The sequence below is a fragment of the Enterobacter mori genome (assembly GCF_025244905.1).
GTDB classification, from domain to species: domain Bacteria; phylum Pseudomonadota; class Gammaproteobacteria; order Enterobacterales; family Enterobacteriaceae; genus Enterobacter; species Enterobacter mori_A.
Genome location: NZ_CP104285.1, coordinates 4,134,786 through 4,192,456 on the forward strand (window position 1 = coordinate 4,134,786; position 57,671 = coordinate 4,192,456).

Here is a 57,671-nt window from a genome sequence, read left to right on the forward strand (position 1 = left end):
TTGTCGCCTCTGGATACAGGCGTGTTCGCAATGCTGGACGCCTTCCGCGCCAACGAAAACGGCGCTGCTCCGCTGCCGCTGACGGCAAACAGCGACTGCAACGGTTACTGGAAACGTCTCGCCGGGCTGGAACTTCAGGCCTAAAAAAGGCTCACTTTGTTAACAACGGTTATCATTTTTTAATGCAGTATTAAAGATTCACCGTCGACAAAGTGAGCTGTTATGACTGACAAAACCATTCCGTTTTCGGTGCTGGATCTGGCGCCGATCCCACAAGGCTCCTCGGCTCGAGAAGCCTTTTCGCACTCTCTCGATCTCGCTCAGCTGGCCGAAAAGCGTGGCTATCACCGCTACTGGCTGGCAGAGCACCACAACATGGTGGGCATCGCCAGCGCCGCCACCTCGGTACTGATTGGCTATCTGGCGGCAAATACGACAACCCTGCACCTGGGCTCCGGCGGCGTGATGCTGCCTAACCACGCCCCGCTGGTGATTGCCGAGCAGTTTGGCACCCTGAACACTCTCTATCCCGGGCGTATTGATTTGGGCCTTGGTCGTGCGCCGGGCAGCGACCAGCCGACCATGCGCGCCCTGCGCCGCCATATGAGCGGCGATATCGACAACTTCCCGCGCGACGTGGCCGAGCTGGTGGACTGGTTCGATGCGCGCGATCCTAACCCGCATGTGCGCCCGGTTCCGGGCTACGGTGAGAAGATCCCGGTTTGGCTGTTGGGATCAAGCCTGTATAGCGCACAGCTCGCCGCGCAGCTTGGGCTGCCGTTTGCGTTTGCCTCCCACTTTGCGCCGGATATGCTGCATCAGGCGCTGCACCTCTACCGCACGAACTTCAAACCTTCCGGGCGTCTGGAAAAACCTTACGCGATGGTCTGTATCAACATCATTGCCGCCGACAGCAACCGCGATGCGGAATTCCTGTTCACCTCCATGCAGCAGGCATTTATGAAGCTGCGTCGCGGTGAGACGGGCCAGCTGCCGCCGCCGGTGGAGAATATGCATCAACTATGGTCAGCCTCCGAACAGTATGGCGTTCAGCAGGCGCTGAGCATGTCGCTGGTGGGTGATAAAGCGAAAGTGCGTCACGGGTTGGAGGCAGTGCTTCGCGAAACGCAGGCGGATGAAATTATGGTTAACGGCCAGATTTTCGATCACCAGGCGCGTTTGCATTCGTTTGATTTGGCCATGCAGGTGAAAGAAGAGTTGGTGGGGTAGTTTTTTGCCGGATGGCGGCTTCGCCTTATCCGGCCTACGGTTTTCGCCCTCTCCCTTCGGGAGAGGGGCGGGGGGAGGGGATCAGACCGCACGGTTTAATGGTAAACAGGCAACAGGTTAAAACTCGACAGCACGTGTACCACCGCGTTGCCGATACCAAACACCAGAATCAGCGCAATCATCGGTTTGCCGCCCCAGACGCGGAATTTCGGGCTGCCGAAGCGCTTACGTGATTTACGTGCCAGCAGCGCTGGAACAATCGCCGCCCAGATGGTTGCCGCCAGTCCGGCATATCCGATGGCGTAGAGGAAACCGTTCGGCCACAGCAGGCCGCCCACAATCGGCGGCAGGAAGGTCAACAGCGCGGTTTTGAAGCGTCCCATCGCAGAATCATCAAAGCCAAACAGATCCGCCAGGTAGTCAAACAGCCCCAGGGTCACGCCGAGGAATGAGCTCGCCACGGCAAAGTTAGAGAAGACGACCAGCAGCAGATCCAGACTGCGGCTGTTAAGCACACCGCTCAGGGCTTGCACCAGCACGTCGATGTTACCGCCCTTCTGCGCAATGCCGATAAATTCTGGACGCGGGATGTTGCCCATCGTCCCGAGCAGCCAAATCACGTACAGCCCCAGCGCCAATAGCGTACCGTAGACCAGACACTTCATGATGGTGCGCGGATCTTTGCCGTAGTACTTCATGAGACTCGGCACGTTACCGTGGTAGCCGAACGACGCCAGACAGAAGGGCAGCGTCATCAGCAGGTACGGCGTGTAAGAGGTGTTCACTTCGGCGACGTTAAACAGCGTGGCGGGCGTCACGTGCCCCAGCAGGCTGCCGAAGGTCAGGAAGAAGGTGATGACCTTAGCGCCCAACACGATCGCCGTCATGCGGCTCACCGCCTTTGTACTCATCCAGACGATAAACGCCACGCCCAGCGCGAAGCACAGCCCCGCCAGACGCGCCGGAACGTTCAGCGACATCTCAGCAAAGGTGTGATGCAGAATCGAGCCGCTCGCGGAGATATACGCATAGGTCAGAATGTAGAGCACAAACGCGATGGACAGCCCGTTCACCAGGTTCCAGCCTTTGCCCAGCAGATCTTTGGTGATGGTGTCGAAGCTGGAGCCAATGCGGTAGTTCAGGTTCGCCTCAAGGATCATCAGCCCGGAGTGGAGCATGCAGAACCAGGTGAACACCAGCGCCGCCAGCGACCAGAAGAACCACGCACCTGACATGACCACGGGCAGGGAGAACATCCCAGCACCAATGATGGTACCGCCGATGATCACCACACCGCCAAGCAGCGAGGGTGACGTTTGGGTGGTGGTTAGTGTCGCCATACAGCCATTACTCCAGTCAAAAATGTGGTATGAAGTTTAATGTGCAGCACTGTACCAGTACAAGAGTACAAAAGAAATAAAAAAAGCCCCGATAGCGATTATCGGGGCTGTATATATTACTTTACGTCAGTGGCGTAAGGCTTACGCGTCACGGCGACGGCTAGAGCTGTCGTCACGACGTGGGCCACGGCTTTCACGGCGTTCGCCGGAGAAACGACGTGGTTCACCGCGACCTTCGCTACGACCGCCTTCACGACGCTCGCCACCGAAGCTGCGACCACCGCCACGACGTTCACCACCGCGGTCAGAGCGAGGCTGTGCATCACCCATCAGCTGCATGTTCATCGGCTTGTTCAGGATACGGGTACGCGTAAAGTGCTGCAGTACTTCGCCCGGCATGCCTTTTGGCAGTTCGATGGTGGAGTGAGTACCGAACAGCTTGATGTTACCAATGTAACGGCTGCTGATGTCGCCTTCGTTAGCGATCGCGCCAACGATATGACGAACTTCAACACCGTCATCACGGCCAACTTCAATGCGGTACAGTTCCATTTCACCAGCGTCACGACGCTCGCGACGTGGACGGTCTTCACCACCACGCTCTGGACGGTCACCGCGTGGGCCACGGTCATTGCGGTCGCCACGACGTTCGAAACGATCGTCACGGTCACGGAATTCACGCTTAGGACGCATTGGCGCATCAGGTGGCACGATCAGGCTACGTTCGCCCTGAGCCATTTTCAGCAGTGCTGCAGCCAGGGTTTCCATATCCAGCTCTTCGCCTTCAGCGACAGGCTGAATCTGCGACAGCAGCGCACGGTACTGATCCAGATCGCTGCTTTCCAGCTGCTGCTGTACTTTCGCGGCGAATTTTTCCAGACGGCGTTTGCCCAGCAGATCTGCGTTTGGCAGGTCAGCTTCTGGAATAGTCAGCTTCATGGTGCGTTCAATGTTACGCAGCAGACGACGCTCGCGGTTCTCAACGAACAGCAGCGCACGGCCCGCACGACCCGCACGACCGGTACGACCGATACGGTGAACGTAAGACTCAGAATCCATTGGGATGTCGTAGTTTACAACCAGGCTGATACGCTCAACGTCCAGACCACGTGCTGCCACGTCGGTTGCAATCAGGATATCCAGGCGACCATCTTTCAGACGCTCCAGAGTCTGCTCACGCAGGGCCTGGTTCATGTCGCCGTTCAGCGCTGCGCTATTGTAGCCGCTACGCTCCAGGGCTTCAGCCACTTCCAGGGTCGCGTTTTTGGTACGAACGAAGATGATCGCCGCATCAAAATCTTCTGCTTCCAGGAAACGGACCAGCGCTTCGTTTTTGCGCATGCCGTACACAGACCAGTAGCTCTGGCTGATGTCCGGGCGAGTGGTCACGCTGGACTGAATACGCACTTCCTGCGGCTCTTTCATGAAGCGGCGGGTAATGCGACGGATAGCTTCTGGCATGGTTGCAGAGAACAGAGCGGTCTGATGACCTTCCGGGATCTGCGCCATAATGGTTTCGACGTCTTCGATGAAGCCCATACGCAGCATTTCATCTGCTTCATCCAGTACCAGGCCGCTCAGTTTAGAGAGGTCCAGGGTACCGCGCTTCAGGTGATCCAGCAGACGACCCGGCGTACCGACGACGATCTGTGGACCCTGGCGCAGGGCGCGTAACTGCACGTCATAACGCTGGCCGCCGTAAAGGGCTACCACGTTTACGCCGCGCATATGTTTAGAGAATTCCGTCATGGCTTCAGCAACCTGAACAGCCAGTTCACGGGTTGGAGCCAGGACGAGGATCTGCGGTGCACGCAGGTCCGGATCGATGTTGTTCAGCAGCGGCAGCGAGAATGCTGCAGTTTTACCGCTACCAGTCTGGGCCATGCCCAGCACGTCACGACCAGAAAGCAGGTGTGGGATACATTCTGCCTGGATCGGAGATGGTTTTTCGTAACCCAGATCGTTAAGGGCTTCAAGGATAGGAGCCTTCAGGCCCAGATCTGCAAAAGTGGTTTCGAATTCAGCCATGTAGTACAAGTGCCTCGATATTAATGGCGGCCAGTCTACTTAGCTCATCGTGAAAATGATTAGCAATTTTCATTGAAAAGTGTGAACCGGCTCAAAGTAGGTGTATTGACGAACAACAACGCCCTCACCAGTGAAGGTGATGGCAATCAAAAGATTACGGGCTGATGTCTATGTCGTCAGCTATTGCTGGTCCGATTCTGCCAGGTCGTCTTGCTCCTGGCCCAAGAGCGATAATTCCAACAATGCATAACGGTGCTCAACGAAGTTATGTACGTTGTTAGCAACCGCTAATTTGAACAGTGCCGTAGCGCTGTCCTTATCCCCCAGACTTAGGTAGTACTTACCTAAATAGAAGTTGGTTTCACTGAGATGCTCAGCGAGCGAGGTGTTATCCGTTGCGTCCGCCTTGAGCCGTTCCATCAGCGTTGCTTCGCTAATGTTGCCCAGGTAGAACTCGACAATGTTCCATCCCCATTGTTCCTTGTCCGATTTATCGAAGCGCTGCTTCAGTGCTTCTTTGGCCTGCTTCTCATCGAGCTTCTGCTCAACGATGTAAAGCCACAGGCTGCGGAAAGGATCATTAGGATCGTCTTGATAAAACGCCAGCAGATCATCTTGCGCTAACTTATCACGACCGCCGTAATACAATGCGATACCGCGATTCAAGTGCGCGTAGTTGTAAGTTGGATCAAGCTCAAGTACAGAATCAAACGCTTCATAGGCAGCATCAAAATTGCCTGCCTGCGTTAAGTAAATGCCTAAGTAATTGAATACTTCAGGCATATCAGGTCGAATTGCCAGCGCTTGTGAAAAATCATTCCGCGCTAATGCCCTCAGACCGAGACTATCATACAACACTCCGCGCTCATATAAAAGCTGTGCGCGTTCGTCATCGGTTAAAGCCCGACTGGCAAGAATTTGTTCCATGCGTGCCAGAATCACTTCCTGCTGCAAAGTCGGTTGCAATGGCACTGCGAGGACTTCGCTCTTACGCCAGGCAGAGTTGCTGCATCCTGCCAGCGTTAAAGCTGTCGCAACGAAACACCAGCGCAAAAAAGGCTTCATTTCCCACTCCCGAAGACAACTATTGGATGAACGTCCTGTCCCCCGGCGGCTTAACAAGGCGTCCTGCCTGATAATAAACCCTCCGCCGAAGCGGAGGGCAAATGCTACCTTACTCGCCTTGTTCTGCGGCTGGCGCTTCTGGCGCAGCGGCAGGAGACTGCTCGGTTGCTTCTTTAATGCTCAGACGGATACGGCCCTGACGGTCAACTTCCAGAACCTTAACCGGCACTTCCTGACCCATCTGCAGGTAATCGGTCACTTTCTCAACGCGCTTGTCAGCGATCTGAGAGATGTGAACCAGACCTTCTTTACCGCCACCGATGGCAACGAACGCGCCAAAGTCAACGATACGGGTCACTTTACCGGCGTAGACACGACCCACTTCGATCTCAGCAGTGATCTCTTCGATGCGGCGGATAGCGAATTTCGCTTTTTCGCCGTCGGTTGCTGCGATTTTCACAGTACCGTCATCTTCGATTTCGATCGTGGTGCCAGTCTCTTCGGTCAGCGCACGGATTACGGAACCGCCCTTACCGATAACGTCTTTGATCTTGTCTGGATTGATCTTGATGGTGTGGATACGCGGAGCGAACTGAGAAATGTCGCCACGTGGCGCGTTAATCGCCTGTTCCATCACACCCAGGATGTGCAGACGCGCACCTTTAGCCTGGTTCAGAGCAACCTGCATAATCTCTTTGGTGATACCTTCAATTTTGATATCCATCTGCAGCGCAGAGATACCTTCGCGGGAACCCGCGACTTTGAAGTCCATATCGCCCAGGTGGTCTTCGTCGCCCAGGATGTCAGACAGAACAACAAAGTTGTCGCCTTCTTTCACCAGACCCATAGCGATACCAGCCACAGCGGCTTTGATTGGTACGCCTGCATCCATCAGCGCCAGAGAGGCACCACACACGGAAGCCATGGAAGAAGAACCGTTAGATTCGGTGATTTCAGAAACCACACGAACGGTGTACGGGAATTTGTCAGCTTCTGGCATCACTGCCAGCACGCCGCGCTTCGCCAGACGACCGTGACCAATTTCACGACGCTTCGGCGAGCCAACCATACCGGTTTCACCTACGGAGTACGGAGGGAAGTTGTAGTGGAACAGGAAGCTGTCAGTACGCTCGCCCATCAGTTCGTCGATGTTCTGTGCGTCACGTGCGGTACCCAGGGTCGCGGTAACCAGGGCCTGCGTTTCGCCACGGGTGAACAATGCGGAACCGTGAGTACGTGGCAGTACGCCAGTACGAACGTCCAGACCACGGATCATATCTTTTTCACGTCCATCGATACGCGGTTCACCTGCCAGTACGCGGCTGCGAACGGTGTTTTTCTCGATAGCGTGCAGAATTTCGCTCAGCTCATTAGCATCCAGGGACTCATCTTCAGCCACCAGCGTCGCGATGGTTTCTGATTTGATGACGTCAACCTGAGCGTAACGCTCTTGTTTGTCGGTGATGCGGTATGCATCGCTCAGGCGTGCGCCTGCCAGTGCAGCAACGCGAGCATTCAGCGCGTCGTTGACGGCTTCTGGCTGCCAGTCCCAACGTGGTTTACCGGCTTCTTTCACCAGATCGTTGATGTTCTGGATAACAATCTGCTGCTGATCGTGGCCAAACACCACAGCGCCCAGCATCTGGTCTTCGCTCAGCAGTTCAGCTTCGGATTCCACCATCAGAACTGCCGCTTCGGTACCGGCAACCACCAGGTCCAGCTTACTTTCTTTCAGCTCTTCCTGAGTTGGGTTCAGCACGTACTGGTCGTTGATGTAGCCAACGCGCGCGGCACCGATTGGGCCATTGAATGGAATACCAGACAGTGACAGGGCAGCAGATGCGCCGATCATCGCAACGATATCCGGGTTAACCTGTGGGTTAACGGAAACAACGGTCGCGATAACCTGTACTTCGTTAACGAAGCCTTCCGGGAACAGCGGACGAACCGGGCGGTCAATCAGACGCGCGATCAGGGTTTCGCCTTCGCTTGGACGGCCTTCACGACGGAAGAAGCCACCCGGGATTTTACCGGCAGCGTAGGTACGCTCCTGGTAGTTAACGGTCAGCGGGAAAAAGTCCTGACCTGGTTTAGCTTTTTTCTGGCCAACAACGGTAACGAATACCGCGGTGTCATCCATGCTTACCATAACGGCAGCAGTAGCCTGACGTGCCATCATGCCGGTTTCCAGCGTGACGGTATGTTGACCATACTGGAATTTACGAACGATCGGATTCAGCAAAGTTCTGTCCTTTCTTAAATGTATGACAGCACACCACAGGTGTGCTGACGATTTAACCCGACCTTCTTCGCATCCTCGCGACTAATGACAACCGACACCCCCATGGGTGAAGCCTCTCATTAGCCGCGCGAACCTCTGCAATGAAGATCATTTATAGCAACAATACAATAGTTTCCAGTGAATTGCTGCCGTCTGGTTGAAAAAAGGGGCCATCAGGCCCCCTTTTCTGAAACTCGCAAGACTTAGCGACGCAGACCCAGACGCTCGATCAGCGCGGTGTAACGTGCAACATCTTTACGTTTCAGGTAGTCGAGCAGTTTACGACGCTGAGAAACCATACGCAGCAGACCACGACGGCTGTGGTGATCTTTTTTGTGCTCTGCAAAGTGACCCTGCAGGTGGTTAATCTGTGCAGTCAGCAGTGCAACCTGAACTTCGGTAGAACCGCTGTCGTTAGTACCACGACCAAACTCAGAAACGATTTTAGCTTTAGCTTCAACGCTTAGAGACATTTTCAAACTCCAGAATATAAAGAATGTAAGGATGCCGATCTCTAATTCAGCAATCCCAGTATACGACCAACAAACTGTTAAACAATTTGCAGATCGTTAAGCGGCGATATTCTACTCGTCTCCCCTGCTTATCGCAAGGTGAGGTGTTATCGCCGTCACGCTTCGACCGGATACTCGACGACCAGACGACGCGGCGCAACGCGCCCTTCACCGTCCATTTCGCCCATACCGATGAATTTCCCGTCGTCACCTTCCGTCACGCGTACCAGCCCTTCAAGCGGCGCATCCGCCGTACGAACCGGGTTTCCGTTCTTAAAGTAAACGGACGATGTTAAAGGAAGATTAACGATCGGAAAGTCCGCCGCCGGACTGTCCATTGGCATCAGCAAGGGATCCAGCAATTCTGCTGGCGCTATTCCCTGCACTTCCGCTTGTTCAACCAGCTCGCGAAGATGCTCAAGCGTCACCATGCGTTCGACCGGATACTTGCTGACAGCCAGACGACGCAGGTAAATCACATGCGCCCCGCAGCCCAGCTTTTCACCGAGGTCGTCGATGATGGTACGAATATAGGTGCCTTTCGAACAGTGTACTTCCAGCTCCAGCTCATCGCCTTCATGGCGAATGAACAGCAGTTCATACACGGTAATCGGACGGGCTTCACGCGGAACGTCGATGCCCTGGCGCGCATATTCGTAGAGCTTCTTGCCCTGATATTTCAGCGCCGAATACATCGACGGCACCTGCATCGTGTCACCACGGAAGCTTTCCAGCGCCGCATCAAGCTGCTCTGCGCTGAAGGTCACCGGGCGCTCTTCCACGACCTGGCCATCCGCGTCGGAGGTATCCGTGCGCTGACCCAGTTTAGCGATAACGCGATAACGCTTATCGGAATCCAGCAGGTACTGGGAGAACTTTGTGGCCTCTCCCAGACAGACCGGCAGCATACCGGTCGCCAGCGGATCCAGCGCACCCGTATGGCCCGCACGGTTGGCGTTAAAAATACGCTTCACTTTTTGCAGTACGTCGTTGCTGGATGCGCCCTGCGGTTTATCCAGCAGCAGTACGCCATGCACGTCGCGACCGCGACGACGAGGACGACTCATCAGTCCTCCTTGCTGTCGTCCGCTGGGTTCACACGACGCTCATCGTCATGTTTCACCACGCTGGTTACCAGGTTGGACATGCGCATACCTTCTACCAGCGAGTTATCGTAGAAGAAGGTCAGCTCAGGCACGATACGCAGACGCATCGCTTTGCCGAGCAGAGAGCGGATGAAACCAGAGGCTTCCTGCAGCGCTTTAATGCCGTTTTTTACCGCGGCTTCGTCCTGATCGTTCAGGAAAGTCACGAACACTTTGGCATACGCCAGATCGCGGGACATCTCAACGCCAGACACGGTGGTCATCATGCCAATACGCGGGTCTTTGATTTCGCGCTGCAGGATGAGCGCGATCTCTTTTTGCATTTCCTGCGCCACGCGCTGTGGGCGACCGAATTCTTTCGCCATAATAAATTCTCCAGACAAAAAAGGGGCTAAAAGCCCCTTTTAAAATTATTGCCGGGTGGCGCTTCGCTTACCCGGCCTACGTCAGCCAATCTTCAGTCGACGAAGATTACGCGATGGTACGCTGAATTTCGATGATCTCGAACACTTCGATCATATCGCCAACGCGAACGTCGTTGTAGTTCTTCACGCCGATACCACATTCCATGCCGTTACGGACTTCGTTAACGTCATCTTTGAAGCGGCGCAGGGATTCCAGCTCGCCTTCGTAGATAACCACGTTGTCACGCAGTACGCGGATAGGGTTGTGACGCTTGATGTTACCTTCGGTAACCATACAGCCCGCGATCGCACCGAATTTCGGTGATTTGAACACGTCACGTACTTCAGCCAGACCGATGATCTGCTGTTTCAGCTCAGGAGAGAGCATGCCGCTCATCGCTGCTTTCACTTCGTCAATCAGGTTATAGATGACGGAGTAGTAGCGCAGATCCAGGCTTTCGGATTCAATCACTTTACGCGCAGACGCATCCGCACGAACGTTGAAGCCAACCAGGATAGCGTTGGAGGCAGCAGCCAGGGTTGCGTCGGTTTCGGTGATACCACCTACGCCAGAACCGATGATCTTCACTTTCACTTCGTCGGTAGACAGTTTCAGCAAGGAGTCGGAGATCGCTTCCACAGAACCCTGAACGTCAGCTTTCAGAACGATATTCACTTCGTGAACTTCGCCCTCGGTCATGTTTGCGAACATGTTCTCGAGTTTAGATTTCTGCTGACGAGCCAGTTTAACTTCACGGAATTTACCCTGACGATACAGTGCAACTTCACGCGCTTTCTTCTCATCACGCACAACGGTCACTTCGTCACCGGCAGCCGGAACACCGGACAGGCCCAGGATTTCCACTGGAATGGATGGACCTGCTTCCAGCACTTCCTGACCCAGTTCGTTACGCATCGCACGAACGCGACCGTATTCGAAACCACACAGAACGATGTCGCCTTTGTGCAGGGTACCTTCGCGAACCAGAACGGTTGCAACCGGACCACGACCTTTATCCAGGAAGGATTCGATCACCGCACCGCTCGCCATACCATTACGGATCGCTTTCAGCTCCAGAACTTCAGCCTGCAGCAGAATAGCGTTCAGCAGGTCGTCGATACCGGTACCCGCTTTTGCAGATACTGGGATGAACTGCGCTTCACCGCCCCACTCTTCCGGCATAACGCCGTACTGAGACAGTTCGTTCTTCACGCGATCCATATCGGCTTCTGGCTTATCGATTTTGTTGACTGCAACAACCAGAGGTACCTGCGCCGCTTTTGCGTGCTGGATAGCTTCGATGGTCTGTGGCATCACGCCGTCGTCTGCTGCAACAACCAGTACAACGATATCCGTAGCCTGAGCACCACGAGCACGCATTGAGGTAAACGCTGCGTGGCCTGGGGTATCCAGGAAGGTGATCATGCCGTTTTCGGTTTCTACGTGGTAAGCACCGATGTGCTGGGTAATACCACCCGCTTCGCCGGAGGCAACCTTCGTAGAACGAATGTAGTCAAGCAGAGAGGTTTTACCGTGGTCAACGTGACCCATGATGGTCACAACCGGTGCACGCGGTTCAGCCGCTGCGCCGGTGTCACGGTCGCTCATTACCGCTTCTTCCAGCTCGTTTTCACGACGCAGGATAACTTTGTGGCCCATCTCTTCAGCAACCAGCTGTGCGGTTTCCTGATCGATAACCTGGTTGATGGTCGCCATGGCACCCAGCTTCATCATCGCTTTGATGACCTGAGAACCTTTAACAGCCATCTTGTTCGCCAGATCGCCAACGGTGATGGTTTCACCAATCACAACGTCACGGTTAACGGCCTGAGCTGGCTTCTGGAAGCCCTGCTGCAGAGCGGAACCTTTACGCTTGCCGCCTTTACCACCGCGAACAGCTGCACGCGCTTCTTCACGGTCAGCTTTAGATTCAGCGTGCTTGTTGCCTTTTTTCGCTGGACGCGCGGCTTTCGCACTGCGAGTACGACCGCGACCACCTTCAACTTCACGGTCGTTGTCGTCTTCAGCCTGACGCGCGTGCTGAGAAGTGGTCACATGATAGTCGCTGGTGTCTTCAGTCGTTTCAGCGGTATTCACACCATTCTTCTCGTTTTCTTCTGCCATACGGCGCGCTTCTTCAGCGACACGGCGAGCTTCTTCTTCCAGCTTACGGCGGGCTTCTTCTTCCGCTTTACGCTTCAGCTCGGCAGCTTCATTTTCACGGCGGGCTTTTTCAGCCTGGGCGGTTTTGGTCATTTCGTCTGTCTGTTGATTGCTCACTTTGTCTTTTTCCGCAGCGTCACGCTTCACTTTATCACTTGCGTCGCGTTTCGCTTTTTCTGCGGCCTCACGTTCAGCTTTTAATTCTGCTTCACGTTTGGCGGTTGCTTCCGCCGCACGCTGAGCTTGTTCTTCCGCTTCACGCTGTGCCTGCTCTTCCGCGGCAAGGCGTTCTGCCTCTTGCGGATCACGTTTTACAAAGGTGCGCGTCTTGCGGACTTCAATTTGTACCGATTTGCTTTTGCCACCGGTACCAGGGATGTTTAACGTGCTACGCGTTTTGCGCTGCAGCGTTAACTTGTCAGGCGTAGAACCGTGTTCGCGGTTCAGGTGCGTTAACAAGGTTTGTTTTTCTTGCGCGGTCACCGAGTCATCAGCGGACTTCGGGATCCCTGCATCAGCAAATTGCTGTACCAGGCGGTCCACGGAGGTCTGAATCTCAGCAGCCAGCGATTTTACAGTTACATCAGTCATGCTGTTCCTTCCTGCTACAGTTTATTACGCTTCGTCGCCGAACCAGCAAATATTACGTGCGGCCATGATGAGCTCGCCGGCTTTCTCGTCGGTTAAACCTTCGATATCAGCCAGGTCATCAACGCCTTGCTCAGCGAGATCTTCCAGCGTACAAACACCACGGGCAGCCAGCTTGAACGCAATCGCACGATCAAGACCTTCCAGATTCAGCAGGTCATCAGCCGGCTTCTTATCGCCAAGGCTTTCTTCCTGAGCCAGTGCCAGGGTGGTCAGTGCGTTTTTAGCGCGTTCACGCAGGGCTTCAACAGTTTGTTCATCCAGACCGTCAATTTCCAGCAGCTCTTTCATTGGCACATAGGCCAGTTCTTCCAGCGTAGAGAAACCTTCTTCAACCAGAACAGTGGCGAAGTCTTCGTCAATGTCGAGGTATTTAGTGAAGGTATCGATCGCCGCATGGGCTTCAGCCTGATGCTTAGCCTGCAGGTCATCAACGGTCATCACGTTGAGTTCCCAGCCGCTCAGCTGTGACGCCAGACGTACGTTCTGACCGTTACGGCCAATCGCCTGCGCCAGGTTGCCCGCTTCTACAGCGATATCCATGGTGTGTTTGTCTTCGTCAACAACGATAGACGCGACATCAGCCGGAGCCATTGCGTTGATCACGAACTGCGCCGGGTTGTCGTCCCACAGAACGATATCGATACGCTCGCCGCCCAGTTCGGTCGAAACCGCCTGAACGCGCGCGCCGCGCATACCGACGCAAGCACCGACCGGGTCGATACGCTTGTCGTTGGTTTTCACCGCGATTTTCGCACGGGAGCCCGGATCGCGAGCCGCCGCTTTGATCTCGATAACTTCTTCGCCGATTTCAGGCACTTCGATACGGAACAGTTCAACCAGCATTTCTGGTTTAGAACGGGTCACGAACAGCTGTGCACCACGTGCTTCAGGACGCACGGCGTACAGAACACCACGGATACGGTCGCCTGGGCGGAAGTTTTCACGCGGCAGCATGTCTTCGCGCAGGATCACGGCTTCAGCGTTACCCGGCATCCCTTCGGATTTGATCTCCAGAGAGATGTTGTCGCGATTCACTTTCTTCACCACGCCGGTGATGATTTCGCCTTCCTGATCGCGGAACTGATCGACAACCAGCGCACGCTCGGCTTCGCGAACTTTCTGCACGATAACCTGTTTAGCGGTCTGGGTTGTGATACGGTCGAAGGTCACAGATTCAATCTGATCTTCAACGTACTCACCCACATTCAGACTTTCGTCTTCATAACGTGCCGCTTCCAGCGTGATCTCTTTGGTCGGCTGGGTCACTTCTTCAACGATTACCCAACGACGGAATGTATCGAAGTCACCGCTTTTACGATCGATTTCTACGCGAACATCGATCTCTTGTTCGTATTTTTTCTTGGTTGCTGTAGCCAGTGCACTTTCCAGCGCTTCGAAAATCTTCTCACGCGGCAGTGATTTCTCGTTGGAGACGGCTTCAACAACAGCCAAAATTTCTTTGTTCATCGCGGGCTTTTCACCTCAATCCAGACTGTTAAAAGTGGGGAACCAGGTTCGCCTTCTGGATATTACTCAGCGCGAACACTTCATCTTTGCCTTCGACTGTCACCGTGATCATTTCACCATCAACGGCTTTGATAATTCCCTGCCATTTACGGCGGTTCTGTACGGCCATACGCAGAACGAGAGCCACTTCTTCACCGGTAAAGCGCACATAGTGCTCGGCCGTGAACATCGGGCGATCGAGGCCAGGTGAGGAAACTTCCAGGTTGTACGCAACGGTAATCGGGTCTTCAACATCAAGAACCGCACTCACCTGGTGGCTAACATCAGCACAATCATCAACATTGATGCCATCTTCACTATCAATATAGATGCGCAGCGTCGATGTACGGCCGCGAACGAATTCGATGCCGACCAGTTCGTAGCCCAGTGCTTCGACCGGTGCAGTAATCATCTCTGTTAATTTTTGCTCTAATGTGGACAAGCCCACCCCCAAGACATAAAAAAAGGGCGTAAAGCCCAGTTATTCTGTAGTCAGATAACAAAAAACCCCGATAAATCGGGGCTTTAGATAACTGAACCCTATAGCCACAACTGTGGCCTGGAGCACTCTCCGAAAGAATTTTTTCAAATCCAGCTACGAAGGCTCTAAGTCTTCACAGTATATTTGAAAAAGAACTTTATGGGAAAGTGGTTGCGGGGGCCGGATTTGAACCGACGACCTTCGGGTTATGAGCCCGACGAGCTACCAGGCTGCTCCACCCCGCGCCTGAAACGTGGCAAATTCTACGCGTTTTGGGTAGAAAATGCAAATAATGCTGGGATTTGGTACCGAAGACGGGACGTAAAATCGGCGTTTAGTATATTGATAGTTGGCCCCGCCTGTCAAGGCGACTTCCGCCAGAGCGATCAGACCAAATTTTTTACAAAAAACGCGTGAGTCTCTTCCGGTCTTCGGCAAAAGATGATTAAATGAATACTCACTTATTTTGCATAAAAATGCACAAGAGAGCGAAAGCGGTCTCTAATCAGTCAATCAAGCAGGGTTTTATTATATGACGACGATTCTCAAGCATCTTCCGGTAGGACAACGTATTGGCATCGCTTTCTCAGGCGGCCTGGATACCAGCGCTGCACTGCTGTGGATGCGCCAAAAGGGAGCGGTTCCGTATGCATATACTGCGAACCTGGGACAGCCAGATGAGGAAGATTATGATGCGATCCCTCGTCGTGCCATGGAGTATGGCGCAGAGAACGCGCGACTGATTGACTGCCGTAAGCAGCTGGTAGCCGAAGGTATCGCTGCGATTCAGTGCGGTGCTTTCCATAACACCACTGGCGGCCTGACCTATTTCAATACCACCCCGCTGGGCCGTGCGGTTACCGGCACCATGCTGGTTGCTGCGATGAAAGAAGACGGCGTCAACATCTGGGGTGACGGTAGCACCTATAAAGGCAACGATATCGAACGTTTCTATCGTTATGGCCTGCTGACCAACGCCGAGCTGCAGATCTACAAGCCGTGGCTGGACACCGACTTCATCGACGAGCTGGGTGGTCGTCATGAGATGTCTGAATTCATGATTGCCTGCGGTTTCGACTATAAGATGTCCGTCGAGAAAGCCTACTCCACCGACTCCAACATGCTGGGTGCGACGCACGAAGCGAAAGACCTGGAATTCCTGAACTCCAGCGTGAAGATCGTTAACCCGATCATGGGCGTGAAGTTCTGGGACGAAAACGTCAAAATCCAGGCAGAAGAAGTGACCGTACGCTTCGAGCGCGGCCATCCGGTCGCGCTGAACGGCAAAACGTTCTCAGACGACGTAGAGCTGATGCTGGAAGCTAACCGCATTGGCGGTCGTCACGGTCTGGGCATGAGCGATCAGATTGAAAACCGCATCATCGAAGCGAAAAGCCGTGGCATCTATGAAGCCCCGGGAATGGCGCTGCTGCACATCGCTTACGAGCGTCTGCTGACCGGTATTCACAACGAAGACACTATCGAACAGTATCACTCGCATGGCCGTCAGCTGGGCAAACTGCTGTATCAGGGCCGCTGGTTCGATCCGCAGGCGCTGATGCTGCGTGATGCGCTGCAGCGTTGGGTGGCAAGCGCAATCACCGGTGAAGTGACGCTGGAGCTGCGTCGTGGCAACGACTATTCCATCCTGAACACCGTGTCTGACAACCTGACCTATAAAGCAGAACGTCTGACCATGGAGAAAGGTGAATCCGTGTTCTCACCGGACGATCGTATTGGCCAACTGACCATGCGTAACCTGGACATCACCGACACCCGTGAGAAGCTGTTCAACTACGTTGAGAATGGCCTGCTTTCTGCCAGTTCCGGTAACGGCCTGCCGCAGGTTGAAAACCTGGAGCACAGCGATAAGAAGTAATCGCTGATGTAACATGCAAAAGGCGTCCTGGGGACGCCTTTTTTTATCTGGATTTCGTAGGCCCGGTAAGCGCAGCGCCACCGGGCAACATGGCGGGTGGCGCTGCGCTTACCCGCCCTACAAAAGATCGGCGCCCCATAATCTACAGACGAAAAAAAAGACGTCTTTCGACGTCTTTCTTCTGGAATATTGGTACCGAGGATGGGACTCGAACCCACAAGCCCGTTAGGGCACTACCACCTCAAGGTAGCGTGTCTACCAATTCCACCACCTCGGTACGGAATACTTACTGCGGGATATCGCTGGTTGGCTTAGCCGGTGCAGCTGGCTGAGTCTGCTCAGTTTTTGCTGGTGCGCTCAGATTTTCCCACTCGCTTCCTTTACTGGTCTTGTTGCTGTTGATATTGCCCAGCACCAGACTGATGATGAAGAACAGCGTAGCCAGAATCGCCGTTGTGCGGGTCATGAAGTTCGCAGAACCACTTGAACCAAACAGCGTACCGGAAGCGCCTGCTCCGAAGGAGGCTCCCATATCAGCGCCTTTACCTTGCTGCAGCATGATCAGCGCTACGAGAGCGATGGCTACAATAAGGAAAATAACTAAAAGAGCTTCGTACATAATCAACCTGTTCCTTGCGGATTTGCCGCATACCAATGCTTCGACCAATTAGCAGGATTTCTGTTTCCCACTGAAGCGGGTGTGAATACTAACCAAAGCGAATGTGCTTCGCAAGGGCAATTTTGACGCATTGTATCAACTGCGGAAAAAAACAGCAAAAAGCCATCAAAAGTTTAAAAACAGAACTGCAACTGCCTCACTTTTAAGCACTTATCCAGAAAGCGCGCTTGCGCGCGCTTTTTCTTACGCTTCGATTGGCGCACGCCAGTCATCAGCACCAGACGTACCTGATACAGTATGTTCCCAGGTAATCTTACGATAAGCCAGAGACACTTTTACCAGCTGTGTAAACTCCGCCTTCTGCAGATCCTGACAGTGCGGCATCTGGCAGTCGATATCCACAATGGTCGCATCATCCAGGATGGTTGAGAAGAAGTGTTCCTGCTTGCCTTCAATTGACGTGCGATACCATTTCATTTCAACTTTAGGCAGCATCTCGCCGGAAGCCAGGGCATTGTAAAGAAGAGGAACCGCTTTATTCAATGCAACAGTGAATCTGAACGGTTTATGCGCACGCTGGCCTGATGGCTGGCCTGACTGCGGATCGGTCGGAACCGTAACGACATGTTCGAATTCCTGAACCAGCATCTGGTCCTCATGTCCCTGAACATAGATGTTACCGACAGAGTCAGATGTGAACGCACCGGAAGTAATGTTACCCTGGGTTTTGCCCTGGATTGAGATATAACATGGAGTTGGCATTTCAATTTCCTTTGAAAAAAAACCATTAGTTAAGTGAAAAAAAACATCCTGTCTCTTTTCACAACAGAAGAGAATATTCAGCGTCCAGCGGAATAAAACATCTCTGCCAAAAAAGTACCATGCGCTGCGCGCAATAAATTTCTCATGCCTGGGTCAAATGTAAAAAAGCATGAAGAACGTTTTTTCCATTGAGAAAAAAATTGCCATTTAGCGGTTAAATATAACTTCTAAAAATAATAAGGCTCTTTTCTTTATGAAATCAGCCAAAAGCATTCACTAAATTAATAATACTATTCATTGTTCACACGCTGTTGCAAAGGGATTTCACTGCTATTCATTTGCCCATCCACCCATTTATATTGCCACGCGCGTTGCGCCGTCATCAGTGGATTCGGGTCCGGGCTTATCCACATTTGCACAGGGCCAAAAAAATCAGCAAGGCGAACAGAAGCCAGGTTCTGCAACCAATGGTTAAACACCCGCGGGTCATAAAAACGAAACCGGCTCGAAGCCCCGCCTTCTTCCTTTATATAGAGTAGTCCCTGGAGATGGCGGATAAGCTGTTCAGGTTCATCCACATCAGCAACCAGCCACAGCGCATTGAACCCATATTCAGGCCTGGAGAGGATGTATTGCACCAGCCGCGGTTTAGTCCATGCCGCCAATAGCCATGGCCCTTTGACAGCGAGCGCTTGTTCATCAGCACGAAACAGTGAATAACTCGCCACCTCCAGCGCATCGGCCATTCCCTGAACGGAGGCGTCAAGGGCGTTATCGACAATAACCCACAATGGCAGCCCTGCTTCACACAGACGGTAAATCGTATTTTGCGTGACATCGGTTTTAACCGGCGCTCTGGGGTTTAGGGAACACGGGTTAAGTAAGGCCAGCTCTTCTAGAATCGTTAATTTCTCCGGGCCTAGTGCCCCCTGGCTCAGCAGAGCCTGCACGTCTGCCTGTAACCAGAAATGGCTTCCCCCGATAAGAGAGATCGCCAGCATGCGTGGAAACCCTCCGCGCGTAAACAGGTTATGTTCCCGCGCACGCTTAACCTGCTCTTCAAGCCAGCACATTCCCTCCAGGCCCGACGGCAAAGCAGGAATATCATCGCGCTTACTGACATCCCGCAGGGCATTACAAATCATCGCATTTTCTGTTCCCTGTTCAAGTACCCGACGGTCTTCATCGCGTAAATGCCAAAACGACTTTTCCATTTACTCTCCTTCCGGCTCCGTCTTTGACGGAGCCATTTCAGCTCAATTAATTGCGGAACATCTGAATATCTTCGTCTGCGCCTTTGCGCATTTTGATGCTTTCCAGCACCCATATCGCCAGCTCTTCACCGCTGATCTTGTCACGCAGCTCTGGCGGCAGATCGCGGGTGTCGAACCGTCCGGAAATTTTGATCAGCGGCTTCATATGATTCCCGGTCTCGACATCACTTGGGATCCACTGGAATTCCCGGGCAGACGGATTGGTTTTATCGCGGCTGGTATACAGCTCGCCTTTCATACCGCCGACTTCAATGGTTGTGCTCGGGAAGAAGAGTTGCAGCAGTTTGCCTTTGGAGACACGGCTCTGGAGTTTGGCTTCTTCTCCTTTGAGGTAGGTTTCTACATCCACCGACAGAAACGTTTTTGAGTTCTCACGCTTTGAATGCCAGACCATATGATAGGACTCATTCTTTTCGAGCCGACCCGGATAGTAGTGATATTCGTTATCGAGGCAGAAACCCGGAGCATAATGAGGGTACGGTTTATAGGTGATTTTATTGATATCATCCATTTGCGCGTCCAGCTGGCGCTGGACATGCTGGCGAAGTTGATCTTCGGGCATAGGGCGAGGTAGGTCTATGGTATTTCCATTTAATAAAAGCCATTCTTTTCGTTCAGTTATTTCTTTTAAATAAAATACTCTGAACATATACAATTTTGCTAACGAGCTAGCCACATTAGTAGTGTTGAGATATTCCACTATTACACGTGGATTACTTTTCATATCCTGATGGATTATTTTACTTCCATAGCCGATACTATCCTTGCGCATATCAGGCGCAATTGTATCTTTGATATACTGCTGCCAATCTGTTTCAAGAGTAGGATTACCTGCTCTTATCGCAGTAACCATTTCAAGATAAAAATTCTCAAAATTATAATTAGCACTATGCATATACATATAATCAGGCAGCTCAACATCATAGCGCCCAAAACACTGTTTCTGCGTCGACACTTTATTATTTAACATAGAGTCTTTTCCTTTCGCCATATGACCACACCCTTGCAAAATCACTGCAAAACTTAAGATTAACGCCGCAGATAACTTTCTATTCATTTCTTTTATTCCTACAAGCCTGAGGATAACGGGCCGCTATGTAAACGAGCGTGCCCACGGCGTCGTCAGTGGGCGAACATCTGAATATCTTCGTCTGCGCCTTTTCGCATTTTGATGCTTTCCAGCACCCATATCGCCAGCTCTTCACCGCTGATCTTGTCACGCAACTCTGGCGGCAGGTCATGGGTGTCAAACCGTCCGGAAATTTTGATCAGCGGCTTCATATGATTTCCGGTCTCGACGTTGCTCGGGATCCACTGGAATTCCCGGGCTGCGGGATTGGTTTTATCGCGGCTGGTATACAGCTCGCCTTTCATACCGCCCACCTCAATGGTTGTGCTCGGAAAGAAGAGTTGCAGCAGTTTGCCTTTGGAGACACGGCTCTGGAGTTTGGCTTCTTCTCCTTTGAGGTAGGTTTCTACATCCACCGACAGAAACGTTTTTGAGTTCTCACGCTTTGAATGCCAGACCATATGATAGGACTCATTCTTTTCGAGCCGACCCGGATAGTAGTGATATTCGTTATCCAGGCAGAAACCCGGAGCATAATGAGGATACGGTTTATAGGTAATTTTATTGATATCATCCATTTCCGCGTCCAGTTTGCGCTGGACATGCTGACGAAGCTGATCTTCTGGCATAGGACGAGGAATTTCGAACCCATATCCTGTTATCAGCATTGATTCTTTTCTGTCAGGAAATTTCTTCAGATAATATGTATCAAACCTGTATACTGAACTCTGCTCAATATCAGGGTTATTCTCCGTATTAACATACTCCATTATAACCCTTGGATTACTGCTCATATCCTGATGGGCAATTTTACTGCCAAAACTTATACCATCTTTGCGCATATGAGGTGCAATAATAGACTTAATATATTTAACCCAATCATTGTCAATTGTTGGACGTTCTTTTTTTATTGAACGCATAACCTCTAGGTTGAAATTATCAAACCAATAATTCCCACTGTGCATCACCATATAATCTGGAAGTTCAACTTCATAGCGACCAAAACACTGCCTTTGAGTATGTAATTTATTATCCATAATGGTAACCTTACTTTTTGAGAAATGAGTACATCCCTGCAACATTAGAGCCATACTGAATGAGAAAAAAACCGCCTCGAATCCTTTCATTTTATGCACCTTTCTTATTATTTGTTTGGTCGTTGAAGTCCCAGGCAGTCTGCTGTATCTCTTTATATACTGACTTTCTAATGCTTTCGTCCTGATAAATATCAGAATGATGTTCGCTACAGGTTATCGATACACCTGCTGTTATAGAAACTTCCGGAACCTGTCCATCTCCCTCGCCAGATCCTTTTTGCAAGACAAATTCAACGGGAAGTATTTGAGGCGTTGCACCATTATTTGTGAGATAGATACTGCCTTCACCACTATCTGCTAGTCGGCTCATTAAATTTGTATCAAAAAGATAATTAACCCCTTTCATTATCAGGTTATCTGAAGGAATAATTCCCGAAAAAGGAACCCAGGTTTCTGCATCTCCATTGGGTGTCGACGTGCTCTGCGCTTGCCAGATGATTTTATCTCGGGTTGTTGGTTTAGAGTTTTTTCCCGCGAAGCTGACGGTTTTATCCATCCCTTTTCCTTTTAAAAAATTATGGAAAGCTTCGCTTTTATTTAACTCGCTCTGAACGCAGAAAAAAATTTATTAGCTGGTATTTTTTCATATATAAGGAGAGATTTACTTATAACCCTATACCATCTCTGCAAAGCATATTCTTTATAAATATTATCATTTACTTTTAACGATTTTAGAACTGGAGCTTTCTCTCCTTCCACAAGCTCAGACGGCATAGCCTGCCAGCATAACCACCCTTTCGGATAATCATTATTCGGTAAAGCCTCCAGTCCGCACTGGCTGTAACTGAGCACTGCCGTAATCTCAGCGGCGTTAGCCCCTAACACCTGATTGGTCACATAGGCAACAGCCATATCAGACATACTGTCGGTTTTTACCGGGGTTTGCATACCCGCCCGGAACCAGGCATAAATTTCAGGCATACCTGTTTGTGGAACACCCACATGGATGGCTTTCAGTAGTTCCAGATCTTTACCGAAAGGGTTTTGTTCCGGCTCAATACTGAATGGGGGCGCCTCTTCTTCCTTCGCTTTTTTAGCTGCATCAGGAGATTTTTGATCATCAATGCCACTCATATACTCATCAACTTTCTCCTCTGGCTGCTGATTGCTTTCCTCTGAGGCATGACTTCCATCCGTCTCCGGCCCCACGTTCGCCAGCGCGGCCCGCATCACCTGGCCTCCCATCCCATGCGTAATGACAATCACCTGCTTGACCGGCTCTTTTGTCATCCACGTTTCATCACTACTTCCGGGTTTGTAGGAGCCCGCGATTTGTTTGATACGACGCTTAAGTCGCTGTGCGCCATCGGCGCTCCCCTGCATCCAGTTGTAACCCACGACATGCAAAGGAAAGGCGAATCCCGCCATCTGTTTGGCAAAGTTAGGGTTCGCTCCCCAGGGAAGCGGTTCCTCTTTCTTTGCCGGTTCAGCCGCTTTGTTGGTTGCCGCCCCGGTAGAAGGCGTAGCGGCAGGCGTTGCCGGCGCGGCGGCGGGTGCCGCTGGCGTGAAGTCAAACAGCTTCTCGATGGCAGCGAAGAGATCTTTCAGCGCCTTACCTGTTACCAGAGAAGGCTTGGGAATACTCCCCATTTCAGTCGTCGCCCCCGCCTGAGCAACGTCGCGAAGATTAAAACGTGCATCCAGATGACGTTGTAAGGTCATCAGAAATTCGCCATATTGCTCCCAGCAGACTTCACCCCAGCCGCGTAAATGGCGATCTTCCGCGTCTGAGGGACGAATGGCGGTTTGCACCAGATAGTAGGATTTGTCGAAGGTCTCCTTGCCTTTCTCCGCGTCCTGGGGAATGCACAAAATCCTGTCGTCGCGGCCAATTTTTTCCCCCACCAGCAGCTTGCGCCGTTCAGAGGCATCACGGAACATCCACTCCAGTACGGAGATCATGCCCCATACATTTCGGGCAATACGCAATACCTCTTCGGCCTGCCCCATTCTTTCAAAGACGCTATTAATCTCCTTTTCAATGTGCGCGATTTTCTTTTTAATATCAGCTAACTGCTCCTTAACTTTTGCCACCGCGCTTTTGCTGTCAGCGTTAGCATCCTGGCTGGCCGCGTCGATGCGCTTTGCCACGTCATCAAGCCCAACCGACTTTAAAACGCGGCTACTGAGCTTATACAAATCATTCAACGCCCCCTGTAACCCTTTAAGGACGGTTTGTAATTCAATTAATTTTTTCACCACCGGTGAACTGGTGATGGCCGCGGTCGTTTTCGAGACCTTGCCGCTCAGATCTTCTATTGCCGTTCCGAGGGGCGTGTGATAACTGCCCATTCCCGCCAGCGGATCCCATACCACCATGTTTTCATTGGTATTAAAGAGCCGGGTGCCTAACAAATCCGGCACAAAAATAACCGGGATAACCAGCTTCTTGCACTGACACCCCTGGCGACATTCATGACTACTCATTGTCGATGTCCTTATCCAATCGTGAGCGTTGCATCGCCTTCAATCACTTTGCCACCGTGTGCCGTCGGCGACCCCACCAGCGCGACTGGAATACCGTTTACGGTAAGCAATGACGTCCCGCCTGTGATGACATCCGGACTTTCTTTCTGACATTCACAGCGGTGCCCAACCAGCGCTACCGGAATACCGTTTACCGTCAACGCGGGGTCGCCATCCTGTATGGGGCCGCCGATGTGTTTATCCAGCGGGCAGATATGTTGATGTCCTTTTAAAGAAACGGGAATTCCCATTTTGTTCTCCTTAACTCAATGATTGTTTACAGATTGGGCAAATTTCTGATAGCGGATCGCCATTCATGGCGGCCACTTCAAGCGAGTTGAGCGCGCCGCTGGCACTGGCTGTAATTTTTGTCATGGCGTTGATTTTGAGCAGGCTGCTGGATATCGATATCCCGCTGCTATCCATGACAATCTTGCCGTTTGGCCCCTGAATCACGACTTTTTCCGAGCCAATGAGCTGCAGCTCACGGGTGGTGACAGTCACCTTTTTCCCCGCCTGCAACTCATACCAGCCCGCAACGGTGTGATGATGGTCGCCCGCCGTTTCTTCGGTGTAGTCGGCCCCCATCGTGTCTTTACGCTGGTTCAAAACATGAAAGAGATATTGGTTATCAACCTGAATTTGCTGGTTATGGATGACGTTGATCATCTGATCGTGGTGAACACGCTCAATATGATCGTGTTCAACGATGGACGTTTTGTCGTTCTTGATTTCCTCCCGCTGGTCATGGTGGATGGTGGCAAAACGATCCTGTTCAACAACCAGGTATTCATTATTTTTAACCTTGGTCTGGAAATCTTTTTCCGCATGGAAATAGATAAGCTGGTTGTCGTTTTCATCCTCAAACGATAATTCGTTATAACCCGCCCCCTTATGGGTGTCGGTACGTAAAACGGTACGGGTTTTGTGCACCGGCAAAGAATGAGGCGGGACATTCGCAACGTGGTACGTTCTGCCGGTGATGATTGGCTGGTCAGGATCGCCTTCCAGGAACGATACAATCACTTCATGACCGATACGCGGGATGGCCATTGCACCATAACGACTCCCGGCCCATCCCTGCGCCACGCGGATCCAGCAGGAGCTGTTTTCGTTGTTTTCACCTTCCAGATCCCAGGGGAACTGAACCCGCACCCGCCCTACTTCATCACACCAGATCTCTTCGCCTTCCGGCCCTACGACGGTGGCGATTTGCGGCCCATCCACGCGAGGGCGCGGGCTGGGTTCTGGTCGCCAAGTGATTTTGTCCGGAATCGCAGTGAAATGACATTCAAGCCAGGTTCCCTTCACCCCTGCCTCTTCCTCCTGCGACTGTGGCTGGTGGCCCGTGATAATCAGGGATACGGTTTGCCAGACGCAGTTAAAATCATCGTAAGGATGGGAGATCAGCGAGAAGCAATCCCCCGCCGTCAATGACGGAGAATCGGAAACGCCGAGCGCCTGCATTGCGTCACGCCGGAGTGCATCCAGGCGATAGCCACTGTAGGCATCGCCATTAAAATCCGTTTTATAGCGGCCGGGGTAATCATAGTGTTGCATCTGATGATGACGATACGGTGCTTTGTTACCCTGCTCACGATAAAGCATTGCCCATGCCGGATTCTTAAAGGTGTACTCTTTTAGCAGCACCTGGGAAACGCGTAAATTTTCCTCATAGCTGAACCGCTGTATGCTGGCCCCCTCATTCAGACCCCGTCTATGAGGATTCCAGGGTAGGGTCTCTCCTTTTGGTAAAAAGGTGTAGTCATCGATAAAGACCACCTCATGCGCCTTGCCCGTGAAACGGAAGTACCACGAAATCCCCTCTTCGGCCGCAAGGCGAGAGATAAAGTCCAGCGTGGATTCACGGTATTGCACGCAGTATTCACGCACCGGATGGTCATAGCGCAATGAGAAATGAAACGCCGTGATCCCTGCTTTTTGCAGCAGCTGCGTAATAATTTGCTGGGGCGTCTGCTGCTGAAAAATACGGGAGTGATGCTCAAGTGAAAGTAACCACAGGTCCGGCCGGAGCGTCACGCTGTAACGCGTACGCTGGTGTCCGGTGTCGTTGCGGGCGAATCGGGTGACCAGGCCGTGAACGCGACGCTTCAACTCACCGTTAAACCAAATCTGCAGCTCAGCGCCATCGTCCAGCACGCGTGGGAAAGCAATATCGTCATGCTGAGTGGCCAGCTCAAGGTTCAATTCATAGGGCTCAGAAAGCCCTTCCTTTAACTCAAATGCAGCGACGGTTAATGCGCCTGGCATTAACGTATTCGCGACAAAGGTGTACTGAAGGCCGGTACTGTCAGCCATGACCTTATCCTCGCTGTTTCGCTAACTGGACAAAGGCGGCGATATGTTTGTTTCCCGCGAGCGGCTGGCAGGCGGCCTCCGGTACAGGGTTATCCTTTTCGAGAGATTTCTCGACATTAACGCCCATTCGCATCAAATCGGGGTTGTATGACTGAGAGTTCCAGTCTTCGGAGGTGTAGTCTCTGGGATCCCATCCCATATCCAGCGCAGTGATATCCGCAATCATGGCCAGAGATTTATCCTCAGGGATGTCTGTTAGACCACAATGATCGCGCAGGTAGCCTGCGCTACCGATCAGATCGGCCAGAGCATTCATTTGTTCCGTTACCGACGGCTTGCCAACCGCCCGGGTTTGACAACCCACAAGTAATACCGCGGCGAAAGCGAGAAGGGTCATTTTTTTCATTTCTTTTCATCCTGATAAGAGAGTGGTGTGTGGGCTGACTTAAGCGTCTGCAACGCTTGCAGATAACGGGCCTGGATCCCTTTCAGCTGATCGTCCACTTTCTGAAGATCGGCCGGGGAAGGCTGTTTACCTTGACGGATAGACTGCTCGATTGACGTTAGCTGGTAAGAGAGCGGCTCTGTCTCAGACAGACGCTGTTGAATGTCGTAAATGGCGCTTTTGAGGTAAGAGATCGTAACGGTACGGTGCTGCTTTTCGTTATTGAGGAGTTCGCCCATGAGCAACTGAAGCTTCTCTTTTGCCTGCTCATAACCAGGCACCGTGCCCTGCGAAGAGAGTTGCTCGACCCGCTTATACCAACCGCGGGTGACGGTGTTTCCCGGATAAATTTCTTCCAGCAATCTCACCATCTCAAGCCCTGCACTCATTGACTCCACGGGCGATTGCGCAAGGATGGTCTCCAGCTTTTGCTGGTATTTTTCAAGAATCAACGGACGACTGGCCGTTAGTTCCGGGAGATGTTTTTCCGCTGTTGCCGTCTTGACCAACTCAGGCGGGGGTTGTGTACTCATGAGCATTTTGTCAACCACGCTGCGTTGTTGAAAACGGCTAACCACGAACGTTCCAGGCAGCGTTAATAAGGCACCTGTCACGATGCCAGCCATTATTAGTCCCCCTCGCCCGTTTGCCTTGGCTCGCTTCCCGGCAAAAGTATTAAGCGAAGAGGTATCAGTGAATACCTGTTGTTGTCTGCCCGGTTGCGCCGCGGTTTCCACCGAAGGTGAATTGCTCTCTTTATTTTCCGGAAGATAGACCAGCGGCAACGTCACGGTAGATCCGTTATTATTCGGCGTTGATTCATCCGGGGGATGAATAGCGGAAATCGTCTGTGCCAGATAAAAATGGACGCTTTGCAGGAGCGTGAAATTTATGTTTCCTATAGCATTCAGTTTTTCACATATTTTACTCAACGCATATTCAGCGCGATAGATATCTCGCAGTGACTGCTTATTTTTAGGCAATTGCCGAATGGCTGAACCGACCCGCGCCGCAAACCAGTCGAGGATTTCTTGCCTTGCCCTGGCCGGATTTTCCGGTGGCCACACTATTTCCCATTGGGAAACAATAAGCACAGCCAATAATTCACACCCTTCGGCAAAACCATTCCACTGATTTAACCGGGTACGCGCCATGCTGTAATAAACAACGCTCTGCAGGTCAACGCCGTTAGAAGAAAACAGCTTGATGGCCTGTGATTGCAGAAGATTCCAGTCAATAACAGGATGAAGCGGATGATTTAACTTATTAATCTCAGTTCTAATCACCTCAAATGCTTCGAAAGCACGAGGGTCTTTACCCGTTGCGACAGGTTGATAATCTAAATGTCCCATATAAATTAATCGGGTTGTGTTATATTATAAACAAACCCGATTAAACTCCTTGTCAGTATAGTTGATCCATCAATGTAAATTGACTAAATATATCTCCAGCGAATGGATTATCGGATGCATCCATATAAATACGATAGCTCACTGTTCCACCGTCAACTGTGAAGCGGATATCAAAGCTGCCATCCTGAATACTGGTCAATTCACCTTTATCAAGAATATGGAAAGTTGCCCATGGACCAGAATACCCTATACTCCGTGGCGATGCTCCCACCGCATTGGGCACAAGCGTAATTTTGCTTTCATTTCCGGCGCGCATCGCATTTGGCCAGACAAGATGGGCCGTCGTAGGGTTCCCTTGCGTATAATCAATCAATTGCCCGTCAAGATTCAGGACAGCACGACGCTTGTTGGAACTGAGCTCTATCGGTGATATAGCATATTGAATACCAAAACCATTTTGTTTTGAGAATAAAACCGAACGGATTTTCTCCGCTTTCTGGAGAGACTTAACGATTTCTGGGCGAATCACCGAGCGACCATCCACAGCACTGGCGTGTCCCTCAACGAACACTTTCAGGTTATCTTTGTAGAAACTGTCGATGACACCGTCCGGGGCAAAGAAGCGTTCCATATCACTGAGAGCAACGTCTTTCGTCGCTTTACTGTTAAACGGATATTTGTCAGCCAGCTGTGAAAGGAATGGGGTTACAACCTTATCTGACCACTCTTTTTCAAGTGATTGCAATGCAAGACCCATAACAGCTTCCCAGCTATTATCTGCCAGTTGGCCAACCCAACGTCCGAGAGGGTCAGAGAGGTTTCTCGACATCTGTTTCGCAGAGAAGAACGAATCAGCATTGTTTTGCTGGAAACGCATCTGCACCAGTAGCAGCGCCGCCTTGCCTGGCTCCGGGGCGTTACTGATGCGATGCAATTCGGCATTCATTGCTGTCAGCGCAGTGTATGCCTGGCGCAACTGTCCGTTCTGATCGTCACTGTGATCGACCAACGCTTTCTGTTCTGTAAAGGAGCGACCAATACGGTTGAGTAACACATACTCAGGTTGATTCTCCATTTTCTCCAGCGTATTTTTCTGCGCAATGTTAAGCACCTGCGCAACCTTTTGTTCTTTTTTAGCCGCACCGGCAACCGGAATGTCAGGATCGACAATAGCGGCCTGAAGCTGATTTTGCGTGTTATCGCGTAATAACAGCAAGGCTCGCCAGATTGGCTGTCCGTTATTTAATACCGCATCCAACGCATCAGTCGCTTCAGAGATGTCGGCAAAAGGTCGAATAGAGAGATTGGTGAGCGCATTGCGCCAGCGGCTCACATAATCGCCAACATAGCGGTCAGTAATCTGACGCTGGATCTCCCGTTTATCCGCCTCACTGTAGTCAGTATGCTCAGTCAGTTTTAACACCCATGCATCTAACCCAGTGATATCTACCAGACGATCCATTTGTTTGGTCAAGTAGTGCCCCAGACCATAGCGCGTCCAGAACTGAGGAATTTTCAACAGCGCGTCTTCATCGGCGACAAATACCGCATCAAACTGGGCCCCAATTTCGGTGCGAAGATCGAGATCTGGCGGAAGTTGTTCTCGAGCCTTAATGCCCAGGTTTTGATAAACACGCTGGTATAGCGGGAGCTTACTCAACTCACGCTGGGCACTTTGCACATCGCCGGCAAACGGCTCCCAGGCGGTAATCGCGTCTCGATCGCCTTTACGCCGCTCTCCTGCCCAGTCGGTATGTTGAAGCGCGTAGTCCAGATGCTGCATCAGTCGTTCCTGCACCTCTCGCTGGCCGGTAAATGCTTTTTGCCAGCGTCCGCGCATATACTCTTCAACAAGCGGGATACTGCGCCCACTCTTGTCCTCAAGCATGCGCATAATGCGCAGTAGCGCTAATTTTTCGTCGCTGTTATCGGGTGCAATTTCCAGCTGCTTCTGCAGATCTGCCATTAACTGTGGCAAAAAACGTAGCGTCAGAAAACGGAGATAGGTCTTTTCAACCAGCTGTCCAATTCTGTCTCCCTGATATAACCCCATATCTGAAAACAGCGAGTTCTTATCATGGTAATCGCCATAAGACAGGGTGGCATCACGAATAATGTCCATGTGCGGTAACCAGTCAGCCCCGAGCGGTTGACTGGAATCAGGCGAGCCAATTTTCTGGAAAGTCTCGACTTTTTTGAGCGCTAACTCTCCTGCCCGATAGTTCTTGAGATAGTAATAATACCAGCCACTGAGCAGCGATACCGTCACCCCACCAGCAATGACCGTTGCGAGCGTTAAATTATGGCGCCGGACGCGGGTAAATTCATCGTTCTCACCAGCAAGATTAGGTTCTGAAAAAAGAATATTCGAAAAAAGATCGTGAAGAAAATATCCATTCTGGTTATCTTTTGGTTGCCAGGCACCTTGCGTCGTTGAATGTAATCCATACCTTTCTGCAATCACATCCTGGAAGAAGTCACTGCGCCTGTTTTGTTGAATGGCCGACGTAAAATAGCAGCCACGGATAAGCATTTGTCTGCCCGGATCGCGATTGTAATGCCTTAACAGATCGTTGATGGTCTCTCCGGTCACCGTTTGCAGCGCAGAAAGTTGACCTATAAAGCAAAACAACGCCGTGCGAAGATCGATTGTGGTCCCATTGATCATCTGCTCAGGCATCAGCTGATTTAGATTTTGCTGCCACTCTTCCCAAAATGCTTTAAGCTCTTTGCGCCACCTGTCACCTTGTTCCGCCTCTAATGAGAATGAAACCCCAAGGACCTTATTGCGCATATGTTGCGATAAAGCAGGGTATATCGCCTCAAAACCATTCAGTACATCTATTTTATTGATGATGAGATAGACCGGAACACGGCATGCGAAACGATCGCTTAGCGCCAGAATATGGGTTTGCCACCGTTGCGCCCACATACGGCGACTCTCTGCCGTCATCGCCATCAATTCCTGGACGTTAATCGTTAAAACCACCCCATTAAGCGGCTGGCGAGGACGATGCGCTATTAACCAGTCCAGAAGATGCTGCAGTAACCGCCCGCCCCGATGGTGCCCCTTGTCTTTATCGTGTTCATCTTGCTGGAAGAATTCTCCGGGGGGATCGATCAGAACGGCAGGCTCGGTTAAGAACAGCCCCAGCGTTTTAAGCGCTTTGCCATCGTACATCTCTCGCTTCAGCTCACTCTTGAAGTTGAGCGGAATAACCTGATCGGATTTGTGGATCAGGGTACTTTTGCCGCTGATGCTCTCCCCCATCATCATGTACCAGGGACGGCTGTACATAGCATTTTTAAGGTGGCTTCGCTGGGAATAGTGCTGCAGCCATTCATCCAGAAAACGCGTCTGATAGTCGACACTTGCCTGGTAAGGCAGGATTTCTGTTGCCTGCTGACCGGGCAAGACACGCTGCACTTGTTTATAGAGATACCAGCTGACAGCACTCAGCCCCAGCAGCAAAAGAAGCAACGTTGCCACAATGCGGTTGCCAGCCGATCCCAGCGGTTTTATTTCTCCCCATGTCCACAGAGGGCCCCATAACCAAATAGCAAGCAGCCCCATTCCCCATATCAGCCAGAGTAACGTTAAAGAAAATGAAAACCGAGGTAACAGAGGCTTAAGTCGCCATAATTTGCCTGTGAATGTCTTCACAGCCCGCAATGGAGAGAGCCAATAAGCGATCTTATTTATAAAAAACATGAATAATTACTCCAGTCCCTGTGAAGTGTCAGAAATATATTGCTTCAGGAAAGTCATTAATGAAGGTTCCCACTCCTCAAGTGAGAGTGTGCGAATACTTTTCCAGAGCGAGCAGAATTGATGCTGGGCGAGTTCACTTAAACCCGCTTCCTCCAGCAGTCTCGCTGTAGTGAGTTGGTTATAAAAATAAAAGCGAGGATCGGCGCACGTTTCCTTCTTTTGAAGATCTTCAAGTTTGTTTAACGCGGCCTGTAGGCCATTTACATGAAATTCATGCCAAAGTGATTCATCATCGTTTATAGACAGTTTGTGATGCTCACTCTCTTTTTCCACGTCCATAATCCAGAGGCAAGTATCAGGACTGGCAAAAGATGTCCCATCGCTGAACTGCATTTTCTCTATACCGGGAAGCCTGTTGATTAGTCTCGCCACGCTTTCCCGAATAGCCTGAGCCACTTCATGATAACCACTCAGCTCGGCTCTGAGGGAAGAGAGATAATGTCCATCAAACCACCAGGGGGCGAGGGTCAGGCTGGTTTCGATCTCTTTCCAGACTTGCGGATCGATAGCCATTCTGTTGCGATAATCAGACACACGATCCGGGGAGACAGCAGCAAGCTGCGTTTTGATCCCATCTTTGCTCGCTGGAGCACTGTTCAGGTTCCCCCAAATTGCATGACGACGAACCAGATAGCCAACCGGCTCGGCAGGGTGGGATTCGCACAAGAGATCGGCCACTTTAAGCAGGCTTTGTCGCCACGCTCTTTCCGAGTCAGTAGCGATATCGAAGCCCGCTGTGGCTGACGGGATTAGCGAAGAGATTGCCGGCTTAGTCTGCGGCACCTCATCCGCTTTCCTGACGGAAGCGTCACTCGCCGATCGATCATAGATCTGCATAAGCGAACTCACCTCAGACGAAAGGGTTGCATCAAAAGAACAAAGCATTTCCGATAAAACGACCATCGTTTCGCGGAATTGCTTTCTTTCAACTTCATCGCATCGCTGTGAGAAGTACCCGGCCACGCCTTCAAAACGCTTCAAGACTTGTTGCAAAAGCCTGACTCTAATCCGGGCATCTTGTGGCCAGGCGGTGGAGGCAAAATGACGTAAATATTCGGTCAATAACACACCTGCCAGCACCACCTGTTCGGGATGTCCGCCATGCTGAAGCGTGCGCAACAAATGGATTACGATCCGAAAATCTTTACTTTCCTGCTCCAGCAGGATCAGGCAATGTTCCTGAATGCGAGGAATATCAACGTGTTCATGGGTTAGTGAACCCAATCTTGCAATACCGCTGTCAACCTCTTCCCATAAAGGCGATTCTTCGTTGACTTTTGCCGTCGTTTTTTCCTCCGACAAGGGGGCCAGGACCCGCTGCAGCCAGGGGTGATTGTTTAATGTCATCTTTTTCTCAACCTCACCAGTGGCATGCCTGACGCAAAGGCTCCAGTGCCTGTTTCAGACCATCGATACGAAAACGCAGGTCATTCAGTGCAGGTTGATCAGATGAAATGACCAACTCTTTAGCGCCAAACAGCTGCTGTATTTCCGCAATACCCTGTAGTCCTCGACTTGCTTCCAGCCGGTATCCGCTTCCTCGCCAGAACCAGCGGCTGGTGAGCACGTTACTATCAGCGTGCATTTCCAGTATCTGGTCACCTTTCCCCTGCGGAGCCGTAAACGCGATTTGCATACGGGTAATATTTTCTATGCAGCTGATGGCAAATATTGCCCGCGCCGGATAGTTACCGTTACCGGGCACCGTCAACATCACTACCCCGGCCGAGTTCCCTGTATTGCGTGTTTTGAGTATCATTACGGGATCGCCTGTCTGACGTTGTTTTTCCTGCTCCATGATTTGCAACCAGTAACGGTCAGGCTTGACCGCCTGATGAGTTTTAATTTCAGGGTGCCACGCCTCGTCATAGCACTGAAGACGGGGTAATGGAGACGATTGCTGACGGCAGGCCAGCAGAGCCGTTTTTACTTCATCCGTAAATAATGATTCCGCCGTCGTTTTTTCAGCGACTGCTGTACAAGGAGTATTAATAAACAGGAGAAAAAATATCATTTTCATGAATACTTCTGATTTCATCGCACTATCCCTGATTTTTTGCACTTCATATCCAGTGAACGTCTTGAAATTGACAGGCTGGCTGCCGTTCTTTCTTTATCGAAATTGTATTTTTCCAGACGCTGACGTAAAACTATCGTTTCGTAACGCGCCAGAATTTTTTTGAGCGGACCGGAATCATGGCTTTCTGATAAGGGAGAAAAAAAACGCGCAGGACGACCGATTGTTTTCTCCATGAGTTCCCTGTATCCGACAGCCATACCATGGTTTTTCACCTGAAAAATATAGTCACGGAGTATATTTTCCATTTCCCTTATATTTCCCGGATATGAATATTTAACCAGAGACTCAACAACCTCCTCAGCCAAATAAAAGTTAACAGGAAGGTCTCGATGATTTTCGGTTAGAATTCGCTCAACAATCGATTTAATACCCTGTCGTTGCTCCCGCAATGGCGGGAGGTAAATTTCACTCCCGGCAATTCGGTGATAGAACCCGGCGTGCTTTCTTTTCCATTCTTCGCGATCCTGGCTGGTGAGGATAAGCTGCAGATGAACATTCCCGGCGTCTCGTCCATCGGTACTCAGCACCTCATGGGTATCAAGAAAATGCTGGAAATATCCGTGCCAGCGTGGCGACAGCCTGTCAATGTTTTCGAGCAGTAAAAATCCCCGGTGAGCTTTTACTAAGGCGCTGCCGGAAACATTTTTCTCACCAAAAATCTTTATGCCCTGCCATTCCTCTGAAAGTAATGCGCAATCAAGATTGACGAGCGGAGCCTGACCTTTGGAATAACGGTGCAAATAATGGGCGAGCCAGGTTTTGCCCGTTCCTTTTTCCCCGACAATCAGCACCGGCTTTCCGGGAGATAATGCCTCAACAAGATGTTGGACGCGTTCACTCGAAATGCGCCATGGCAGAGGTTCCGCAGCTTGCTGACATGGTGCAGGCTCAATCCGGGTGCCAGTCTTATTCAGTTCCCTTGAACGGATCAGGAATACTTGCAATAAAGATGAGAACTGGCTTTCTATAGTGAGTAATGCTTCGAGGGTTGTAGCGGGTGCCAGTATCGCCCAAATTCCCCATACTCTTCCCTGCCCCTCCAACAGGGGAATCGCATACAGTCCGCATTCCCCGTTCTGGCGTAATACCAGCTCACGAAAATTGGGGTGCTCAATCCTTGCACCATAATTAAGCGATAGCCACAATGCGGGCTTAGCGCTTCGAATAACCTGCGCCAGAGGATGCCTGAAGTCATCAACACTGAGATGCAGAGTATCAGTCCTTTCACCGGTAACCCGGCATGCCATCTCAGAGCCCGGGAAAGGGATCACGCCGATAATTTGGCTCCCATATGGGGCCAGCATGGCAACCCTGGCGGCAAAACATGCCATAAGATCGTCCACCTGCTGACAGGCAAGCAGCTCCAGGATCGCGGACAGCACTGGCTCAGGCATTAGCTCTCGACCTCAACCGTGAAATTGCCAGACTCAATACCAAAGTGAACACGGCTGATAGCCTCGCCGTTGGAGAGCTTTTGTAAGATCACCATGGAAACAGGCGGCAATAATGCTCCGTCTATGACGGACTCAAGCATGCGCGCGCCATTCTCTTTGCGGGTTGCCCGGTTAATAATCTCCTGATATACCGCCTCGTCAATAATGACTTCCGCGTTAAATCGCGTGGATAACTTATTCGACAATTCAGCAAGCTTGCTGCGAATAATGGACATTAATATTTCACTGCTTAACGGGAGGAAAGGCACGATTTCCATACGCGCAAGTAAGGCCGGCTTAAAGAATGCAGCCAGTTCCGGATAGAGCGCATCAGGTATCTGCTCTGGACTAACGCTCATCTCTACAATTGTCTGGTAACCCAGGTTGGATGTCAGGAAAAAGGCGATATTCTTACAATCAATAATTTGCCCTTCACCATCCGCCATCTCGCCTTTATCAAAAGCTTGATAGAACAAGTTCAGCACGTCAGGATGCGCTTTTTCGACTTCATCCAGCAATACGACGGAATAGGGCTTTTTGCGAATGGCCTCGGTCAGGATCCCGCCCTCGCCATACCCAACGTAGCCAGGGGGAGAGCCGATCAATCTTGAAACGGTATGTTTCTCCTGGAATTCTGACATATTGATCGTCGTTAACCAGGCATTCCCCCCAAAAAGGAGTTCGGCGAGTTGTAATACTGTTTCTGTTTTGCCGACACCGCTCGGCCCTACTAGCAAGAATGCGCCCAGAGGGCGTCCGGTTCGTCTTAAATCTGCACGCGCGGTCAATAAATGTCGGTGGAGATACGCTATGGCAAGGTCCTGTCCTTTAATGGTTTTAGAGAGAAAATCAGGCAGTTCAGTGATAACCTTCAGCTCATTTTGCGTGATCTGCTGGAGAGGTACGCCCGTCCATTCAGCGATGACTGACGAGATCTGATCTTTGTCGACATGTGCTGAAAGACACTTCTGTGTTTTTTGTAACACAACCAGCTGCGCTTCACGTTCTGCTAATTGCAATGCTATTTCGGGAGATGCATCCTCGTTAAGGAGAGACTGGCGCAAGGTTATTATTTCAGATACCAGTGCCTTCTGGCTTTGCCACTGTTTTTCGAGTATTTCCAGCTCGGACTGAAGACGTTGACGCAATAAAAACAGCTCACCCAGCCGTTCCGCGTATTCGTTTAGTCCAATGCGCTGCTCACGTTCTATGTGATGGATCTCTTGTTCCGTCTCTTTCAGCTGGGTTTCAAGCTGGGTGTATCTCCTGGGAGGCGCAGAGAGGTTAATTGCGCAGCGTGCGCAGGCGGTATCCAGTACATCGATAGCTTTATCAGGAAGCTGACGGCCTGAAAGATAACGGGCGCTTAATTGAACCGCTGCCACCAGCGCTTCGTCATCAACAAGAACGTTATGCGCCAGCTCGTATCGAGCCACCAGTCCCCGGAGAATGGTTGTTGCCTGAATGAGGTCGGGTTCGTTGACTTTTACCAACTGGAAACGTCGGGTTAGCGCTGCATCCTTTTCAATGTATTTTTTGTATTCCCGCCAGGTCGTCGCGGCGATCGTTTTTAACTCTCCTCTGGCCAGGGCAGGCTTGAGTAAGTTTGAAACGTCCAGCCCTCCCTGCGTATTGCCCGCACCTATCAAGGTATGCGCTTCATCGATAAACAAAATGACTGGCGCTGGCGCATCAAAGATTTCCTGCATGATCCCTTTGAATCGCTTCTCAAACTCTCCTTTCACTGAGGCTCCCGCTTGCATCGCCCCCAGATCCAACGAAAGCAGCACCGTTCCTTTGAGCTGATCTGGTACCTGGTTCGCCACGATACGACTCGCTAGCCCTTCAATAAGCGCACTTTTCCCCACGCCAGCTTCGCCAACAACGATGGGATTATTTTTGCGACGACGACAAAGAATATCGATCATCAGGTCTATCTCTTCATCCCGGCATAAAACGGGGTCAAGCCTGTTCTCACGCGCAGCCTCGGTGATATCCGCAGTGAACCGAGAAAGTAGCGAGCCCTCTCCACCGACGTTAGCTGGTGTCGTTCGGGATAGAGGTACGTCCGTGGTGCAATTTTCTGCCGAGTCCCTGGTGATGTTGTTAATTTTTGCAGTCAATTGCTCGCGGTGGATTCCTTCGATCAAGCGACAAAAATCAACCGGAAGGTACCGATGACGGTGCGTCAGTAAGACCAAAAACAGGGCTCCGCTACGCAGTTCATGTTGATTCAATTCCGTTGACGCCAGTAACCAGCTATCCTGTAACCACTCGACAAGCAAGGGCGAAAATGAAGGGTACGACTGCGGATAATCAGTACGATCGAGAGGGTTAACCTGCAGTAATGATTTTGCACGCTCGGCCTCTATTCCATATTCATGGAAAATGAATCGAATATCACAAAGCGGCGTGTCAATTAATTCATTTAATAAATGAATTACGCTAATTTCAGTTGCATGTTGATTAACACTCACCGCCGCTGCATGCTCAAGCGCACGGCGAACGAGAGGATGCAACCGTTCTACAAGAGCGGCTATTTCAATCCTGATCATTTTTATCTCTTTGATATATTTATGTAAAATCGGCTATTGGCCTACTGCAGTAAAACATCTAGCCTGTCTATGATATTTTCCGTCTGAATATGTAACTGCCAGTTGAACAGTAAAAATCCCGCTAACGCGATAAATGCCATTATCCAGGCAATTTTCTTTACCGAGAGCAGCCCACGCAGTCGATATTTTTTCTCTCGTTCCGACGAGCCAACGTGAATAACCGTATCGCTGAGAAGAGCGGTCCGCTCCGCTGGTTGCTGCGCACTTATGCTTTGCAACTTCTGGTGGATCAGTCGCAGAATGCGCTCTCGCTCTTCCTGGTATTGCACCGTCATCCGGTAACGCCCCTGAAAACCCAGGCACAAGCAAAGATGAATAAACTCAAGTAAATCACGGTAGCGTGAGGGTTCGAGCAATAACCGGTTGATAAGTTGATAACACTTTTCCCCACCCCAGGTTTCACTGTGAAAACGAACCAGCAAGGTATGCTGAGCCCAGTACTCAATTCCCCACGGGCGGGCCATAACCATTTCGTCAATAAACGTACAGAAAAAATAACTCCAGGATATTAAGATTCCCGGCTCATAGCGTTCCGCCTCCAGGCGCAGCAATATATGGCGAATATCCTGCTCAATCAGATCAATAAGTTTTTTATCATCAGGGGGTTCGAGCAATGATTTAACCCGAACAGTAAAACCCAGCAAATGAGACGACTCTCTAATTAACGGATTAGGATGGTTAATCATTCCAGAAACGTCTTCCCCTCCTCCCGATGCCGGTATGCTCTTTAAACCGTTATCCTGAGAAAATGTAGTGTGTGTGGCATTCATTTAAATTTATCTCCTGATAGCCCAGAATTGCATATCCAGCTCCGGGAACTTCCCACCGATGTGAAAAGCAAACCCGCTATTGGTACCCCCTCTGGGCCAGTAAGGACTTTGGCGATCTAAAGAGAAATAGATGTAGCCATTATGGTATGGCAACTGACGAGGCGAGGTTGCAAGCGGACGCAGAGGGATACCGTGCGTATGCGTGCTGACCAGTTTCATAATAGCTTCAGGCGTTGCAATTTTACTTTGTTGAACAAACTGCTTACTCAAAATATCGAGAGGCATGTTTGCTTTCACTGCAAGGACAAAATCTGCATCCCGGAGCAACTCTTCTTGCGTAACCGCAGCCACAAATACGCCAAATCGCTGTTCAAGTAACTGCAAAGATTGTGCTCGAGGAGAAAGAACGGTGCTCAATGCCTGTCGTAGTGCCAGCATTAATGGATGGAAGCTGCGCTGCAAATCATCATGGAAATAGCGCGGGATGCTTTTGGGTAACCGGCTAAGATCGGTAAATGTCATTAATTCACCGCAAAACCCTGATAGCAGAGTGAAAAGATGTTCGGGGTGCACAACGGCCCGGCTGTTTAAATGCTCAAGGACGGGGTGCATGCGATTTAAAAGCTGCAGCAACATAAATTCAGCGACGTCAGCGACGCCCTGTTGACCTGGCGAGCCAATTCTGTCCGCCAGATTTTTTGCTCGCTCCCCTACCAGACCAGTGACTTCAGACAAGAAGCTTTTCAAATGCGTGACGGTATTTATGGTTAAGCAGGTTGGAATAAAATGCGGATCAAGCAGCAAGCTTCCGTCAGGTTTCTTATCTGCAATTCGCGCGACAGGGATCGATGCAAAGGTGCTTCGGTCATCACTTTCCAGCATCAGCCGCAGATTAACTTTCGCGACATTAATTGCGGCTATTTCTGCACTCTGTGAATAAAGATCGCGGACAGACTCAAGGCAAGCCTGATATCGCGTCCGGCTTCCGTTATGCTCCAGAGACGTATTTATCTCAAGGATATGATCGCCCGCCAGAGGTACCGCCAGAAAAACAATTTGCCCAACCAGATTAGCCTCTGAGACCTGTAACGGAAGAGGAAGCACATCTTCATAAGGTAGGCTAAAGTGGGTCCCATCGGGCATGATGCCAGAAGCGGTTACGAGCGTAATGCGGCCAAAGCTTAGGTGATCTTCGTTAATTTTAAGCTCTGAGACACCATAAAAATGCTCAGTTAAAGCTGAAAGCGAAGTATAAAGCAGATAATCGTTATGCCTCTGCTGCTGCTGAAAATGTTGAGGTTTAATAAATAACCCCTCTCCCCAGACAATCCGATTGCGGGTTAACATCAGTCTTCGCTCTCCTTGAGGATATCTACGCTGTTTTTATGCAAATGAATTAAAATCTGGTAACGATGGCCAACGGGCGAAACTTTTATCACTTTCTTCCACTGCGTTGCATTGGGCTGGCTGAAGTAAACAGCTACCCCAATAAATCGTGTTTCTTTATCCAGTTCCACGGGGGGAAGATATTTATATTGCCCCGGTATAAGAGTGAAATCCTGATGATTCAGGTAGTTTTTGCCGAGGACATCTTCTATTTTTTTTGTCGTAAGCTGGTCGATATCTGTGGCTAAAAGTTTAGAATCATCTGACATCCAGATAACCTGAAAAGAGGCAGGCGAAGCAGCCTGGCTCTCATTAGGATTGATGTCACTGTCGGCCAGCAATGTGAGGCCAGCCTGTGACGGAAGCGTTGCGACATCGGGTGTCTCATCCACAGGCCATAGCGGATTTTTACATCCTGAGAGCATGACAGAAAACAGAAGGAGCAACGGACCTGCCATCAAAATTAACAGCCGTTTCATGCCTTATCCTCATCGCGTAAATCACGCAGAGCTTTATCGTAGACTTGTTCGAAAACCTCATGAAATAGACGGTCAACTCCCTGCTGCCTTGTCGATTTTAGCTCTTCAAAATAGTGGTTATACATTTCCCAAATCCATGCGGGATTGTTTATATCAACCAGATGATCGCGGCGGTAACGCTGAAAACGCGCCATCAGGATGTCAGGTGAGAATGTGTCCACCACACACGTGAGGGCTTCGCTTACTGCCTGACGAGAGGCGTACGCATGCATTCTCAAAAAAGAGAGGCATTCCGTTATCGCAGCAGATGGCGACAAATGAACCTGGCTTTTTTGGTCCCCAAAGAGAGCATCAACCGTAGCGACATAATCTAAGCCTAACCGTAGCGGGTTATCTTCTACGGGCTGAAGCTGCTTATTAACACGAATGCGATCCTGCTCCAGTAGCAGAATCCCTTTAATCGCAGCCTCCAGCGTACGTCCAGCCTCTTCTAAAAAACCATTGGCCTGCTGGCTATCAGCAAGATTTAAAAAATGTCCCATTCCGCGCATCAATGGTGTGATTGCTACACTCTCAAAGGGCTGTGATTCGTGATTCTCATCATATAAAGGCGACGCGAGTGTGGGGATATCAATAAATTCTTCATCGAGCATAGGCTCTGCGCGTGAAAAATCGGTCGCGGTGTCCAGGTTATTATTTTCTGAAGGTATAAATTCTGAAGATGAAAGCGCCCCCCCCATACCCAAGGTACCTGGGTCATAAGGGCGATGACTGTAACCCACAGATTTCGGGCGACCGGAAAACGCCCCCGTCGCTGAAGGCTCGTCAATTATTTGGTTTACATCACTCCGGCTCGACATGGTAATAAGGGTCTGGGGATGCTGGTAATCAGCATCATCCACTTTTTCACTGCCGACAATTATTTGGGTCGTGAATGTAATGCTCCCCATTTTGATCTGGTCACCAGCAGACAACGCAACCACATTCTGCGCGCCTATACTATGCTCCGCTTCGTTGATAAATGTTGTTCCACTGACATCTTCCAGACAGAAATGACCATCTCGCCAGATAATTCTGGCGTGCGTACTCTGGATCTCCTGACGGTTATCCTGCACCTGCCAGTGCCGGGTTTCGCCGGCATCCATGCTTCCTATCGTTCCGCCCTCTTTATTAAAACGATGGGAACGTTCTATTTTTCTGCCGATACAACTCAAATCCACAATGGTTAGAATCAGTTCCATTGAATCATTCATATAAATTATTCCTGAACACAGAGTGAGACTTTTAAATTTTTTGGTAAAGGAGCGAGAAAAGTTGTCCACCCGAGTAGACACCCCTTTCCACGACCGAGACATGTTTTTTCAGACTGGTTGTGCGCTAAGTTCAACTCTAAATCCCACGCAAACTGTTCTCTCATTATAAAAGACATCACTTTTGTCAGCGGCGCAAAAAGATCACCGTTCGGGAGAAAACGTAAAAATGTGGAATAGCTTAACTCATTAATCCTTAATATATATTTACTGCTTATATCTGGAGCGTATTCTCCAACGACAAAATCGTTCCCCGTCGACATATTGGCTTGACCAAGTCGATTTTGCTGATGTTCTGCAATGGCTACGCGGCGATATTGCCAGCATAATATTTTAACGTCATCCAAATCAAAGCAGTGTGAAATCAGCCCCTCCACTACCTGAGGAGAGCGACCAGGGGCAGCAAGGAGGCCTGCATAGGCTAACATTTTGCTGTGATTTATCGCCATCGAATCACGTAATGCTTCACTTCCCAGCCCTATCAGGGAAAACATACATTGAGAAAATCTGTCTTCACCACCTGGACGATACCGAACATGATAGCGATATTTCCTCCATGCACGATGTAACAGCATCAAAAAACGATGGTTAAAGAAATTCAAAAATTGACCCGGCCCATTTTCTTGATGCATATACTGCCATGCAAGGTTTTCCAGGTAATATCCTGGCAGCGGCGACTGAGCACCATGCAGTCCGAGGAATGATACCTCCAGATCATAACCATATTCTTGCTTACTCACGGATACGATATCACCTGAAGGAAACCCTAATGAAGCGCTGGCAGAGTACCGAATCCGCTCATTTTCGGGTAATTGATTATCAAGCTGTTCAATATCCTGCCCTTCACTACGATAGAGCAACTCGACAAGCTGGTAAAAATTATAATCCTTTAAATTATTATTCATTATATCAATGAATGATTACCTTGTTGTAATGGCCAGCAATAGGCGGAATTATTTTCAGTATCTATTAATGACAATTCATGAAATGAGTTAATATTTGAAAAAAGTGATAAAAACTGAGCCAGAATACATCCAAATAAGTAAAACTCACCCTCGCTTATGAAAGCACTTTTTTTTGCAAATAATGTTGAATGGATACCCCGCACCGGCATACCCCGAATCAATCTGTCGACAGGTTTCGTTTCAATTTTTTCCACCCCTTCAAATCTCTTCTGCGAAATCTTTGCCGCGTGCCCGTCATTCATTGCAGGGAAATCATAATTTCGAATAATTTGTAACAACGCATCCTTATCTAACAAAGAATGGTAGTTTAGCGCCATGCTTGAGATAAGTGTCCAATGTAGTTTTTCATCAATCAGAGGACGCAATGTTTGCGAAGGTGACAAGATGTTGCTGTAAGCTAGCCAGGGTGGTGAGTCTCCAAGAGGGAGGCAGATTTCGCCGCGTCCAAGTTCTGCGGGTAAGTTCCTGTTTGTGCAGAGCATCGTGACTGCAACGATTTCATCACTCCTCCCCAGGAGGCTTTCATCACTGCGCAAAAATGAAATATTATGCTCGTAGCCCTTCAGTTTCAGTGAGTTGTGAATGCTGACTTTGAAATAATTCATTGTTCTCTTTTTTTCAAACTCAACCTCATGTCTGAAGCTTTCAAAGACATGATACGTTCTGAGTTCGCTCTTGATACGTTCGCCATCCTTTCCTGCATGTTCACTTTTCCATCCTTCAACTTTCTCGACGGAAAACACTTCATAATGTTCGGGGAGCATATGGCTTGCCCTGAGCGGGTAGTTTATTCGCTTCCCGTCAAGTTGAATGGGTTCCGAATGATGTTCGAATAAATTCGCAGCGGGAGAACAATTCAACTTAATTGATGAAGATGTAATGCGACAGTCTGAGGGAAAAGGTTTGTCATAATGGAAACTCAGTTCAATATCGCTTACCGCGATGTTCTGCGGAAGCTGGTCAAATCCATGAATATCTACAAACAGGAATCCTTCAGGAAAACAGAAAAACTCCTGCAAAATACGGTATCCGGAGTAGACGTTTTTAGGATATGGCAGTAAAGCATGGTTGTCAGAAAAACCCACAGGGCTAGCTTTGACATCAGATAGCGTAAATTCTGCGCCATTCAGCTTAACGGTGACTTTTTTAAGATGGTTTAGCATGTAAAGATACAGTTGAGTAGCAACATAGTAGTCGCTACCGAGAAACAATCTGAGATTATCCAGCCTGATCTTATCGAGAGGCATCGCGCTAAACGGCTTAAGTGTAAGCGAAAGGCAGCCATTCTCATTAGTATTTATCGTTACCAGATTGGTGAGTTCAACGGGTAAAATCCAGATATCCCTGCAGGTAGAGAACGTGCATCCAGTTCCCTTTATTTCTTTTGAGCCCAGCTTAACCCCTTTTTTAACAAGACAAGCCTCTGTGATAGATCCCACTTTTGGCTGGCACTCAATGATGGTAAATGATGGAACGGGCCGCAAATAATTAGGCCACAAAATATTTAGCAAACCATGGGTGAGCTCCGGAAAATCATCCTCAATTTTTGCGCGCAATGTTCCTGATAAGAATGCGAAACCTTCCAGAAGTCTTTCAACGTCAGGGTCTGCACTCTTTTCTGCAAGGAAACGCGTTAGCTGGGGCCAGGACCTTGAGAAATCAGCCCCCTGCTTTCGCAGCCAAGATAATTCATCCCTAAAAAACTCTTCTAGTTTCATAAATATTTTTTATATTCACTCAAGTTTGTATTTGTGATTTCCATCAATACGCAAATTGAAATTGAGAATGCTCTCTCGGTCCTCGAACGATACGTATGCTTTGACAAGGAAGTAAAGAGTTAACGGATCCGCTTCGTTAGGTTGCGCGATGATTTCTGCCCTGCTTATTCTCGGTTCGTAATCCTCTATGCACCGTTTAATTGCCCTACATATCGCCGAATAAACCTCAACAGAACTCCCAGTTGCATCGTTGAAATCAATAATGCCTAATTCGGGACAACTCTGCGCGTTACCGGAGCGGGTGTTGAGAATCGCCTGAAGATTGCGTTTCAGAGAGGCCACCAGGTCATCAGTGTCATCCGAAGACCTGATGGTTTTGCTCTCGTCAATGCGCTCAAAAAGACTGGCAGAACGACTTCTTCGCCATGCAGTAAGCGCTGACATCCCTTATTCCTTATCCAGACGGCCAACGAGAGAGAGTTCGAAACTCGCGCCCATGTATTTAAAATGTGGCCGCACTGCCATTGATACCTGATACCAACCTGGATCGCCTTCTACATCAGAAACAGTGATTTGAGCGGCACGTAAAGGACGGCGGCTACGCACTTCTGCTGGCGGATTTTCCTGGTCAGCAACGTACTGCCTAATCCACCGGTTTAGTTCTCGTTCCAGATCCTGTCGCTCTTTCCATGCGCCAAGCTGTTCTCGCTGCAGGACTTTTACATAGTGAGCCAGGCGGTTAATGATGAACATGTAAGGTAGCTGAGTGCCAAGGCGGTAATTGGTTTCAGCAATTTTTCCTTCCCGCGTATTGGGGAATACTTTGCATTTCTGTACTGAGTTTGCCGAGAAGAAAGCTGCATTATCGCTGCCTTTACGCATTGTCAGCGTGATAAATCCCTCTTCTGCGAGTTCAAACTCGCGACGGTCGGTTACCAGGACCTCGGTTGGGATTTTGGCCTGAAGTTGCCCAAGGGATTCAAACTTATGTACTGGCAAGTCATGCACCGCGCCACCGCTTTGAGGCCCAATGATATTCGGGCACCAGCGATAGCGGGCGAAGCTATCCGTCAGGTTACAGGCCATGAGATAGGCCGTGTTTCCCCACAGATAATTATCATGTTCGCCCTGTATGGTCTCATGATAATCAAAAGATTTAACCGGATTATCCTGACTGTCGTAAGGAAGACGTAACAAGAAACGCGGTGCCGTGAGTCCTAAATAGCGTGAATCTTCTGACTCTCTCAATGCACGCCACTTGACGTATGCCGGACCTTCGAAAACAGCCTTTAATTCCTTAATGGCGGGGAGCTCGGTAAAGCTTTTGAGGCCAAAGAAGGCTGGAGAGACCGAGGAGATGAATGGCGCATGGGCCATAGCGCCGACGGAACTGACATACTGCAGAAGCTTTATATCCGGGGCTGAGGGTGTAAAGGCGTAATTGCCAATGACAGCCCCCACTGGCTCTCCGCCAAACTGACCATAACCGCTCGCATAGATATGTTTATAGAATCCGGATTGCACTATCTCAGGTGAATATTCAAAATCGTCTAATAGCTCTTCTTTTGTGGCATGCAGGATCGTGATTTTGATGTTTTCTCTGAAATCAGTTCTGTCTACCAGCAGTTTTAACGACCGCCAGGAGGATTCCATATTCTGGAACTCATCAGAATGCAGAATCTCATCCATCTGGGCGCTCATTTTTTTATCGAGTTCGGCGATCATTCGGTCGACAAGCAGTTTATTTACTGCAACATCTTCCTGCCCTGATTCCAGTAAATTCGCTATAAATGCCGATATCCCCTGCTTAGCAATATCATACCCATCATCCTCAGGTTGAAGTCTTGCCTGAGACATTATGTGATCAAGTAAAGAGGACGATTCGTTTTTTAATTCACTATCATGAATAACACTTTGAACTGTCATACGCGCACCTTATTAATTCTCTGAGGAAATTACTCTTTTGTGGAATTATCTTCTTCAAGAGCGATATCAAGTTCTTTGAGAAGTTGTGCACGCATTTCGCCATCTGTTAATAACTTCTGCAAACTTGCTCGGAAAGAAGGAATATTACCCAACGGACCTTTTAATGCGACCAAAGCCTCCCTCAACTCGAGTAGTTTTTTCAGTTCAGGTACTTGACGGGCGATGTTGTCTGGAGAGAATTCTTTTAACGCATTGAAGTTTAAGCTAATCGGTAGTGCTTCCTCAGCACCATCCTGCAATCTGTTTACCACTGAAAAATCCAGATGTAAACCTGCCGTCTCCATGACCGAGTCAAAATTGTGCTTATTAATTGAGATTGCCTCTCTTTCTTCAATGGAAGAATCTTCGTTCCCACCGTTGAAATCGCCGACAACGAGAATATTAAGAGGCAGTTCGACTTCAGCTTGTTCATCACCTGTTGCTGGGACATACTTAATATTTATACGTTCTTTCGGTGCAATACTTCCTTCATATAATTTATTACCCATCCGCATTTAACTCCAATCCAGGTTAAGTTTAGCTAGTCTTATAATTTTTATAACACACTAAAATGGCGAAGAAAAATACGTTTCAATAATTTTAAAAAGCAAAACAAATCATTAAATATATAATATTCACCCAAGAGATTAGTTATACATAAATATATTCATGACTGTGAATCAAGAGGAATGTTATCTGGATAATTTATGGTAATAATTGAGGACATACTAAAAGAAAAAAGGCGGCAAAAGCCGCCTTTCAGAACGCTTACCGTCAGTTTTATGCTGCTTTTACAGCGTCCGCAATACGGTGTGCAAATTCGGTTACCTGCGCTTCGTCTTCGCCTTCCACCATCACGCGGATCAGCGGTTCGGTACCGGACTTACGCAGCAGCACACGGCCACGATTACCCAAGGCCGCTTCAACGTCAGCCATCACCGCTTTCACGTTGTCATTTTCAAGTGGATCGCCTTTACCCGCTGTGAAACGCACGTTAACGAGGATTTGCGGGAACATCTTCATACCGCTGCAAAGATCGTGCAGGCTCATATGGTTGCGCGCCATAGCAGCCACCACCTGCAGACCCGCCACGATGCCGTCACCGGTGGTGGTTTTATCGAGCAGGATCACGTGACCGGAGTTTTCCGCACCGATGCGCCAGCCCTTCTCCTGCAGTTTTTCCAGCACATAGCGGTCACCCACTTTCGCGCGGACAAAAGGAATACCGAGTTGTTTCAGCGCCAGTTCAAGGCCCATATTACTCATCAGCGTACCCACCGCACCACCGCGCAGCTGGCCCTGACGCAGGCCTTCACGTGCAATGATGTAGAGGATCTGATCGCCGTCAACCTTGTTACCTTCGTGGTCGACCATGATCACGCGGTCACCATCGCCGTCCAGCGCAATACCCAGATCGGCTTTCTCCGCCAGCACGCGTGCCTGCAGAGCACGAACGTCCGTCGCGCCCACTTCTTCATTGATGTTCAGACCATCTGGCTCGCAGCCGATGGTGATCACTTTCGCACCCAGCTCACGGAAAACATTAGGTGCAATGTGGTAGGTCGCGCCGTTTGCACAGTCCACCACAATCTTAAGATGGGCCAGGCTCAGCTCGTTCGGGAAGGTGCCTTTGCAGAATTCGATATAACGACCCGCTGCATCGACAATCCGGTTCGCTTTCCCCAGCTCAGCGGAATCGACGCAGGTGATCTCTTTTTCCATTTCCGCTTCGATTGCCTCTTCCACGTCATCCGGCAGTTTGGTGCCGTCGATGGAGAAGAATTTGATGCCGTTGTCGTAGAAAGGATTATGAGAAGCCGAGATAACAATCCCCGCCTCCGCCCGGAAGGTGCGCGTCAGATACGCCACGGCAGGGGTGGGCATTGGGCCAGTGAAGGAAGCAGAAAGTCCCGCCGCTGCCAGACCGGCCTCCAGCGCCGATTCCAGCATATAGCCTGAAATACGGGTGTCCTTACCGATGATGATCTTACGGGAACCATGACGCGCCAGTACCTTGCCTGCAGCCCAGCCCAGCTTCAGGACAAAATCAGGGGTGATTGGGGCATCGCCTACGCGCCCACGGATACCATCGGTACCAAAATATTTACGATTACTCATAGCGTTTGTTTTCCTTCGCTGCCAGTGTGGCTTCCACCACACGCATGGCTTCTACTGTTTCTTTGACGTCATGGACACGAATAATGTGCGCGCCTTGCATCGCCGCGATCACCGCGCAGGCCAGGCTACCACTCAGGCGTTCGCTCGGGCCCACATTCAGCAACTGCCCAATCATCGACTTTCTAGACATCCCCACCAGCAACGGCAGATCGAAGTGATGAAATTCTGATAAGCGCGCAAGCAGCGCATAATTGTGAGAGAGATTTTTACCGAAACCGAACCCCGGGTCGAGCAGCAATTTCTCTTTTGGGATACCGGCACGTTCACAGCGTTCGATATGCTCAATAAAGAAGCGATTCACGTCGGCATAAACATCGTCATACTTCGGTGCTTCCTGCATAGTTTTCGGTTGACCCTGCATGTGCATCAGGCAGACCGGCAGGCCAGTTTCCGCAGCCGCCTCAATCGCGCCAGGCTCAGTCAGTGAGCGGATGTCATTGATAATGTGAGCACCCACTCTCGCCACTTCACGAATCACCTCAGGCTTGGACGTATCAACGGAGATCCACACCTCAAATCGCTGAGCAATGGCCTCAACCACGGGCACTACGCGCGCCAGCTCTTCTTCCACAGAAACGTCCGCTGCGCCGGGGCGCGTCGATTCCCCACCGACATCAATGATAGTGGCACCCGCATTGATCATTAAATTTGCGTGCTTAACCGCCTCGATAAGCGTGTTATGCGTGCCGCCGTCAGAGAAAGAGTCAGGGGTAACATTCAGGATCCCCATCACGTGCGGATGCGAGAGATCGAGATGCGAGTCCTGGGCGAAGAGTTTCATGGCTAAAATCCCTGGTATTTATAAGGTTTAACAGATAAGAAAAACCCCGGAGCAAGCTCCAGGGTTTGAGGTACAGACAAACATTTCAACAGAAGAGACTTACTTGTCGCCCAACTGTTCTGACATGGTGTTGCCCGGGTTTGGCGTACGCGGTTCATCAACCGGACGCGGCGCACGCGGGGTGCCATTGTTGTCAGAATTGTTGGAAGCACCTGGATCTTCCCAGCCAGCTGGCGGACGCACTTCACGGCGTGCCATCAGGTCGTCAATCTGCGGTGCATCGATGGTCTCATATTTCATGAGCGCATCTTTCATCGAATGCAGGATATCCATATTGTCGTTCAGGATCTGACGTGCGCGAGCGTAGTTACGTTCGATCAGCGCTTTCACTTCCTGGTCGATGATACGTGCCGTCTCATCGGACATATGTTTCGCTTTAGCCACAGAACGGCCCAGGAACACTTCACCCTCTTCCTCTGCATACAGCAGCGGACCGAGTTTGTCGGAGAAGCCCCACTGCGTCACCATGTTACGCGCCAGGTTTGTCGCGACTTTGATGTCGTTGGACGCACCGGTAGAAACATGTTCCACACCGTAGATAATCTCTTCTGCCAGACGACCGCCGTATAGGGTTGAAATCTGGCTTTCCAGCTTCTGACGGCTGGCGCTGATCGCATCGCCTTCAGGCAGGAAGAAGGTCACACCCAGCGCACGACCACGTGGGATAATCGTCACTTTATGCACCGGATCGTGTTCCGGCACCAGGCGACCGATAATCGCGTGACCTGCTTCGTGGTATGCCGTGGACTCTTTCTGCGCTTCCGTCATCACCATGGAGCGACGTTCCGCACCCATCATGATTTTGTCTTTCGCTTTCTCGAACTCCACCATGGACACCACGCGCTTGTTACCGCGAGCGGCAAACAGGGCAGCTTCGTTGACCAGGTTAGCCAGATCCGCACCGGAGAAGCCCGGAGTACCGCGCGCAATAATTGCCGCGTCGATATCTGGCGCCAGCGGTACGCGACGCATGTGGACTTTCAGAATCTGTTCACGACCGCGAACGTCCGGCAGACCTACCACGACCTGACGGTCGAAACGGCCTGGACGCAGCAGCGCCGGGTCAAGTACGTCCGGACGGTTAGTCGCCGCAATAACGATAATACCTTCGTTACCTTCGAAGCCGTCCATTTCAACCAGCATCTGGTTCAGCGTCTGCTCACGTTCATCATGACCACCGCCCAGACCTGCGCCACGCTGGCGGCCTACGGCGTCGATTTCATCGATGAAGATGATGCACGGTGCTGCCTTCTTGGCCTGTTCGAACATGTCACGCACACGAGATGCACCCACACCCACGAACATTTCTACGAAGTCAGAACCTGAAATAGTAAAGAACGGCACCTTCGCTTCACCCGCGATAGCTTTCGCCAGCAGGGTTTTACCGGTACCCGGAGGACCAACCATCAGAACGCCTTTCGGGATCTTACCGCCCAGTTTCTGGAAACGGCTCGGCTCACGCAGGTATTCAACCAGTTCGCCCACTTCTTCTTTTGCTTCGTCACAACCTGCAACGTCAGCAAACGTGGTCTTGATCTGATCTTCCGTCAGCATACGCGCCTTGCTCTTACCGAACGACATGGCACCTTTGCCACCGCCGCCCTGCATCTGACGCATAAAGAAGATCCAGACGCCGATAAGAAGCAGCATCGGGAACCAGGAAATGAAGATAGAAGCCAGCAGGCTTGGTTCTTCTGGCGGCTCGCCGACCACTTTGACGTTTTTAGTCAGAAGGTTATCGAGCAGCTTAGGATCGTTCACCGGGATGTAGGTCGTGTAACGGTTACTATCTTTCTTGGTAACGTTTATCTCACGTCCGTTGATACGCGCTTCGCGAACCTGGTCCTGATTGACCTCCTGCAGGAAGGTAGAATAATCCACCTTGCGGCCATTCGACTCGCTGGGCCCAAAGCTCTGGAATACTGACATCAGCACGACGGCAATGACCAGCCAGAGAATTAGGTTTTTCGCCATGTCACTCAAGGGATTAACCTCACATTACAACTGTGTTAAAAACAGCGTCAGGATACTCTATATCCAGTTTCATTCAAACTTTCGCCTGAAATCTACCGGTTATCATTTTCGCCCGGTCGCTACAATATACACTTCACGGGAACGCGCCCGGGAAGAGTCCGGCTTACGAACTTTAACCTTCGCAAACAGGGAGCGAATTTCCTTAAGGTACTCCTCGAAACCTTCGCCCTGAAACACCTTCACAACAAAACTACCACCAGGCGCTAGTACATCACGACACATTTCTAACGCTAGCTCCACCAGATACATGCCGCGGGGGATATCCACCGCCGGTGTTCCGCACATATTTGGTGCCATATCAGACATGACAACCTGGACCTTACTGTCACCCACACGTTCAAGTAACGCTTTCAGCACTAATTCATCACGAAAATCGCCCTGAAGGAAGTCGACACCGACAATGGGATCCATTGGTAAAAGATCGCATGCGATGATTCGACCCGCTCCGCCGATCTGCGTTACCGCATACTGGGACCATCCGCCAGGGGCAGCACCGAGGTCAACAACCGTCATCCCCGGTTTAAAAAGTTTGTCACTTTGCTGTATTTCATCAAGTTTAAACCAGGCGCGGGAACGTAACCCCTTTTTCTGCGCCTGCAGAACATATTTATCGCTAAAGTGTTCCTGAAGCCAGCGGCTGGAACTGGCAGAACGCTTTTTACCTGTCATTTAACTTTTCCGTCCGGGTTCATCGTTGCTTACCTTTGACGTAAATTTCTACGCTGCTATTTGGCGATATTAGGGAGATGGCGGTAGAATGAACCGTTTTCAATCCCAACGTAAGCAAAAATATACGATGAATCTGAGTACTAAACAAAAACAGCACCTTAAAGGTCTGGCACATCCGCTCAAGCCTGTAGTTATGCTTGGCAACAATGGTTTGACCGAAGGGGTGCTTGCCGAGATTGAACAAGCGCTGGAACACCACGAGCTGATCAAGGTGAAAATCGCCTCTGAAGACAGAGACACTAAAAACCTGATCGTGGAAGCCATCGTGCGCGAAACCGGCGCCTGTAATGTACAGGTCATCGGTAAAACGCTGGTGCTCTACCGCCCATCTAAAGAGCGCAAAATCTCGCTGCCACGTTAAGGATATCCCTAATTGAACACATTTTCTGTGTAAAACGAGGGATTTCTGTCAGCAGGTGAGCAAAATGCCACGCTCCTTGAGTTGATAAAAGGCCGCTATGCGGCCTTTTTCTTTTCTTTACAATGTATCAACATCTCAGTGGAGAAGCGAATTACAGGTACTCAACCTTAGTAATTTCGTATTCCACTTCACCACCGGGCGTACGGATCACGACCACATCGTCTTGCTCTTTGCCAATCAGACCACGCGCAATTGGTGAGTTCACTGAAATCAGGTTCTGCTTAAAGTCAGCCTCATCGTCACCCACGATGCGGTACGTTTGCTCTTCATCGTTGTCCAGGTTCAGGACGCTCACGGTAGAACCAAAGATCACGCGGCCATTGTTTGGCATTTTAGTGATGTCGATCACCTGCGCATTAGACAGCTTCGCTTCAATGTCTTTAATACGCCCTTCACAGAAGCCCTGCTGCTCACGCGCCGCATGGTATTCAGCGTTCTCTTTCAGGTCGCCATGCTCGCGCGCATCCGCGATAGCGGCGATGATTTCAGGGCGACGAACGGATTTCAGGAAATCCAGCTCTTCGCGCAGTTTTTCGGCACCACGTAAGGTCATCGGAATAGCTTGCATTTGTTATACCTCTTAAACATTCCTGTTGGGAGCAGTGTTCCCTGCTCCTGCCCCCCTAAGCGGGCAAGAAGCAAAAAGAAAACCGACCCGGGAGCAACGCCCCAGGTCAGCAGCAATTTTTCAATTTGATACGCATTTTACCGCGAAGTTCACTATGGGTCATCGTTTACTTTGCAGTGCTATGCACCGTAGTATGACGGTTTGTTTTCGGGTTGTTAGCGCGAGATTATGCGATTTTCCAGTTTTATCATCGGATTGACTACCAGTATGGCGTTCGCCGCTCAGGCCGCGAACGTTGATGAGTACATTAATCAGCTGCCCGCAGGCGCTAATCTTGCGCTAATGGTGCAGAAGGTTGGCGCCCAGGCACCTGACATTGACTTTCACAGCCAACAGATGGCGCTGCCTGCAAGTACCCAGAAGGTGATCACTGCGCTCGCCGCCCTGCTTCAGCTTGGTCCTGACTTCCGGTTTACTACCACGCTTGAGACCAAAGGTAACGTCGAAGGTGGCGAACTGAAAGGCGATCTGATTGCCCGCTTTGGGGGTGACCCGACCTTCAAGCGCCAGGATATCCGCAATATGGTGGCGGTGCTGAAAAAGTCCGGCGTGACAAAAATCGATGGCAACGTGCTGATCGATACATCCATTTTCGCCAGCCACGATAAAGCGCCAGGCTGGCCGTGGAATGACATGACACAGTGCTTTAGCGCCCCGCCTGCCGCGGCCATCGTTGACCGTAACTGCTTCTCCGTGTCGCTCTACAGCGCCCCTAAGCCGGATGATTTAGCCTTTATCCGCGTGGCGTCCTACTACCCGGTCACGATGTTCAGCCAGGTACGCACATTAGCAAAAGGATCGCCAGATGCGCAGTATTGCGAACTGGACGTTGTGCCGGGCGATCTTAACCGTTTCACTCTCACCGGCTGCCTGACGCAGCGTGCCGATCCGTTGCCGCTGGCCTTCGCCATTCAGGACGGAGCAGGCTATGCGGGTGCGATACTGAAAGACGAACTGAAGCAGGCTGGCATCACCTATTCTGGCTCACTGATGCGTCAGACACAGGTTAATCAACCGGGTTCCGTTATCGCCAGCAAACAGTCTGCGCCGCTACATGACCTGCTTAGGATTATGCTGAAAAAGTCAGATAACATGATTGCTGACACGGTCTTCCGCATGATTGGTCACGCCCGTTTCGGCGTACCCGGTACCTGGCGTGCGGGGTCAGACGCCGTTCGTCAGATCCTGCGCCAGCAGGCGGGGATCGATCTTGGTAATACCATCGCCGTCGATGGCTCCGGGTTATCGCGTCACAATCTGATCTCCCCAGCCACCATGATGCAAGTGCTTCAGTACATTGCCCAACATGACACTGAGCTAAACTTTATTTCAATGCTGCCACTTGCTGGACATGACGGTTCGCTTCAGTATCGGGCAGGGCTTCATGCCGCGGGTGTTGATGGAAAAGTGTCAGCGAAAACAGGTTCACTGCAGGGGGTTTATAACCTTGCAGGCTTTATCACCACAGCCAGCGGACAACGCATGGCATTCGTGCAGTATCTTTCCGGCTATGCCGTCGAACCGACCGACCAGCGTAATCGCCGTATTCCGCTGGTGCGCTTCGAAAGCAGGCTATACAAGGACATCTACCAGAATAACTAGCGATGAAACTACTCATAGTTGAAGACGATCTGTTATTGCAGGAAGGGTTGGCGCTCGCGCTCGCGAATGAAGGATATGCGCTCGACTGCGCCGCCACGGCGGCAGAAGCCGATGCGCTGATCCAGAGCGGTGAATATAGCCTGGTGATCCTCGATTTAGGTTTACCGGATAAAGACGGCGCGACACTGCTCAGCCAGTGGCGTCGCCGTGGCGTTGAAAATCCAGTGCTGATCCTCACGGCGCGCGATGCCATTGAAGATCGCATTCACGGTCTGGACTCCGGTGCGGATGATTATCTGGTTAAACCTTTTGCCCTCGCAGAACTTCAGGCGCGCGTGCGGGCACTCATCCGCCGCTATCAGGGACACAGCGATAACATGCTGACTGACGGTGATATTACGCTGAATCTCCAGACGCAGCAGGTGTTGCGTAAGTCCCAGCCTGTCGAAGTGACCCCAAAAGAATTTGCCCTCCTGACGCGCCTCATCATGCGGAGCGGTCAAACGGTACATCGCGAGACGCTGCAGCAGGATATCTACTCCTGGCAGGACGATCCGGGTTCAAATACCCTTGAGGTTCATATTCACAATCTGCGCCGCAAGCTCGGCAAAGAACGGATCAAAACGGTACGTGGCGTCGGATACCGCCTGGAGAGCCAGAAATGAACAGTATGCGTCGGCGATTAATGGTTTTGCTGGCGATTATCTTGCTGTTTTTCCAGTTAATTAGTGTCATCTGGTTATGGCATGAAAGCCGTGAACAGATTGGCTTTCTGGTGAATGAAACACTCTCGGCGAAAGCACGTAACAAGCACGTCGAGAAAGAGATCCGTGAAGCGATTGCGTCGCTGCTGGTCCCTTCTCTGGTGATGGTCGGTTTTACCCTGCTCTTCTCCTTCTGGGCGGTCACCTGGATAACCCAGCCGCTTAACAAATTACGAGCCAGCCTGGCCAACCGATCAGCCGACAATCTGACGCCGTTGCCTATGTATTCCGATATGGAAGAAATTGGCGCAGTAACAACATCGCTTAACCAACTACTGGCCCGTCTTGATCACACCCTACAGCAGGAACGTCTATTCACCGCTGATGCCGCGCACGAACTACGCACACCGCTTGCCGGGATTCGGTTGCATCTGGAATTAATGGCCCAGTCTGGCTCACCACAAGCCACTACGTTGATTAGTCGTATCGATCAGTTAATGCACACCGTTGAGCAACTGCTCATGCTGGCGCGAGCCGGACAGGCGATGGCAAGCGGTCACTACGATACCGTCAACTGGACAGAGAATATTATTGCGCCGCTGGGTCTTGAGCACGAAGCCAAAGACCATACGGTGATATGGCCCGCTAAAAGCAGTCTTACGGTGCAGGGAGACGCCGTACTGCTGCGCCTGATGCTCAGAAATTTGCTGGAGAATGCCGCCCGCTATAGCCCAACGGGAACGACTATCGAAGTGAAATTAGTAGAAATTGACGGCGGAACTCAGGTCAGCGTGGTGGATCAAGGCCCCGGAATCAATGAGGCACATCGACAGTCCATTACCGAACCTTTCCGTCGGCTCGACCAGCGCTACGGTGGCAGCGGCCTGGGGCTGAGTATTGTTCAGCGTATCGTTCAGCTCCACCATGGCAATTTAATGCTGGAGAACGGCGCTGAGGGCGGCTTAATCGCCAGCTGCTGGTTGCCGTCGACGTTAGGATAAAAAAAGCCCCTTAGCGGGGCTTCTTTCAGGTATTAATGCTTGTAGATGAACTCAACGCCTTCTTCGTCGTCTTCATCCCAGTCATCGTCCCAGTCTTCATCATCGTCTTCCGCTTCCAGCTCTTCGAGCTGCTGGCGGTGGTAGTCATCCCACATGAATTCGACTTTTTCAGGCTGTTTCGCCTCTTCTGCCTGAACGATTGGGTTCTCGATGATAAAGGTCATCACATCCCAGCAGAGGTCTTTCACGCCGACCTGGCTTGCCGCAGAGATCAGGTAATATTTATCTTCCCAACCCATCGCTTCCGCAATGGCTTTCGCTTTTGCTTCAGCTTCGGCTTTATCCATCAGGTCGATCTTGTTGAAGACCAGCCAGCGTGGCTTACCTGCGAGTTTTTCGCTGTATTTTTCCAGTTCGCCGATGATGATACGGGCGTTTTCGACCGGATCGGACTCATCGATTGGATTAATATCAACGATGTGCAGCAATACGCGGCAGCGCTCAAGGTGTTTCAGGAAGCGAATACCCAGTCCTGCGCCTTCTGCTGCGCCCTCGATCAAACCAGGGATATCAGCGACAACAAAGCTCTTTTCGTGGTCCATACGGACAACGCCCAGGCTTGGCACCAGCGTCGTAAACGGATAATCCGCCACTTTTGGCTTCGCGGCTGATACAGCACGGATAAACGTCGATTTACCGGCGTTAGGCATACCCAGCATACCGACGTCAGCCAGCAGCATCAGCTCCAGTTGCAGCTCGCGCGTGTCGCCCGGTGTCCCCATGGTTTTCTGACGCGGAGCACGGTTAACCGATGATTTAAAACGGCTGTTACCCAGACCGTGCCAGCCACCTTTAGCAACCAGCAGGCGCTGACCGTGTTTGGTCATATCACCCATGGTTTCACCGGTACCCTGGTCGATCACTCGCGTACCGACCGGAACCTTGATGTTGACGTCTTTACCACGCTTACCCGTACAGTCACGGCTCTGG

49 protein-coding genes and 2 tRNA genes (2 of these 51 cut by a window edge) are annotated in these 57,671 nt (G+C 50.6%); 7 read left to right on the forward strand and 44 right to left on the reverse strand.

Going from position 1 to position 57,671, the window contains the following annotated elements; genetic code table 11:
• Positions 1 to 144 carry the final stretch of a U32 family peptidase gene (locus N2K86_RS19525; RefSeq protein ID WP_042715089.1) on the forward strand. Its footprint begins 735 nt before the window's first position, so 144 of the gene's 879 nt are visible here — the last part of the coding sequence; its start codon lies beyond the left edge, outside the window; its stop codon occupies positions 142 to 144.
• Between the two features lie 78 nt (positions 145 to 222).
• The gene (locus tag N2K86_RS19530) at positions 223 to 1,230 is read left to right on the forward strand and encodes a luciferase-like monooxygenase (RefSeq protein ID WP_260659685.1); all 1,008 of its coding nucleotides are present in this window, start codon (positions 223 to 225) and stop codon (positions 1,228 to 1,230) included.
• 95 nt (positions 1,231 to 1,325) lie between these two features.
• Here N2K86_RS19530 and mtr read toward each other — a convergent pair whose 3' ends face one another.
• The 12 genes from mtr to N2K86_RS19590 form a co-directional block, all read right to left on the reverse strand.
• The gene (gene mtr / locus N2K86_RS19535) at positions 1,326 to 2,570 is read right to left on the reverse strand and encodes a tryptophan permease (RefSeq protein ID WP_260659686.1); all 1,245 of its coding nucleotides are present in this window, start codon (positions 2,568 to 2,570) and stop codon (positions 1,326 to 1,328) included.
• Between the two features lie 141 nt (positions 2,571 to 2,711).
• Entirely contained in the window at positions 2,712 to 4,598 is a 1,887-nt protein-coding gene (locus N2K86_RS19540) for a DEAD/DEAH family ATP-dependent RNA helicase (protein WP_089599832.1), read from the reverse strand.
• Positions 4,591 to 4,671: a protein YrbN gene (gene yrbN / locus N2K86_RS19545; RefSeq protein WP_097397692.1), complete on the reverse strand. Its 81-nt coding sequence runs from the start codon at positions 4,669 to 4,671 to the stop codon at positions 4,591 to 4,593. Before yrbN ends, N2K86_RS19540 begins: the two co-directional genes overlap by 8 nt.
• A 107-nt stretch (positions 4,672 to 4,778) precedes the next feature.
• A complete protein-coding gene (gene nlpI, locus N2K86_RS19550; RefSeq protein WP_013098912.1) occupies positions 4,779 to 5,663 on the reverse strand; it encodes a lipoprotein NlpI in 885 nt (294 codons plus the stop codon).
• A gap of 109 nt (positions 5,664 to 5,772) precedes the next feature.
• Positions 5,773 to 7,905 (reverse strand): polyribonucleotide nucleotidyltransferase, encoded by a 2,133-nt coding sequence (gene pnp / locus N2K86_RS19555; protein WP_100166516.1) that lies wholly within the window; start codon positions 7,903 to 7,905, stop codon positions 5,773 to 5,775.
• Positions 7,906 to 8,147: 242 nt separating this feature from the next.
• A complete protein-coding gene (gene rpsO, locus N2K86_RS19560; RefSeq protein ID WP_003861789.1) occupies positions 8,148 to 8,417 on the reverse strand; it encodes a 30S ribosomal protein S15 in 270 nt (89 codons plus the stop codon).
• Between the two features lie 155 nt (positions 8,418 to 8,572).
• Positions 8,573 to 9,523 (reverse strand): tRNA pseudouridine(55) synthase TruB, encoded by a 951-nt coding sequence (gene truB / locus N2K86_RS19565; protein ID WP_260659687.1) that lies wholly within the window; start codon positions 9,521 to 9,523, stop codon positions 8,573 to 8,575.
• A complete protein-coding gene (gene rbfA / locus N2K86_RS19570; protein WP_010435986.1) occupies positions 9,523 to 9,927 on the reverse strand; it encodes a 30S ribosome-binding factor RbfA in 405 nt (134 codons plus the stop codon). The genes truB and rbfA overlap by 1 nt, the downstream gene beginning before the upstream one ends.
• Positions 9,928 to 10,033: 106 nt before the next feature.
• Positions 10,034 to 12,721 carry a translation initiation factor IF-2 gene (gene infB, locus N2K86_RS19575; protein WP_260659688.1) on the reverse strand — a complete coding sequence of 896 codons (2,688 nt, stop codon included), beginning with the start codon at positions 12,719 to 12,721 and terminating at the stop codon, positions 10,034 to 10,036.
• A 24-nt stretch (positions 12,722 to 12,745) separates the two neighbouring features.
• On the reverse strand, positions 12,746 to 14,248 hold the full coding sequence (gene nusA / locus N2K86_RS19580) for a transcription termination factor NusA (protein WP_089599826.1): 1,503 nt from the start codon (positions 14,246 to 14,248) through the stop codon (positions 12,746 to 12,748).
• Positions 14,249 to 14,276: 28 nt separating this feature from the next.
• Positions 14,277 to 14,729, reverse strand: coding sequence for a ribosome maturation factor RimP (gene rimP, locus N2K86_RS19585; protein ID WP_014833432.1), 453 nt, complete (start codon positions 14,727 to 14,729; stop codon positions 14,277 to 14,279).
• Between the two features lie 207 nt (positions 14,730 to 14,936).
• Positions 14,937 to 15,013, reverse strand: a tRNA-Met gene (locus N2K86_RS19590).
• A 287-nt stretch (positions 15,014 to 15,300) separates the two neighbouring features.
• Between N2K86_RS19590 and argG the strand changes: the two genes are divergently transcribed.
• Positions 15,301 to 16,647 carry an argininosuccinate synthase gene (argG, locus tag N2K86_RS19595; RefSeq protein ID WP_260659689.1) on the forward strand — a complete coding sequence of 449 codons (1,347 nt, stop codon included), beginning with the start codon at positions 15,301 to 15,303 and terminating at the stop codon, positions 16,645 to 16,647.
• A gap of 190 nt (positions 16,648 to 16,837) precedes the next feature.
• Here argG and N2K86_RS19600 read toward each other — a convergent pair.
• The 30 genes from N2K86_RS19600 to rlmE all read right to left on the reverse strand — a co-directional run bounded on the left by N2K86_RS19600 (position 16,838) and on the right by rlmE (position 52,265).
• Positions 16,838 to 16,924, reverse strand: a tRNA-Leu gene (locus N2K86_RS19600).
• A gap of 9 nt (positions 16,925 to 16,933) precedes the next feature.
• Positions 16,934 to 17,266, reverse strand: coding sequence for a preprotein translocase subunit SecG (gene secG / locus N2K86_RS19605; protein WP_003861803.1), 333 nt, complete (start codon positions 17,264 to 17,266; stop codon positions 16,934 to 16,936).
• A gap of 243 nt (positions 17,267 to 17,509) precedes the next feature.
• Positions 17,510 to 18,028 carry an Hcp family type VI secretion system effector gene (locus N2K86_RS19610; protein WP_059354212.1) on the reverse strand — a complete coding sequence of 173 codons (519 nt, stop codon included), beginning with the start codon at positions 18,026 to 18,028 and terminating at the stop codon, positions 17,510 to 17,512.
• 290 nt (positions 18,029 to 18,318) lie between these two features.
• Positions 18,319 to 19,242 carry a DUF4123 domain-containing protein gene (locus tag N2K86_RS19615; RefSeq protein WP_260659690.1) on the reverse strand — a complete coding sequence of 308 codons (924 nt, stop codon included), beginning with the start codon at positions 19,240 to 19,242 and terminating at the stop codon, positions 18,319 to 18,321.
• Positions 19,243 to 19,288: 46 nt separating this feature from the next.
• Positions 19,289 to 20,359, reverse strand: a complete 1,071-nt coding sequence (locus N2K86_RS19620) for a hypothetical protein (protein ID WP_260659691.1) — start codon at positions 20,357 to 20,359, stop codon at positions 19,289 to 19,291.
• Between the two features lie 65 nt (positions 20,360 to 20,424).
• Positions 20,425 to 21,498: a hypothetical protein gene (locus N2K86_RS19625; protein ID WP_260659692.1), complete on the reverse strand. Its 1,074-nt coding sequence runs from the start codon at positions 21,496 to 21,498 to the stop codon at positions 20,425 to 20,427.
• Position 21,499: 1 nt separating this feature from the next.
• A complete protein-coding gene (locus tag N2K86_RS19630) occupies positions 21,500 to 21,964 on the reverse strand; it encodes a hypothetical protein (RefSeq protein WP_260659693.1) in 465 nt (154 codons plus the stop codon).
• A 41-nt stretch (positions 21,965 to 22,005) separates the two neighbouring features.
• Complete coding sequence (locus tag N2K86_RS19635; protein ID WP_260659694.1) at positions 22,006 to 23,895, reverse strand: hypothetical protein; 1,890 nt, start codon at positions 23,893 to 23,895, stop codon at positions 22,006 to 22,008.
• A gap of 11 nt (positions 23,896 to 23,906) precedes the next feature.
• Positions 23,907 to 24,185 carry a PAAR domain-containing protein gene (locus N2K86_RS19640; RefSeq protein ID WP_059354207.1) on the reverse strand — a complete coding sequence of 93 codons (279 nt, stop codon included), beginning with the start codon at positions 24,183 to 24,185 and terminating at the stop codon, positions 23,907 to 23,909.
• Positions 24,186 to 24,195: 10 nt separating this feature from the next.
• The gene (gene tssI / locus N2K86_RS19645) at positions 24,196 to 26,253 is read right to left on the reverse strand and encodes a type VI secretion system tip protein TssI/VgrG (RefSeq protein WP_260659695.1); all 2,058 of its coding nucleotides are present in this window, start codon (positions 26,251 to 26,253) and stop codon (positions 24,196 to 24,198) included.
• A 4-nt stretch (positions 26,254 to 26,257) separates the two neighbouring features.
• Positions 26,258 to 26,659 carry a hypothetical protein gene (locus tag N2K86_RS19650; RefSeq protein ID WP_059354205.1) on the reverse strand — a complete coding sequence of 134 codons (402 nt, stop codon included), beginning with the start codon at positions 26,657 to 26,659 and terminating at the stop codon, positions 26,258 to 26,260.
• Entirely contained in the window at positions 26,656 to 28,050 is a 1,395-nt protein-coding gene (locus tag N2K86_RS19655) for a VasL domain-containing protein (RefSeq protein ID WP_260659696.1), read from the reverse strand. Before N2K86_RS19655 ends, N2K86_RS19650 begins: the two co-directional genes overlap by 4 nt.
• Positions 28,051 to 28,102: 52 nt before the next feature.
• Positions 28,103 to 31,624, reverse strand: coding sequence for a type VI secretion system membrane subunit TssM (gene tssM / locus N2K86_RS19660; RefSeq protein WP_260659697.1), 3,522 nt, complete (start codon positions 31,622 to 31,624; stop codon positions 28,103 to 28,105).
• Between the two features lie 144 nt (positions 31,625 to 31,768).
• Entirely contained in the window at positions 31,769 to 33,169 is a 1,401-nt protein-coding gene (gene tssA, locus N2K86_RS19665; RefSeq protein ID WP_260659698.1) for a type VI secretion system protein TssA, read from the reverse strand.
• A gap of 13 nt (positions 33,170 to 33,182) precedes the next feature.
• The gene (gene vasI / locus N2K86_RS19670) at positions 33,183 to 33,860 is read right to left on the reverse strand and encodes a type VI secretion system-associated protein VasI (protein WP_260659699.1); all 678 of its coding nucleotides are present in this window, start codon (positions 33,858 to 33,860) and stop codon (positions 33,183 to 33,185) included.
• Positions 33,857 to 35,296 (reverse strand): sigma 54-interacting transcriptional regulator, encoded by a 1,440-nt coding sequence (locus N2K86_RS19675; protein ID WP_260659700.1) that lies wholly within the window; start codon positions 35,294 to 35,296, stop codon positions 33,857 to 33,859. Before N2K86_RS19675 ends, vasI begins: the two co-directional genes overlap by 4 nt.
• Positions 35,296 to 37,890, reverse strand: a complete 2,595-nt coding sequence (gene tssH / locus N2K86_RS19680) for a type VI secretion system ATPase TssH (RefSeq protein WP_260659701.1) — start codon at positions 37,888 to 37,890, stop codon at positions 35,296 to 35,298. Before tssH ends, N2K86_RS19675 begins: the two co-directional genes overlap by 1 nt.
• Positions 37,891 to 37,931: 41 nt before the next feature.
• On the reverse strand, positions 37,932 to 38,720 hold the full coding sequence (icmH, locus tag N2K86_RS19685; protein WP_260659702.1) for a type IVB secretion system protein IcmH/DotU: 789 nt from the start codon (positions 38,718 to 38,720) through the stop codon (positions 37,932 to 37,934).
• Between the two features lie 6 nt (positions 38,721 to 38,726).
• Positions 38,727 to 40,067 carry a type VI secretion system baseplate subunit TssK gene (gene tssK / locus N2K86_RS19690; protein WP_260659703.1) on the reverse strand — a complete coding sequence of 447 codons (1,341 nt, stop codon included), beginning with the start codon at positions 40,065 to 40,067 and terminating at the stop codon, positions 38,727 to 38,729.
• Complete coding sequence (gene tssJ / locus N2K86_RS19695; RefSeq protein ID WP_260659704.1) at positions 40,067 to 40,585, reverse strand: type VI secretion system lipoprotein TssJ; 519 nt, start codon at positions 40,583 to 40,585, stop codon at positions 40,067 to 40,069. Before tssJ ends, tssK begins: the two co-directional genes overlap by 1 nt.
• Positions 40,582 to 41,838, reverse strand: a complete 1,257-nt coding sequence (tagH, locus tag N2K86_RS19700; RefSeq protein ID WP_260659705.1) for a type VI secretion system-associated FHA domain protein TagH — start codon at positions 41,836 to 41,838, stop codon at positions 40,582 to 40,584. The genes tssJ and tagH overlap by 4 nt, the downstream gene beginning before the upstream one ends.
• A 5-nt stretch (positions 41,839 to 41,843) precedes the next feature.
• Positions 41,844 to 42,800, reverse strand: coding sequence for a type VI secretion system baseplate subunit TssG (gene tssG / locus N2K86_RS19705; protein ID WP_260659706.1), 957 nt, complete (start codon positions 42,798 to 42,800; stop codon positions 41,844 to 41,846).
• On the reverse strand, positions 42,800 to 44,578 hold the full coding sequence (tssF, locus tag N2K86_RS19710) for a type VI secretion system baseplate subunit TssF (protein WP_260659707.1): 1,779 nt from the start codon (positions 44,576 to 44,578) through the stop codon (positions 42,800 to 42,802). Before tssF ends, tssG begins: the two co-directional genes overlap by 1 nt.
• Positions 44,579 to 44,593: 15 nt before the next feature.
• Positions 44,594 to 45,022 (reverse strand): type VI secretion system baseplate subunit TssE, encoded by a 429-nt coding sequence (gene tssE, locus N2K86_RS19715; protein ID WP_260659708.1) that lies wholly within the window; start codon positions 45,020 to 45,022, stop codon positions 44,594 to 44,596.
• Positions 45,023 to 45,025: 3 nt separating this feature from the next.
• Complete coding sequence (gene tssC / locus N2K86_RS19720; protein WP_260659709.1) at positions 45,026 to 46,504, reverse strand: type VI secretion system contractile sheath large subunit; 1,479 nt, start codon at positions 46,502 to 46,504, stop codon at positions 45,026 to 45,028.
• Between the two features lie 29 nt (positions 46,505 to 46,533).
• Positions 46,534 to 47,052, reverse strand: a complete 519-nt coding sequence (tssB, locus tag N2K86_RS19725) for a type VI secretion system contractile sheath small subunit (RefSeq protein WP_260659710.1) — start codon at positions 47,050 to 47,052, stop codon at positions 46,534 to 46,536.
• Positions 47,053 to 47,323: 271 nt separating this feature from the next.
• On the reverse strand, positions 47,324 to 48,661 hold the full coding sequence (gene glmM, locus N2K86_RS19730) for a phosphoglucosamine mutase (protein WP_010436000.1): 1,338 nt from the start codon (positions 48,659 to 48,661) through the stop codon (positions 47,324 to 47,326).
• Positions 48,654 to 49,502, reverse strand: a complete 849-nt coding sequence (gene folP, locus N2K86_RS19735; RefSeq protein ID WP_260659711.1) for a dihydropteroate synthase — start codon at positions 49,500 to 49,502, stop codon at positions 48,654 to 48,656. Before folP ends, glmM begins: the two co-directional genes overlap by 8 nt.
• Positions 49,503 to 49,601: 99 nt before the next feature.
• On the reverse strand, positions 49,602 to 51,536 hold the full coding sequence (ftsH, locus tag N2K86_RS19740; protein ID WP_006178765.1) for an ATP-dependent zinc metalloprotease FtsH: 1,935 nt from the start codon (positions 51,534 to 51,536) through the stop codon (positions 49,602 to 49,604).
• Positions 51,537 to 51,638: 102 nt separating this feature from the next.
• Positions 51,639 to 52,265 (reverse strand): 23S rRNA (uridine(2552)-2'-O)-methyltransferase RlmE, encoded by a 627-nt coding sequence (gene rlmE, locus N2K86_RS19745; RefSeq protein WP_010436004.1) that lies wholly within the window; start codon positions 52,263 to 52,265, stop codon positions 51,639 to 51,641.
• A gap of 127 nt (positions 52,266 to 52,392) precedes the next feature.
• On the opposite strand from rlmE, the gene yhbY reads away from it, so the two are divergent.
• Positions 52,393 to 52,686 carry a ribosome assembly RNA-binding protein YhbY gene (gene yhbY, locus N2K86_RS19750; protein ID WP_003861814.1) on the forward strand — a complete coding sequence of 98 codons (294 nt, stop codon included), beginning with the start codon at positions 52,393 to 52,395 and terminating at the stop codon, positions 52,684 to 52,686.
• 151 nt (positions 52,687 to 52,837) lie between these two features.
• Here yhbY and greA read toward each other — a convergent pair whose 3' ends face one another.
• Positions 52,838 to 53,314, reverse strand: a complete 477-nt coding sequence (gene greA / locus N2K86_RS19755; RefSeq protein WP_126545320.1) for a transcription elongation factor GreA — start codon at positions 53,312 to 53,314, stop codon at positions 52,838 to 52,840.
• A 228-nt stretch (positions 53,315 to 53,542) separates the two neighbouring features.
• Here greA and dacB point away from each other — a divergent pair, with 228 nt between their 5' ends.
• From dacB to pmrB, 3 genes are read left to right on the forward strand one after another with little or no spacing between them, the layout of a single operon-like run.
• Positions 53,543 to 54,976, forward strand: coding sequence for a serine-type D-Ala-D-Ala carboxypeptidase (dacB, locus tag N2K86_RS19760; RefSeq protein WP_260659712.1), 1,434 nt, complete (start codon positions 53,543 to 53,545; stop codon positions 54,974 to 54,976).
• Between the two features lie 2 nt (positions 54,977 to 54,978).
• Positions 54,979 to 55,641, forward strand: a complete 663-nt coding sequence (gene pmrA, locus N2K86_RS19765) for a two-component system response regulator PmrA (protein ID WP_042714459.1) — start codon at positions 54,979 to 54,981, stop codon at positions 55,639 to 55,641.
• Positions 55,638 to 56,681, forward strand: coding sequence for a two-component system sensor histidine kinase PmrB (pmrB, locus tag N2K86_RS19770; protein WP_260659713.1), 1,044 nt, complete (start codon positions 55,638 to 55,640; stop codon positions 56,679 to 56,681). Before pmrA ends, pmrB begins: the two co-directional genes overlap by 4 nt.
• A gap of 32 nt (positions 56,682 to 56,713) precedes the next feature.
• Here pmrB and cgtA read toward each other — a convergent pair whose 3' ends face one another.
• Positions 56,714 to 57,671, reverse strand: the 3' portion of a protein-coding gene (gene cgtA, locus N2K86_RS19775; protein WP_029739622.1) for an Obg family GTPase CgtA. It continues 218 nt past the right edge of the window; only the last 958 of its 1,176 coding nucleotides appear in the window; the start codon falls outside the window, past its right edge; its stop codon occupies positions 56,714 to 56,716.

What these genes read in the sequence shown, in the direction of transcription:
- tssC (WP_260659709.1), bottom strand. Translation starts at nt 46,504, where the DNA reads ATGACAGTTCAAAGTGTTATTCATGATAGTGAATTAAAAAACGAATCG.
- N2K86_RS19620 (WP_260659691.1), bottom strand. Translation starts at nt 20,359, where the DNA reads ATGAATAGAAAGTTATCTGCGGCGTTAATCTTAAGTTTTGCAGTGATT.
- N2K86_RS19615 (WP_260659690.1), bottom strand. Translation starts at nt 19,242, where the DNA reads ATGGAAAAGTCGTTTTGGCATTTACGCGATGAAGACCGTCGGGTACTT.
- N2K86_RS19630 (WP_260659693.1), bottom strand. Translation starts at nt 21,964, where the DNA reads ATGGATAAAACCGTCAGCTTCGCGGGAAAAAACTCTAAACCAACAACC.
- N2K86_RS19540 (WP_089599832.1), bottom strand. Translation starts at nt 4,598, where the DNA reads ATGGCTGAATTCGAAACCACTTTTGCAGATCTGGGCCTGAAGGCTCCT.
- mtr (WP_260659686.1), bottom strand. Translation starts at nt 2,570, where the DNA reads ATGGCGACACTAACCACCACCCAAACGTCACCCTCGCTGCTTGGCGGT.
- dacB (WP_260659712.1), top strand. Translation starts at nt 53,543, where the DNA reads ATGCGATTTTCCAGTTTTATCATCGGATTGACTACCAGTATGGCGTTC.
- tagH (WP_260659705.1), bottom strand. Translation starts at nt 41,838, where the DNA reads ATGAATGATTCAATGGAACTGATTCTAACCATTGTGGATTTGAGTTGT.
- nusA (WP_089599826.1), bottom strand. Translation starts at nt 14,248, where the DNA reads ATGAACAAAGAAATTTTGGCTGTTGTTGAAGCCGTCTCCAACGAGAAA.
- secG (WP_003861803.1), bottom strand. Translation starts at nt 17,266, where the DNA reads ATGTACGAAGCTCTTTTAGTTATTTTCCTTATTGTAGCCATCGCTCTC.
- N2K86_RS19655 (WP_260659696.1), bottom strand. Translation starts at nt 28,050, where the DNA reads ATGGGACATTTAGATTATCAACCTGTCGCAACGGGTAAAGACCCTCGT.
- ftsH (WP_006178765.1), bottom strand. Translation starts at nt 51,536, where the DNA reads ATGGCGAAAAACCTAATTCTCTGGCTGGTCATTGCCGTCGTGCTGATG.
- tssE (WP_260659708.1), bottom strand. Translation starts at nt 45,022, where the DNA reads ATGTCAGCGCTTACTGCATGGCGAAGAAGTCGTTCTGCCAGTCTTTTT.
- glmM (WP_010436000.1), bottom strand. Translation starts at nt 48,661, where the DNA reads ATGAGTAATCGTAAATATTTTGGTACCGATGGTATCCGTGGGCGCGTA.
- rlmE (WP_010436004.1), bottom strand. Translation starts at nt 52,265, where the DNA reads ATGACAGGTAAAAAGCGTTCTGCCAGTTCCAGCCGCTGGCTTCAGGAA.
- tssI (WP_260659695.1), bottom strand. Translation starts at nt 26,253, where the DNA reads ATGGCTGACAGTACCGGCCTTCAGTACACCTTTGTCGCGAATACGTTA.
- rpsO (WP_003861789.1), bottom strand. Translation starts at nt 8,417, where the DNA reads ATGTCTCTAAGCGTTGAAGCTAAAGCTAAAATCGTTTCTGAGTTTGGT.
- N2K86_RS19650 (WP_059354205.1), bottom strand. Translation starts at nt 26,659, where the DNA reads ATGAAAAAAATGACCCTTCTCGCTTTCGCCGCGGTATTACTTGTGGGT.
- folP (WP_260659711.1), bottom strand. Translation starts at nt 49,502, where the DNA reads ATGAAACTCTTCGCCCAGGACTCGCATCTCGATCTCTCGCATCCGCAC.
- argG (WP_260659689.1), top strand. Translation starts at nt 15,301, where the DNA reads ATGACGACGATTCTCAAGCATCTTCCGGTAGGACAACGTATTGGCATC.
- vasI (WP_260659699.1), bottom strand. Translation starts at nt 33,860, where the DNA reads ATGAAATCAGAAGTATTCATGAAAATGATATTTTTTCTCCTGTTTATT.
- icmH (WP_260659702.1), bottom strand. Translation starts at nt 38,720, where the DNA reads ATGAATGCCACACACACTACATTTTCTCAGGATAACGGTTTAAAGAGC.
- tssM (WP_260659697.1), bottom strand. Translation starts at nt 31,624, where the DNA reads ATGGGGCTGCTTGCTATTTGGTTATGGGGCCCTCTGTGGACATGGGGA.
- yrbN (WP_097397692.1), bottom strand. Translation starts at nt 4,671, where the DNA reads ATGAAAATTGCTAATCATTTTCACGATGAGCTAAGTAGACTGGCCGCC.
- N2K86_RS19640 (WP_059354207.1), bottom strand. Translation starts at nt 24,185, where the DNA reads ATGGGAATTCCCGTTTCTTTAAAAGGACATCAACATATCTGCCCGCTG.
- greA (WP_126545320.1), bottom strand. Translation starts at nt 53,314, where the DNA reads ATGCAAGCTATTCCGATGACCTTACGTGGTGCCGAAAAACTGCGCGAA.
- tssK (WP_260659703.1), bottom strand. Translation starts at nt 40,067, where the DNA reads ATGTTAACCCGCAATCGGATTGTCTGGGGAGAGGGGTTATTTATTAAA.
- tssH (WP_260659701.1), bottom strand. Translation starts at nt 37,890, where the DNA reads ATGATCAGGATTGAAATAGCCGCTCTTGTAGAACGGTTGCATCCTCTC.
- N2K86_RS19610 (WP_059354212.1), bottom strand. Translation starts at nt 18,028, where the DNA reads ATGCCAACTCCATGTTATATCTCAATCCAGGGCAAAACCCAGGGTAAC.
- rbfA (WP_010435986.1), bottom strand. Translation starts at nt 9,927, where the DNA reads ATGGCGAAAGAATTCGGTCGCCCACAGCGCGTGGCGCAGGAAATGCAA.
- tssF (WP_260659707.1), bottom strand. Translation starts at nt 44,578, where the DNA reads ATGAAACTAGAAGAGTTTTTTAGGGATGAATTATCTTGGCTGCGAAAG.
- N2K86_RS19635 (WP_260659694.1), bottom strand. Translation starts at nt 23,895, where the DNA reads ATGAGTAGTCATGAATGTCGCCAGGGGTGTCAGTGCAAGAAGCTGGTT.
- N2K86_RS19675 (WP_260659700.1), bottom strand. Translation starts at nt 35,296, where the DNA reads ATGCCTGAGCCAGTGCTGTCCGCGATCCTGGAGCTGCTTGCCTGTCAG.
- tssG (WP_260659706.1), bottom strand. Translation starts at nt 42,800, where the DNA reads ATGAATAATAATTTAAAGGATTATAATTTTTACCAGCTTGTCGAGTTG.
- tssB (WP_260659710.1), bottom strand. Translation starts at nt 47,052, where the DNA reads ATGGGTAATAAATTATATGAAGGAAGTATTGCACCGAAAGAACGTATA.
- nlpI (WP_013098912.1), bottom strand. Translation starts at nt 5,663, where the DNA reads ATGAAGCCTTTTTTGCGCTGGTGTTTCGTTGCGACAGCTTTAACGCTG.
- yhbY (WP_003861814.1), top strand. Translation starts at nt 52,393, where the DNA reads ATGAATCTGAGTACTAAACAAAAACAGCACCTTAAAGGTCTGGCACAT.
- tssJ (WP_260659704.1), bottom strand. Translation starts at nt 40,585, where the DNA reads ATGAAACGGCTGTTAATTTTGATGGCAGGTCCGTTGCTCCTTCTGTTT.
- truB (WP_260659687.1), bottom strand. Translation starts at nt 9,523, where the DNA reads ATGAGTCGTCCTCGTCGTCGCGGTCGCGACGTGCATGGCGTACTGCTG.
- infB (WP_260659688.1), bottom strand. Translation starts at nt 12,721, where the DNA reads ATGACTGATGTAACTGTAAAATCGCTGGCTGCTGAGATTCAGACCTCC.
- N2K86_RS19530 (WP_260659685.1), top strand. Translation starts at nt 223, where the DNA reads ATGACTGACAAAACCATTCCGTTTTCGGTGCTGGATCTGGCGCCGATC.
- pmrB (WP_260659713.1), top strand. Translation starts at nt 55,638, where the DNA reads ATGAACAGTATGCGTCGGCGATTAATGGTTTTGCTGGCGATTATCTTG.
- N2K86_RS19625 (WP_260659692.1), bottom strand. Translation starts at nt 21,498, where the DNA reads ATGAAAGGATTCGAGGCGGTTTTTTTCTCATTCAGTATGGCTCTAATG.
- pmrA (WP_042714459.1), top strand. Translation starts at nt 54,979, where the DNA reads ATGAAACTACTCATAGTTGAAGACGATCTGTTATTGCAGGAAGGGTTG.
- tssA (WP_260659698.1), bottom strand. Translation starts at nt 33,169, where the DNA reads ATGACATTAAACAATCACCCCTGGCTGCAGCGGGTCCTGGCCCCCTTG.